Below are 55,897 nucleotides of genomic sequence, written 5' to 3' on the forward strand. Positions count from 1 at the left end.
ATCGGCGACGCCGGGTACGGCTCGCTGCAGGAGCTGCAGCTGCGCTGGTTCGACCACTACCTCAAGGACGCGAGCGATCCGACCCTCGACTCCGACATCGCGAACCTGACCTACTACGAGCAGGGCACCGGCGCGTGGAGCAAGAGCTCGAAGTGGATCGACTCCTCCCTCAAGGGCGCGACGCTCAAGCTGTCGGGCACATCGGCACCGCTCGGAGCGCCCGGCGGACTCACCTCCGGCACGCCGGCCGCCGGCACCTCGAGCCTCTATCCAGTCCCGGTGGCCGGGCTGTGCACCCGCTCCGCGAGCCAGTGGACCGCCGGCATCCCGAACCTGATCGCCCCGCAGCTGCCGTGTCTCACTGACAACCAGCTCAACGACAAGGCCGGTGCCGTCTTCTCTACCAAGCCGCTGACCAGTGCGGTCACGCTCCAGGGGCCGATCAACGCGCACCTGTACGCCTCGAGCCTCGGCGGCGACGGCATGCTGTCCGTCGCGCTGGAGGACGAGGCGCCCGACGGCACGGTCAAGCGCCTGACGGGCGGCTGGCAGGTCATCTCGCACCGCGCTCTCGACACCAGCAAGTCGCGCTACCTCGACGGGGTGCTGATCCAGCCGTTCCACCCGTTCACCCAAGCGGCCCAGAAGCCGCTGGCCGCTGGCGAGGTCGCCCCGATCGACGTCGAGGTGTTCCCGACACGGGCCAAGGTCCTGCCGGGACACAAGCTGCGCATCGCGGTGCAGACGTTCGACGTCCCGCACCTGCTGCCGACGCTGCCGCAGCTGCTGGGCACCCTGACGGTCGTGAAGATCCACAACTCGCCGGCGTACCCGTCGACGATCAACTTCCCGAGCGTCGGAGCCCTCCCGGCCGTCAAGTAGCCCCCCGGAGCGGTGCCTGAGCGACCTTTCACCAGGTCGGACAGGTCGCTAGGTCACCGCTCACCCAAGGGAGAGTCAGCTGCGGGGCTTGACCCGGCGGATCAGGCCTTCCTGGGCCACGGTCGCAACGAGCGTGCCGTCCTCGGTGAAGACCCGTGCCGTGCTCAAGCCGCGCGCACCCGATGCCGACGGCGACGTCTGGTCGTACAGGAGCCACTGATCGGCCACGATCGGCCGGTGGAACCAGATGACATGGTCGAGCGACGCAGCCTGTACGTCGGGCGCACCGATGAACGAGCTGTGCGGCACGAGGCTCGCTCCGAGCAGGCTCAGGTCGCTGATGTAGGTGAACGCCGCATTGTGGACGATCTGCGAGTCGGGCAGCGTGCCGTCGGCCCGGAACCACAGCCGCTGCACGACCGGGACGAGCTGGCGCTGCGGGTCGTCCTCCGCGCGGTTGTCGCCGATGTAGCGCATGTCGAACGAGGACCACTCGCGGTCCCAGAAGTCCGCCGCCTCTGAGCCGCGGCCGCCGATGATGTCGGTCAGCGGGATCGACTCGTCCGGCGACGGGACGTCGGGCATCGCGTCCTGGTGGTCCCAGCCGTCCTCGACGACCTGGAACGACGCGGTCATGTAGAAGATGATCTCGCCGTGCTGGCGGGCCGCGACACGGCGCGTTGTGAACGATCCGCCGTCGCGCACGTTCTCGACGTCGTAGACGATCGGGATGCTCGGATCGCCGCCGAGGATGAAGTACAGATGCAGCGAGTGCACGTGCCGTTCGTCCGGCACGGTGAGCTGAGCGGCCATGAGCGCCTGCGCGGCGACCTGCCCGCCGAACACGCGCGGCAGCTCCGATTCCGCGGGCTGCGAGCCCCGGTAGAGCCCCACCTCCAGCTGCTCGAGATCGAGGAGGCCGAGGACGTCGTCAAGGGATGCAGGCACTCGCCGATCGTACCGGGGAGCGCTGCCGCCTAGCGCCTGTAGGTGGCGCCCCTGAGCTCGGCGCCCTGCCGCAGCGACCTCACTACCCCGCGGTTCAGCCTTGTTCGTTCTTCCTCTGGCGTGCGAGGAATTGCTCGAATTGGTCGGCGAGCTCGTCGCCGCTGGGGAGGTCCTCGTCACTGGCCAGCAGCGACTGGGCAGCGCCCCGGGTGAATGCGTCGTACTGCTCCTCGAGGCCGCCCAGCAGGCTCTGCCCGCCCTGCTCCTCGATCTGCTGCTCGATCTCGACGAGCGCCGCCTCCTGGCGGGCCTTGAGCGACTCGACATCGATGCTGAGGCCCGTGCGGTCGACCAACGCGTCGATCAGCGCGAGCGAGGCGGTCGGGTAGTCGATCTGCGCGAGGTAGTGCGGCACGTGCACGACGTAGCCGGCGGCATCGTGGCCCCACTGACCGAGGCGATACTCCAGCAGCGACTGCGCCGACGAGGGCACCATGACCTGGGCCGACCAGAGATTCTGCCGGTCGACAAGGTCGGGCCGCGTGCCGTGAGCAGTGATCATCGACGGACGCGTGTGGGGCACGCCCATCGGCACGGCACCCAGGCCGAGCGTCAAGGGCACGTTGTGCTCCTCGATGACGTCGTGGACCTCGGAGACGAACTGCTCCCAGTGGAAGTCGGGCTCGGGACCGGCGAGCAGGAAGTAGGGCATCCCGTTGTCGTCGTGCTCGAGGACGACCTGCAGCGTCGGGTCGTCGTACTCGGCGTAGTGGTCCTCGCGGAACGCGATCATGGGGCGCCGGGCGCGGTAGTCGAACATCGCGTCGACGTCGAACTCGTGGATCAGCTGGCCGTGTCCGGTGCGGAGCTGCTCGGCAGCCATGCGGGCAGCCGAACCGGCGCCGAGAAAGCCGTCCAGGGCATGGATGAGGATCGGACCCTCACCCTCCGGCGCGGTTTCGGAACGGTCGCGTTGCGGTAGCCATTTCATCGTTGTCTTCAACCACTCATCCGTTGGCGGTATTCCGCGCCAGCGAGCTCAGTGTGTCGTCGGCGACCGCCTGCGGAGTGAGGCCGAGCCGCTCCAGGATGACGTCGCGCTTGGCGTGGTCGAGGAACTCCTGCTCGACGCCGTGGACGCGGATCGGCACGTCGCAGCCGGCGTCGCGTACGGCCTGGGTGAACGCCGACCCGATGCCGCCGTGGCGACCGTTGTCCTCGAGCGTCACGACGAGGCCGTAGCCGGAGGCCAGCTCGACCAGTGCGGGGTCGATCGGCTTGACCCAGCGGGGATCGACGACGGTCACGCCGTGACCCGCAGCGCGTACGATCTCGGCCGCATCGGCACCCAGATGGCCGAACGAGCCGATCGCCACGACCAGGACGTCCTTGGCGTCATCGCGCGACAGGACGTCGGTCGTGCCGATGCGCTCGATCGCCGGCAGGTCGGCACACACGCCGCCCTTGGCGAAGCGGATGACGGTCGGCGCGTCGTCGACCTCGACGGCTTCGCGCAGCAGCTCACGCAGCTGGGAGCCGTCACGGGGCGCCGCGAGCCGCAGGCCCGGCACGATCTGCAGCAACGACATGTCCCACATGCCGTTGTGGCTGGCACCGTCGTCGCCCGTGACACCGGCACGGTCGAGCACGAAGGTCACGCCGCACTTGTGCAAGGCGACATCGAGCAGGACCTGGTCGAACGCGCGATTGATGAACGTCGCGTAGACCGCGACGACGGGGTGCAGGCCGCCCATCGCGAGGCCGGCCGCACTGGTGACGGCGTGCTGCTCGGCGATGCCGACGTCGAACACGCGGTCGGGGAACTTGTCGGCGAACGCGTCGAGGCCCACCGGATAGAGCATCGCGGCCGTGATCGCCACGACGTCGGGCCGCTCGTCGGCGATGCGCACGATCTCGTCGCGGAACACCGACGTCCAGCCGGCCGGTGCGACGTTGACCGCCTCGCCGGTGGCGCGGTCGAAGGGGTTGGCCTGGTGCATCTGGTCGTTCTCGTTGGCGACCGCGATGTCGTAGCCCTGGCCCTTGGTCGTCAGCACGTGCACGAGCACCGGGCCGCCGAACTTCTTGGCCTGCATCAGGGCACGCTCGACCGCGGGTCGGTCGTGGCCGTCGACGGGGCCGATGTACTTGAGGCCGAGGTCCTCGAACATTCCCTGCGGCGCCAGGGCGTCCTTGACGCCCTTCTTGATCGCGTGCAGCGCTTCGTAGGCCGCGGGACCCACGATGCGCGAGCGGTTGAGCCGCTCCTTGATCGCGCCGAGCGCGGGCTCGTACTTGGGATTGGTGCGGATCTCGGTGAGCCGGTTGGCGAGGCCGCCGACGGTCGGGGTGTAGGACCGGCCGTTGTCGTTGACGATCACGACGAGGCGGCGGTCGTTGTCGGCGGCGATGTTGTTGAGGGCCTCCCAGGCCATGCCACCGGTCAGTGCGCCGTCGCCGATGACGGCAACGACGTGGTCGTCCTTGCCGAGGATCAGGTTGGCCTTGGCCATGCCGTCGGCGTACGACAGGCTCGTCGACGCGTGCGAGTTCTCGACCCAGTCGTGCTCGGACTCGGCGCGGCTGGGGTAGCCCGACAGCCCGCCTTCCTTGCGGAGCGTCCCGAACTGTCCGGCGCGGCCGGTCAGCATCTTGTGGACGTACGCCTGGTGGCCGGTGTCCCAGACGACCCGGTCGCGGGGCGAGTCGAACACGCGGTGGATCGCCATGCCGAGCTCGACGACGCCGAGGTTGGGGCCGAGGTGGCCGCCGTTGGAGGCGACCGAGGTGATCAGCAGCTCCCTGATCTCGGTCGCGAGCGCGGCCAGCTCGTCGTCGCTCATGCCGCGCAGGTCGGACGGCCCGGTCAGGTTCGCGAGAACGCTCATCGGTGTCTCCTCCCCGTCTTCAGCCATAGGGGTCAGTCTATCGATGTGAGCCATCCGCGCCGAGCCGGTGGGCGGCCTATTCGGTGTGGCCGAGGTCTCGGTAACGACCGCGCAGATGTACGAGTGCGTCGGCGTCGCCCACGGTCACGGACTCGACCGTGCCCTCGACGAGCAGTCCCCAGCCGACCTGGCGGGGCTCAGCCTCGTCGAGGCGTACGCCGATCCAGCCTGCGGTGCCGGTGAGCACCGGGCCCCATTCCCTGTCGGTCCAGTCACCGAGAGTGAACGGGCCACCCGGCGCAGGCGCCGTGCCTGCGAACGCGTCGGCGAGGAACCGGTGCTCGGCGCCGAGCACGTTGACCGTCCACGTCGCCGGCTCGGACTCCCAGAAGTCTGAGTCCGGGTCGATCAGACCGAGGACCCGGTCGGGCTCCCCCGCCGCCAGCAGCAACGACGAGACGGTCAAACCTCGACGCTGCGTGCTCTCACCCGACGCCCACACCGTGACGGGCGCCGGCATCCGGCCGCGTACGCGTCGCAGCTGGTCGCGGTCGCCCTCGGCGGGCACGAACGGATGGTCCGAGTGGATCGTCACCACTTCATTGTGCGGCAACCGGCGAACTGTCAGTCCGCCAGCGCGGCCAGCAGCCGCTCGCCGGCGGCCGCTCCCCTGGCCACCTCGCCCTCGGGCAGCCCGAGCAGACGCAGGCACGCCGTGGCGATCGCCGGCGCCGTCGACGCATCCGGCTCAGCGTCGCGTCGCAGCGTGATGACCATCTCGACGAGCTGCATGCAGCACGCCCCGATGAACGCCGCGTCGTCGACCAGGCCGTCGACGAGTCGCTTGTAGGCCGACGCCAGCTCGTCACGGTGCGCCCGGAAGGTGTCGAAGCGCGGCTGCTGCACCTCGTGCGAGAGGTAGAGCACGCCCACGTTGTGCGGCGTCGCTAGCAAGGTCTCGACGTCGATCAGCGCAAGCGCGTAGAGCGCTGCCGGTCGATCGGGCTCGGCCAGCAACGGCGCGACGAACGAGAGGCTGGGCCGCACCGAGATCTCGAGCAGCTCGAGGAGGATCTCGTCCTTGCCGGCGAAGTAGTAGTAGAGCGACGCCTGCCGGATGCCGACCCGCTCGGCGATCGCCCGCGTCGTGGTGCCGGCATAACCGTGCTCGGCGAACAGTGCCGCTGCAGCGCCGAGGATCTGGTCACGCGGTGCGAGGTCCGAGCTGGTCTGCGGCTTGGCGCGCGGACGGCCGACCTTCTGCGTGCCCGAATCGGTGCTCATGCACCGGATCCTGCCACGGCCGACACGTACGCACGCCAGCCGCCGAGGTCGCTGATGTCGCGGGCGCCCGCCAGCGCGTACGGCTCGCAGAGGAATCCGGTGACGGACGTGCCGTCTTCGAGCTCGACGGTCCCGATCGCCATCGGCGCTGGCAGCGCGCCGACGAAACGGCCGAGACCCGCAGCCGGGAGCCGCCACACCTCTCCCGGCACGCTGACGCCGCCATCCGCGACGCGTACGAGACCGGGCTTGGGCGGCTGGGTGTCGAGGGCGTGCAGCCGGTACGTCGGAGCAGTGCGTACGTCTGCGATGAGGGTTCCGCCGGCCGACACCAGCTGATGGTTGAGCGGCTGCCCGCTGAGGTGTGCCCCGACGACCAACAGATCGACCGTCGGGCCCGGCACGAGCGCTGCGATCTCGGCGAGCAACCGGTCGTCGAAGGCCGGGCCGGTCAGCATGACGCCGAACGGCAAGCCACCGACGCTGCCCGCGGGCACGGCGAGGGACGACATGTCGAGCAGGTTGGCGAAGTTGGTGAAGCGCCCCATCCTGCTGTTGGCGCCCACCGGGTCGGCCGCCACCTCGGCCAAGGTCGGGTGCCAGGTCGTGGTCGGCGTCAGCAACGCCGCGCAACCGGCGAGCAGCGCCTGACCCTCGGCCCCGAGCTCGTCGAGCCGCTCCAGGTCGCGGAAGTAGTCGACGGCAGTCGCGTCTGCTCCGCGCTGGACGATCGCCGCCACGGTCGGGTCGAGGTCGGTGCCGATCAGGTCGGCATGCTTCGCGATGTGCTCACCCACCGCCGCGGTGCGCTCGGCCACGAACGCCCCGCCGTATAGCAGCTCGGCAGCTCGCAGCAACGGTGTGATGTCGACCGGCACGACCTCGACGCCCGCGTCCACGAGTCGCTCGACGACCACGCCGAATGCCCCGGCCCAACCGTCCGCCATCCCTTCGAGGTTCTGCGCTGCCGGCACCGCGATGCGCAGCGGTGACACCGGCGTGCCGGCCTGGCGATCCTCCCGCGCGCGGGCATCCTTGCCGTCCGGCCCGCTGAGCAGCTCGACCGTCATACGCGCGAGCCTCAGGTCGCGGGCGAACACCGTCACGCAGTCCTGGGTCCGGCACGCCGGCACGACGCCTGTCGTCGGGATCAGGCCCTTGGTCGGCTTGACCCCCACGATGCCGTTGAGCGCCGCAGGCACGCGTCCCGATCCCGCGGTGTCGGTGCCGAGCGCGACATCGGCGACGCCGAGCGCGACCACGACGGCCGAGCCCGAGCTCGATCCTCCCGAGATGCGACTGGGGTCCCACGCGTTGCGGACCGCGCCGTACGGGCTGCGGGTGCCGACGAGGCCCGTGGCGAACTGGTCGAGGTTGGTCTTGCCCAGCACCACCGCACCGGCCGCGCGCAACCGGGCGACCGCGGTCGAGTCGCCCTGCGGGAGATAGCTGTAGGAGGCCGCCCCCGCCGTCGTCGGCATGCCCGCCACGTCGATGTTGTCCTTGACGGCGCCCACGAGCCCGGCCAACGGCAACGACTCCCCCGCCGCGAGACGTACGTCGATCGCCTCGGCCTCCGCCAGCGCGTCGGCCGGCGGGCGCAGGTGGATCCACGCCTCGGGCCGGTCGACTGCTGCGATCCGCTCGTACGCCGCGACGACGCGCTCAACCGATGTCACGCCTGCTCCTTGATCGCCATGAGGACCTGTCCCGGCATGACCTGCTCACCCGGTTCGACGTAGATCTCGACGACCTCGCCGTCGATCGGCGATGTCATGGGGGTCTCCATCTTCATCGCCTCCAGAGCCACAACCCGATCGCCGGCCTTCACCAGGTCGCCGACCCGCGCCGCGACCTGCCAGACGCTGGACACGAACGGCGCGACGACCGGCGTGCTGCCGGCCGGGAGGTCGATCGGTGCTCCGGCCGCGGCGGCCGGCGGTTCGGGCCTGACGTCGAACTCGCCGGAGGCGCGCCAGCGCTCCTTCTCCGCCTCGAACGCGGCCGACTGCTGCTCGCGGAACTGGCCGATCGATGCTGCGTTGTCGGCCAGGAACCGCTCGTGGTCGGCGAGCGCGAAGACACCGTCCTCGGTGTCGACCGGCCCGCGCCCGGCAGCGGTCTCGGCCCGGAGCTCGAGCAGCTCGTCGGCCGAGACCGGGTACCACTCCATCCGGTCGAAGAACCGCAAGGCCCACGGCTGCTGGTCCGACAGGCCGCCGCGGCGGAAGCTGTTCCACACCTGCGTGGTGCGGCCGACCAGCTGGTAGCCGCCGGGGCCCTCCATGCCGTAGATGCACAGGTACGCCCCGCCGATCCCGACCGAGTTCTCGGCCGTCCAGGTGCGCGCCGGGTTGTACTTGGTCGTCACGAGTCGGTGGCGTGGATCCAGCGGAGTCGCGACAGGCGCGCCCAGGTAGACGTCGCCGAGACCCAGCACCAGGTAGCTCGCGTCGAACACCGTGCGGTGGACGTCGTCGACCGACGCCAGCCCGTTGATGCGGCGGATGAACTCGATGTTCCACGGCGTCCACGGCGCGTCGTCGCGCACGCCGGCCATGTAGCGCTCGGTCGCCAGTCGTGCTGCCGGGTCGTCCCACGACAGCGGCAGGCGGACCCGCCGCGACGGCACGACCAGCTCGTTCGTGGCGGGCAGGTCGTGCTCGATCTCCTGCATCAGCCCGGCGAGTCGGGCCGCGCTGATCACGTTGGCGTCGGTGTGCACCTGCAGCGACCGGATGCCCGGCGTGATGTCGAGGATGCCGGCCGGCGCGACCTCCTGCAGCCGGGTCATCAGGGCGTGCACCCGCATGCGCAGTCCCAGGTCGAGGACCTGCGAGCCGTACTCGATGAGCAGGTTGTCGTCACCGTCGCGCCGGTACGTCACGGCGGGCCGGCCGCCGGTGTCGCCCGCCGGCTCGAGGCGGTCGATGACGCCGTCGTCGCCGTCGCCGCCGCGGGTCGGCACGCTCGTGGCGCCACGGTGGGAGTCGAGTGCCGCGGCGTCGTCCTCGCGCACCGGGACGAATCGCACCGTGTCGCCGGGGCGCAGCTGCCCGAGCTTCCACAGGTCACCGCTGGCGACCACCGCAGGGCAGACGAATCCGCCGAGCGACGGCCCGTCCGGCCCCAGGATGATCGGCGTGTCGCCGGTGAAGTCGAGAGCGCCGACGGCGTACGGCGTGTCGTGGATGTTGGACGGGTGCAGGCCGGCCTCGCCACCGTCGCTGCGCGCCCATGTCGGTCGCGGGCCCACGAGGCGTACGCCGGTGCGCGCCGAGTTGAAGTGCACCTCGTAGTCGGTCGCGTAGAGCGTGTCGATGTCGGCGCGGGTGAAGAACTCCGGCGCCGCGTGCGGGCCTTCGGTCACGCCGAGCTGCCAGGTCGAGGTCAGGTGCGGCTGGCGACCGATCGGGGTCGAACCACCGATGCGGGTGAGCACCTCACCCTCCGCGAATGCCGGATGTGGAGCCTCGGCGTCCTGCGAGCCCGGCCGCAGCACGTCGCCGGGCACCAGCGCACGACCACCGTGGCCACCGAAACCGCCGAGGGTGAACGTCGAGGCGCTGCCGAGGTATTTCGGGACGTCGATACCGCCGCGGACCGCGACCGCCAGCCGCAGACCGGGGCCCGCAGCCGTGCCGATCGCGAGTACTGATCCGGCACCGACGTCGAGCGGCTCCCACATGGCAGCGGGCTCGCCGTCGATCGTGACCTCGGCCTGGGCGCCGGTCACGCACACGACGGCCGGGTAGGAGAAGCGCAGGCTCGGGCCGGTGGCTGTGACCTCGAGCCCGGGCGCGCCCTCGGGGTTGCCGACGGCGAGGTTAGCCTCGCGGAGCGAGACGGGGTCCATGGGCCCCGAGGGCGGCACCCCGACCTGCCAGTGTCCGATCCGGCCGGGCAGGTCCTGCACCGTCGTCATGGCGCCGGCTTCGAGCACGTCGATGCGCGGGTCCGGGTCCTGCGTCGTCGACAGGGTGGAGGTCGAGTGCGTCGCGCTGCGGAGCGCGTCGCCGACCGCGAGGTCGCGCAGCAGTCCGAGGTTGGTGACGACGCCGTCGATGCGGCTCGTGGCAAGGCCCTCGCCGAGGAGGTCGAGTGCCGCGTCGCGGGACGGCGCCAGGGCGATGACCTTGGCGAGCATCGGGTCGTAGAACGGCGAGACCTCGAGTCCGGTCTCGATCCAGCCGTCGACGCGTACGTCCCGCAGCGCCGGAGCATCCTGGCCGGGGAACACGGCGCGGGTCACGAGTCCGCTCGACGGCGCGCTGTCCTTGGCCGGGTCCTCGGCGTACACGCGTGCCTCGACCGCGACACCGTCCGCCGTCCACGTCCGGGTGAACACGCCGGGGTCGATCTCGTCGGCGCCGTCACGTGCCAGCCGCAGCATCAACTCGACGAGGTCGACGCCGTAGACCATCTCGGTCACCGGGTGCTCGACCTGGAGGCGGGTGTTGACCTCGAGGAAGGCGGCCTCCTCCCGTACGGGGTCGTAGACGAACTCCACGGTGCCGGCCGACCGGTAGTCGACCGATCGGGCCAGCGACGCGGCGGCCTCGTGCATCGCCGTGCGTACGTGATCGGGCAGCGCCGGCGCGGGTGCCTCCTCGATGACCTTCTGGTTGCGGCGTTGCAGCGAGCAGTCACGGTCGCCGATGACGGCGATCCGGCCGTCACCGTCGCCGAAGACCTGCACCTCGACGTGCCGGGCCGGGCGGACCAGCCGCTCGAGGAACACGCCAGAGGAGCCGAAGGACGCCTCGGCCTGGCGGACGACCCGCTCGTACGCCGTGCGCACCTCCTCGACCGTGGCGCAGGCCTGCATGCCGATGCCGCCTCCGCCGCCGGTCGCCTTGAGCATGACCGGCAGGCCGACACGCTGCGCCTCGCGTACGGCGTCCTCCGCCGTGTCGAGCAGGCCGGTGCCGACGAGCATCGGCACGCCCGCCTTCTCGGCTAGCTCGCGCGCCGTGTGCTTGCTGCCGAACCACTCGATCTGCTGCGGCGTCGGCCCGACGAACGCCATGCCTGCGTCCTCCACCGCACGGGCGAAGTCGGCACTCTCGGACAGGAAGCCGTAGCCGGGGTGGATCGCGCCGGCGCCCGTACGCGCGGCAGCCTCCAGCACCCCCTCGATCCGCAGGTACGACTCACGTGCGGGTGCTGGGCCCAGCAGCACGGCCTCGTCCGCCTCCCGTACGTGCGGGGCGGCCCGGTCGGCCTCCGAGAACACCGCGACGGTGCGGAGGCCGAGGTCCTTGGCCGAGCGCACGATGCGGCGGGCGATCTCACCGCGGTTGGCGATCAGCAGGGTGTCGAAGCTCATCGGTCGGTGTCCTCGCTCCGGGTCACGATCATGCGCAACGGGGTGGGGTTGAACTCGTTGCACGGGTTGTTCATCTGCGGGCAGTTGGACACGATCACCAGCACGTCCATGTCGGCGCGGATCGCGACGCGGCGGCCGGGTGCCGACAGGCCGTCGACGATCCCGAGGGCGCCGTCCGCCTCGACCGGCACGTTCATGAACCAGTTGAGGTTGGACACCAGGTCGCGCGAGGTCAGGCCGTGCCGGCTCGCCTCGGCGAGGAAGTTCTCCCGGCAGCCGTGCTGGTATGCCGTGTGGTGGCCGTAGCGGAGCGTGTTGGACTCCTTGCTGCAGGCGCCGCCGATCGTGTCCTGCCGGTCGATCTCGTTGCCGACGACCGTCATGAGCGGGTGGCCGAGTCCCGAGCGCAGCACCGTGCCCTCGCGGACGTACGCATTGCCCTGCCACGCCAAGGTGTCGGGCACGCTGTAGCGCTCGGAGGGGTCGTGCGCGTTGAACATCAGGCAGTCGGCCGACTGGTTGCCCCCGACGTCGACGATCGTCAGCACGTCGCCGGCCCGCACGACCGCGGACCACGGCGCGTTGGGCGCCACCCGCTCGTCGAGCACGACGTCGCCGGGCACCAGCGCCTCGCTCCAGTCGAGCCGGGAGCCTGGCGCGTACACGGCCCCGACCGGCACGGTGGTGCGGATCTCGTCAACGGTGTCGGTGCTCACAGGCCCCTCGCCTCCAGGTAGTCGGTCGTGTTCAGGTAGGCGCGCTCGCGTTCGGGCGAGGCGCCGTAGTGCTCGTCCGCCGGACTGCTGGGCGCGGTGCGCCAGGCGTGCACCCGGAGCGGGCCGACCACGTAGTCCGTACGCGGGTCGAGCGGGTGCGGCACGTTCGCCACGAGGACGATGAGCGGCATCTCGGCGACCAGGTCGACGTACGTCCCCGGCCCGGCGGATCCCTGCCAGGCCAACGCCCCGTCGTCCTCGACGCGTACGCCCTGGAAGAACGACACCGACGGCGGCAGGTCGCGCGGTGTCAGGCCGTGCTTGACCCCGGCCAGCGTGAACTGCGCCCGGCCCGAAGGGCTCGGGCCCTGCGGGGCCGCGTCGCCGTACTTCACGACGTTCCACTCGTCCGACGACGTGCCGCAGAACGCGTCGTGGCGTGCGGAGGTGTCGGCGACGACCGTGGCCAGCACCCGGCCCTCGCCCGAAAGCAGTGGGTGCCCGACGCCGAGATAGGCCTGCCACGGGATCTTCTGCGTGTCGGCGACGTTGAGCCGCTCCCACGGCTCGAGCGCGTTGAACACCAGGACGTGCGCGCAGGCGTCGCCCGTGACGTCCTCGAGCCGCAGGCGAGTGCCGCGCGCCACGACCTTGTGGGTGTAACCGCCGGGGGCGACCGTCTCGGCCCACACGAGCGTCGACGGGTCGACGCCGTGCGGGGCGAACGGCGAGGTGGCCGCCGGCAGGTAGGGCATCCAGTCCGAGACGTTCGCGCCTTGCGCGCGGGCGTCGGCCCGGGCTGCCAGCACGCTGGCGGTGTCGCGTGTGCCGACCATCAGGCGATCGCCTCGGCTGTGGTGTTGGCCGTCGTGTGCAGTGTCGGCAGCTTGATCGCGCCGCCGTGGCGGATGCGCGTACGCCAGTGGATCGCAGCGCCGACGAGCAGTGTCAGGCCGATGAACAGCAGGGCGCTCCACTGCAGCCACCAGCCGCGGCCCTCGAGGTCGTAGATCTCCTTGCGCGGCCAGGCCAGGTTGATGACCATCCCGATCTGGTACGCGATCGCGACGACGTTGACGAGGATGCCCCAGCGGCCGAGGGAGAACAGCGGACGGCCGTCCTCGTCGACACCGTCGGCCAGACCTCGGTTGCGGATGCGCGAGACGAGCAGCGGCACGGTGACGCCGAGATAGGCCAGGTAGAGCATCGCGATGCACAGGGACGCGAGCGCCAGGAAGACCGCGCTCTGGTTCCAGTTGACCGCCAGCGCGATCGCCGCTCCGACGCCGACGACGACGGAGGTCGCGATCGGGGTGCCGGTGCGCGGCGAGACCTTGGCGAGGACGGACGAGAACGGCAGGGTGCGCTCGCGCGCCATCGAGAACATCATGCGCGAGCCGGCGGTCTGCACGGCGAGCGTGCACGCGAAGACCGCGATCGCGACCGCTGCCAGCAGGAATCGGCCACCGACGTCGCCGAGACGAGCGGTCAGCACGCCGGCGAGGCCGGACGTCGCGAGCGAACCGTCGGTCAGGCTTGGAGCGGCAAGCAGGCCGGCGAGCAGCAGCAGGAGACCGCCGATGCCCGACACCACGAGTGCGCGGATGATCGTGCGCGGTGTGGTGCGGCGTGGTGCGTGCGTCTCCTCGGAGAGCTCACCGGCGGAGTCGAAGCCGACCATGACGTACGCGGCCATCAGTGACGACGCGAGCCACAGTGGGAGGTAGTGCCCCGGTGCGGCGCCGGCGGTCGTGTTGACCGTGCCGATGCCGCGCTCGGAGTGGAAGAACAGCGCCGTCACCAGAGCCGCGACCCCGAGGATCTCGATCACCACGGCTGCTGACGTGACGACGGCCATCAGGCGTACCCCGATGACGTTGATCGCGGTGGTGAGCACCAGCACGATCAGGCCGAGGACGACCGCGTTCTGCGCACCGGTCGGACTGATCGGGGACGAGTCGGCACCGGATCCGCCCACGAGCTGGAAGCCGGTCCAGATGGCCGGCAGCACCGCCTGCATCGCGATCGCCGCGGTCGCCACCGTGAGGATCTGGCCGATGACCATGACCCACCCGGTGAACCAGCCGAAGTCGGTGCCGGCCAAGCGGCTGGACCACTGGAAGATCGACCCGGAGATCGGGTAGCGCGCAGCGAGCTCGGCGAAACACAGCGCGACGAGCAGCTGCCCGGCGAACACGATGGGCCAGGTCCAGAAGAACGCCGCACCGCCGAGGCTGAACCCCAGGCCGAACAGCTGGAACACCGTCGTCAGGATCGAGACGAACGAGAACCCTGCAGCGAACGACGCGAAGCTGCCGACGCCGCGGCGGAGCTCCTGCGGATAGCCGAGGGCACCGAGGTCATGGGCTTCAGAAGGCGGAGATGACGGCGCGGATGCGGGTGGTGCGGTGAGTGTCATGGGGCGTCCTTTGAGCGGAGGGTGAGCCACTACCTGTCATGCGACAGATATCCCGTCCAGTCTCGAACGCCAGCTGTTTCAAGCGTGTTGCGCGATCGTGAAGAGTTCGGTCCTCGAACGCGGCGTGGGGGCATTTCACCTGCTGGCAGCCCGACGGGCCGCCGGACTCTGTACGTCAGGCGGCTTGGCGGTAGGGGCTTCGTCGTCGCTTGCGAAGGGAGCGGCCGTTGTGGTTGGTGAAGCGGAAGCCGTCGACGGCGTTGCCGGTGATGCTCAACCGGCCGCGGTGCAGGAGGGCGTGGCATCGGACGCAGAGTCCGATCAGGAGGTCGAGGTCGGTGGGTCCGCCGTGGGACCAGAAGATCGTGTGGTGAATCTGCAGGTGGGTGTGGTTGCAGCCGGGTGTCGCGCAGACACCCTTCTGCCGGGCGAGAACTGCACGGCGTTGCAGCAGGTTGGGTTGGTACTTGGCCGTGCCGGCGTTGAGGATCTGCGCCTGCCGGTGACCGCCACCTTGCTTCATGAGGAATGCGGTGAAGTCAGACGCGCACGCGAAGTACATGAGCAAGTTGGGTCCGATGGCCCCGTGGCCGGCGAGTGTGGCCGGTTCGGTCGTAGGTACGGGCTCGGGGACGGAGAAGGGCTTCTCAGCAGCGTTCCTTGCCTGCTGGGCGGCGGCTTCCAGCGTGTCGGCGTCGACGAACACCGACAGGTGCGGCCGGACTCCCTTGTCCGATGGCAGGCCGTTCGCGAGGATCGAGTCGCACAGGTCTTCCAGGCCATGCACCCGACGTTGTGAGCCGGTGCGGTCGTCGTCCTTGTCCCTTGGAGCCGCCACCGAGTCCAGGACGGCCTTGAGCTTGGCCCCGGTCACCGTGTTGAGGAATCCGTTGACGTGCCAGCCATCAGGGACCGCGTTGACCTGGAAGTCTTCGCGGTCCATCCCGCGTTCCCACGCATCGTCCAGGTCTTCGGGGTGGACCTTGTCCTTGAGGTGCTTGACCGCTTCGAACAGCTCACCGGGTTCGCAGTCCTTGGCGACCTGGACGAGCACGTCCTCGAACTGGCGCATCGGCTCCAGGCCGACGTGTTTGAGCCCGTAGACGAACACCTGCACATGGGCTGAGCTGATCTGCCCGGCGAACGCCGCTTCGGCCACCAACGGCAGATCCCGCAGCGCGGTCACGTTCTTGACCAGCGCCCTGGCCGGGCCGGCGTTCATCCGCAGCTGGTTGCGCACCCACGCGTTCAAGGTGGATGCGCCGTCGAGCTCGAACTCCTTGGACGCGTCCAGGTCAGCCAACAGCGCCGCCTTGGCAGCATCGAGCGCGTCCTGCGCCACCTGCACAGCATGCAGCTTGGCCCGCACGTCACCGGTCCGAAGCGTATGCGCAGCAGTGCGCATCGCGTCGATCGTGACCCCCGGATTCATACCCACCATCCTACTCGAACACCTGTTCGATCGCAAGAGGCAATCCCCCGAAATCGCAGACAAAAGCGAATGTCAGACCCGCGTGCAAGAATGCCCTCGCCACCACCGCGTCCGCTGGCAAGACCCATCGAACTATTGACTTAATTCAAGAGTCGTACTAAACCTGACCCATGGCATCGGACTACGTACTGGGCATCGACTCCTCGACCCAGTCGACCAAGGCGCTGCTCGTCGACGCCGCCTCCGGTGAGGTGGTCGCCCGGCAGTCCGCGCCGCACCCCGATGGCACCTCCGTCGACCCGCGCGCCTGGCTCGAGGCATTCGACCAGGCCACCGCCGGACTCATCGAGCGCGCCAGCGCCGTCTCGGTCGGCGGCCAGCAGCACGGCATGGTCGCCCTCGGCGACGACGACTCCCCCGTGCACGACGCGATCCTCTGGAACGACACCCGGTCGAGCAGTGAGGCGCGCGACCTCATCGACGAGATGGGCGGCCCCGACGCCTGCGCCGACACGATCGGCAGCGTGCTCGTCGCGTCCTTCACCTCGACCAAGCTGCGCTGGCTCCGCGACCACGAGCCCGACGCCGCCGCTCGTACGCGCCGCGTGCTGCTCCCCCACGACTACGTCTCGCGCCACATCACCGGCGGAGACGCCTTCACGGATCGTGGCGATGCCTCCGGCACGGGCTACTTCTCCACCGGCAAGGACGACTGGCTGCCCGAGCTCGCCGAGTCCGCGATCGGCCATGCCGTCGAGCTGCCCCGCATCGTGGCCTCGTCCGAGGTCGCCGCAACGACCGCCAATGGGCTCGTCGTCGGCGCCGGCACGGGCGACAACATGGCCGCCGCGCTCGCCCTCGACCTGTCCCCCGGCGACGTCGTCGTCTCGATCGGTACGTCGGGGGTCGCCTCGGCGATCAGCGAGACTCGCATCGCCGACGGCACTGGATCGGTGACCGGCTTCGCCGACGCGACCGGCCGGTTCCTGCCGATGGCGACGACCATGAACGCCGCACGCATCCTCGACCTGCAGGCCCGCCTGCTCGGCGTCGACCACCACGAGCTCGGCCGCCTCGCCCTCGCCGCTCCCCCGGGTGCAAGCGGCCTCACGATCGTGCCCTACTACGACGGCGAACGTACGCCCAACCTGCCCGACGCCACCGGCACCTGGAGCGGACTAACCTCGTCGACGTCCCGCGAGGACATCGCCCGCGCCGCCTTCGAGGCGCTGCTCTGCTCGCTGGCCGACGGCGTCGACCACCTCGTCGCCAAGACCGGCATCACACCCCGCCGGATCCTCATGGTCGGCGGAGCCGCGGCCAACCCCGCGGTGCACGCCATCGCGCCGGCGATCTTCGGCAGCGCGGTGACCGTGCCCGCCCCGGGCGAGTACGTGGCCCTCGGCGCCGCTCGCCAGGCCGCGTGGGCGCTCGCCGGCACCTCAGAACCGCCCACCTGGGCCTCGGCCAACGCCGAGACGTACGACGCGGAACACACACCTCTCGTGCGTGAGGCCTACGCACACCTGCGCGACCGCACCATCCCGTGGTCCACATCCACCACCCCTTCACAGAAATAGGGCTCCCATGAGCATCCCGACCCCGTCACCCTCCGACAAGTTCTCCTTCGGCCTGTGGACCGTCGCCTACCCCGGTCGCGACCCGTTCGGCGAGCCGACCCGCGCGCCGATGGACCCGATCTACGCCCTCGAGAAGCTCGCGGACCTCGGTGCGTACGGCGTCAACTTCCACGACGACGACCTGATCCCGTTCGGCTCGGACGATGCGACCCGCACGCAGATCATCGACCGCTGGAAGAAGGGCCTCGCCGACACCGGCCTGGTCGTCACGACCGCCACGACCAACCTGTTCACCCACCCCGTGTTCAAGGACGGCGGCTTCACCTCCAACGACCGTGAGGTGCGCCGCTTCGCGATCCGCAAGGTGATGCGCAACATCGATCTCGCCGCCGAGCTCGGCGCCAAGGTGTATGTCTGCTGGGGCGGCCGCGAGGGTGCGGAGTCCGGTGCGGCCAAGGACGTCCAGGCAGCGCTCGACCGCTACCGCGAGGCGTTCAACGTGCTCGGCGAGTTCGTGCACGACAAGGGCTACGACATCAAGTTCGCGATCGAGCCCAAGCCCAACGAGCCCCGCGGCGACATCCTGCTGCCGACGATCGGCCACGCGCTGGCGTTCATCGAGACCCTCGACCGCTCCGAGAGCGTCGGCGTCAACCCCGAGATCGGGCACGAGGAGATGGCCGGCCTCAACGCCGCACACGGCTACGCGCAGGCGATGTGGCAGGGCAAGCTGTTCCACATCGACCTCAACGGCCAGACCGGTCCCCGCTACGACCAGGACTTCCGTTTCGGCGCCGGCAACGTACGCGGTGCGTTCTGGGTCGTCGACACGCTGCTGTCCGGCGGGTATGACGGACCTGTGCACTTCGACTTCAAGACCCCGCGCACCGAGGACGACGAAGGTGTCTGGGCATCGGCCAAGGGCTGCATGACCAACTACCTGGTCCTGCGGGAGAAGGCCCTCGCCTTCCGTGCCGACCCGGAGGTGCAGGAGGCGCTCGCCGCCGCCAAGCTGCCGGAGCTCGCGCAGCCGACGCTTTCCGAGGGTGAGGGCTGGGCAGACCTGGAGGCCGCCCAGCTCGGCGATCCCGACGAGCTCGCTGTCCGCGGCGCCGGGTTCGAGCACCTCGACCAGCTCGCGCTCGAGTACCTCTATGGGGTGCGCGGCGGGTGACCCTCACCGGGGTCCCTACAGGGACGGAGTACGTACGCCGGCAGAACACCGGCCTCGTGCTGCGCTCCCTGCGGTCCCACGGGCCGGCAACTCGCACGGAGCTGGCCCGGCGTACCGGGTTGGCCAAGGCGACCGTCGGCACGATCGTCGCCGAGCTCGAGGCCGCCCGCGCCGTGACCCAGGACGCCACGGTGTCCTCGGGTCGCGGGCGGCCCGGCCGGCCGGTGACGCTCACGGGTGAGTCGATCCTCGGGCTCGGGCTCGAGGTCAACGTCGACTACGTCGCCGCCGTCGCCCTCGACCTGGCCGGCAAGGTACGGGTCGTCGAGACCCGGCCGGTCGCCACGGCCGGTACGCCGCCCAGCACGGCCGAGCTCATCTCCATGGCGACCGACATCCGTACGACCCTGATGCGCGAGGGGCACACCGTCGTCGGCGCGACCGTCGCCGTGCCGGGTCTCGTGGCGCACGACAACCGCACCGTCTCGTGGGCGCCCAACCTCGGCTGGGACGGCCGGCACCTCGCCGAGGAGCTCGAGGAGGCGTTCGGCGGCGGCTGCCCGACCACGATCGACAACGACGCCAACTGCGCTGCCCTCGCCGAGGCCGCGCACGGCGTCACCACCGACGTCTCGCACTCGCTCTACATCACCGGCACGATCGGCATCGGCGCCGGCATCGTGCAGGACGGCCGGCTCATCCGCGGCGGTGCCGGGTTCGCCGGCGAGGTCGGCCACATGCCGATCGGCAACCCCAAGCGCGTATGCGGCTGCGGCCGCAAGGGCTGCTGGGAGGCCTCCGTCGGCCTGCGCGCCATGCTCAACGCGGTCGACATGGAGGAGGAGAACACTCCCCTGCAGACCGCCACCACCGTCGCCAACCGCGCCGCCCGCGACGCCGGGATGCGCGACGCCCTCGCGGCCCTCGGCCACGACCTCGGCACCGGCCTGGCCACCCTCGCCGCCGTCCTCGACCCTGCCGCGATCGTCCTCGGCGGCTACTTCGTCCCCCTCGGCGCCTACATCGTCCCCGCCGCCGGTGAAGTCCTCGCCGAGCGCCTCCCCTCAGCCTCGATCCACCTCCCGCAGATCCGCCTCAGCTCGCTCGGCATCCACGCCGCTGCCCTGGGCGCCGCGGAAGACGCCTTGGCCGACGTCTACGCCGGCACGCTGGCGCTGTAAGTCTTGCGGCGGACCGCGTCATTCCGGCTCCCTTCTGTTGTCAAGACGCCGCTGAGAGCGTGTTCTCGGTTGGAGTCTTTCGTCGGCGGGCGGCCGGTTGTAGCGTCGGTTCTGCGGGTCCGGGAAGTGGCTGATCCGAAGTGTCGATGTGGTGACCACGAGCGGACAAGTCGCAACAAGGCACAAAGCCAGTCATTCCGAGGGTCACACCCGCGGTCACCAACCACAGCCCAGCACCATCAGGCTGCGTTGGCGATCCTCACAGTCATTCCGCCGCGACTCGGCCGGGTCGAGTCGAGTCGAGTCGAGTCGAGTAGTCAACCGTGGGACGGACAGCAGCAGTCACTGCGCTCCCTGGGATGATTCGGTCGTGACCGACCAGCACACTGTGGAACTCGCCGACTGCACGATGACCCGACTACCAGTGGGAAGGGCGGCGGGTCGGCTCTGGCTCTTCTTCGTTGTCACAGGGCTGCCGCTCTCTCGTTTCGACCCACAATCCGCCGAGTCGCCGTGGCGCCTTCGCGAACACGTCGCAGTGTTCATTGACGACGCGCAGGTTGCGATCGAGGAAGGCGGAGGGTCCGGGTCAGAGTCTCTGACCCTTGAGTACCGGCAGCTTCGCGACCCCGGTATGTCCTCGATCTCCCTTCGATACTTGTCCGAGGGTCAGGTAGTCGACGCCGAAACCGTCAGTGTGCCGGAAGCCCCGTAGGTCCTGGCTTGCGCGATGCCTAATCGCTCGTCAGCCAACACCTCGCGGGCCCCTCAGTGTTCGCTGCTGAAGAACCGTAGCAACAGCGGGCCGACGATCTGTGGGTCGACGACGTGATCCGGCCCCTCGAGGGTCTCCCGCTGAGCGTGGGGTAGCAGGTCCGCAAGCTCGTCGGCTGCGCGGTCGAAGAAGTCCGAGGGCAGGCCTGCCATGTAGGGGACCGTGATCGGTCCTCCGGTGGTGACCAGGACCGGTTGGGTGACCGTTGCCAGTCGATCAGCCGGCAACTGGTAGTGGTTGAGGAAGAGGCTGTCGTGGACCAGCGTGGGCGCGAGGGCGACCGAATCCGCCCAATGCGCCGTCTGCTTGCCTGCCGCTTTCCTGGCCGCGATGTTGTCGTCGGAGGCGCCGGTCATGCGCATGAACAGTTCGAGAACCTCCTCGTCTCGCCCGGCGTCAAAGGCGCGTCGGGTGTCCGCAACGTACTCCTCGAATCGCGGGCGTATGTCGTCCCCGACCGCGTAGGGCACCTCCCACACGGCGATCGTGTCGATGGCTGACCCGGCCGCGGCGGCTTCCAGCGCCAGAGCGCCACCAGAGGACGCCCCGAACAGGTGTGCCGAGCCGCCCGCCTCCGCGATCAACGCATCCAGGTCCTCGATCTCCCTTTCCACGGCGTAGGGCTCGGTGAAGCCGCTCGCGCCGCGTCCCCGACGGGCATAGTTGTAAACCGTGAAGTGCTCGGCGAGAGCAGGTACCAAGGGAGCGTTCTCGGCTCCGTCGTCCTGTGCGCCGCCTACCAGGACGACAGCCGGGCCGCTTCCCTTCCGGTCGTAGGCGATGGTGGTGCCATCGTTTGATGTCACGCGAAAGGCCATCTCGTTCATCTCACATCTCCTTTCGAGAGGTTTGTCTCAGCGCCTGAGCAGCGTGCCGACGACGGCCTCGGTGCGCGACCACCGCACCCTTGCGATCACGACCGCCACGACGAGAAGGGCGAGCGGCAGCCAAGGGCTCTGCTCGAGCACGAACTGATCGGTGATGACAGCACCGGTCAGCAATGCCGCCAACCCGAGACTGGCCAGGCCCGCCAGAGCCGGGATCAGAAGTCCAACCCCTCCCGCGACCTCCACCGCTCCGACCAGGTATCGGAGCCACTGGCCAGCCCCGATGTCGGCGAACATGTCCACCATGACCGGGTCGCCGGCGAGCTTCGAGATTCCGCCGCCGGCGATGATCGCCGCCAGCACGACTTGCAGAATCCAGACCCCGATGCTGCTCGCCCGCCCGGGCGTGTGCGCAACGGTTTCCGAGCTGTTCTTGAAGATGGTGCTCATTTGGCTCTCCTTGCCGCGTCCGGGCCCGCGTTGCTAGTCAAGTTTGGTTACTCGGCCAAAAGTAGACGAGGAGGAGGGTCTAGTCAAGGTTGATTAGTGGGCCGTTCGCCACGAACCCGGATCATCGGCCATGGTGTAGGCGCCCTCAGCCAGCCGTTGGCTCAGACTCTTCGCCCACTCCAGTTCGGTGCGTGCATGTCCCGCCCACAGTTCGGCCTGATCGCGGACGTGTTCGGGAATGTCGGGGTTCGGGTGCTCCCGCCACTTGGCCTGCTCTACGAGCTCCGCTTCCAAGCGCGCGAACCGCTCGTTGACGTGCGCGATGGCATCTGTCCTGGTCAGCATGGGCAACATGGCGATCGACGCGTTGAGCATGGTGGGGTCATGGGTGCGCCGCAGACCGTCGCGGACCAGTTCGACTATCTCGTCACGTCCCCGAGCTGTTACGCGGTACAGAACGCGCTCCGGCCCGGAGTTGCCCGGCTCGGCGTGTTCGGTGAGGAGGCCATCAGCCGCCGCCTTCTTCAGCGCGTGATAAATCGAGCCCGGCTTGATCTTGGCCCAACTCTCCACACCCCAGCTCTGCAGCTCGGACCGCACCTGGTAGCCATGCGCGCCGCCGGAGAGGTGCACGACACCGAGTACCAGGAGCTTCGTCGCCGACATGCGCCCACCTCCACTCAAACCGCTCGGACTCGCTCCGCCTGCGCGCCCGCCAGCGCGGTGTCATCTCCCACCCACACTAGGGTGCCCTCCTGTCCGGGTGGTGTCAGCACTGACCTACAAACGGTGCTGGTGGAGACCCTCCAAAGCCAGTGAGGCCGATGCTCACCCCAATGTGGTGCAGCTCGCGCGAGTCGGACGTACGTCACACCGCCGCGTTCGTGGCCCTCCGATAGAGACAGCTCCGAACGCCAATTGGTGGGGGAACTCAGTCTGGCGCAGAGCTGCGCCCTCCGATACGCGCACCCCCGCCCGCAGGGTGGGTTGCGGCTGCCGTCTCGGCGCGATGGCGGGATACGTCCAAACCCTGCGATCGGAGCCGCGAGGCATGCTTCGATAGCGCAGACATCAACATCACCGGGAGTGCAGATGAGGCGTTCTCACCGAATCGCCGGCTGCTGGGGAATCCCTGCGGCCCTGACGTGCGTATCCCTGGCGTTAGCGGTCGCCGCTGCCCTCTCGCTCGTGCTGGCCCCTGACTCGACTACGACCGGGAAGGTGGTCGCAATGGGCTGGAACGGAGGAGGCACCTGCTATCCGACAGCCCGATACACGGTTGCTGGAGAGACCTATAGAACCACCCCCCACCGCAGCAAGAGGTGGTGTGGCTACGAGTGGGGAGGCCCGGCAACTGTCTACTACGACGCTTCGTCGCCCAGCAACGCTCGATTGGCCAAGTACGACGACAGCCCCAAATGGCTGGCGGGCACTGGACTTGCCGTCTTCCTCCTTGCCTTGCTCTTTGTGCGAGCCGAACGTGCGCGCCGAACCCTGCGAACCCGCTCGTCCGAACGGGTCAATTCCGAGCAGCACTAGACCCACGTCATGCGGCCGCGACGGAATGTGCTGCCCGAGCGAGTCGGGTCACCACGGTTCGATGCAACCGCGCGTACCCCACCACCCAACTACCCCGCGACCGCAGGCTGCGCGAGCGGCTTGAGGCCACAGGCGGCGGCGAAGCCGTCCGACTCGATGCCCATAGCCACGTTCGGCCGGGTGGTGAAGTTGGCGAACGCGATCACCGCCGACAGCTCCACCAGGGCAGCGTCGCCGAGCTGGTCACGAAGTCCGGCAACCATCTCGTCGCTGACCGCAGGCGGAGTGACCGTCATCGCCTCGGCATACGTGAGCACGTCACGCTCGAGCGAGGAGAAGGCGTCCGACTCGCGCCAGCGTGGGATCTCCCGCGCCTTGTCCATGTCCAGGTTCAAGTTGTTGGCCTCGAAGTAGTTGAAGTCCAGACACCAGCTGCAGCCCACCTGCGACGCCACGGCCATGTGCGCGAACGACTTGAGCTGCTCGTCGCATGCATCCCACTTCTTCACCTTGCCGCCGAAGTTCGCCATGCCCATCAGCACCTTCTGGTTGTGCCAGTACACACCGAGCGAGCTCGGCACCTGGCCGAGAGCCTTCCTGGCGAACCGCTTGATCAGCGCCCCCTTGAAGCCGGCGATCTCGGCGGCAGGAATTCTCGTGGTTCCGGTCATGTCGTCCTCCTGTTGTCTGCGGTTACAACTGGAGACGAAATCGAAGGGTGCGCTGTGACATGGGCACACAAATCTGTCTGCGCCTCGCGGGCAGCCGGGTGCCAGTGAATCTTCTTGACATCGCCATCCCTGTCAGCACATGCTGACAAGCATGAAGACTTCTCTGGACGGTGACGACAGCGGCCCTGTCGGCGAACTTGCTGCGGTTGCTGAAGCCAAACGCGAACTGAGTCGTCGCGAGGAGGTTGCAGTTCGCAAGGCCCGCCACACCGGGCTCAGCTGGGCAGAGATCGGAACTCTGCTCGGCGTGACCCGACAGACGATTCACCGGAAGTACCGAAAGGTCGGCTGACAACGACCGGCCGAGCATCGGCACTCCGGAGCATGTCGTGATCCTCGCGGGGTGGTCAGCCTCGCCCTGGTAACCCGCAGGTCGTCGTTGTCGCCAAACTCGATGTTCGGTCGCGGGCCATGTGAGATCGTCATCGCGTGAGTGACTCACTGGTCGACGTACGACGCCCCAGCGTGGCCATCTCGCTGTGTCTTGTTGCCAACTACGTCGCGGCTTTGGCCGTGCTGACCAGCCCTTGGGGCTCGGTGTTCATGCTGGACGACGACTTCCACAACAGCAGCATCGCTGTCTCGGTAGCAGTTGGACTCGTGCTCGGTCTCGCTGAATCGGTGATCTTCACGCCGCAGATCGCCATCGCGGCAGCAGGAATCGGCCTCATCGGACTGGCCACGATCTTTCTCGCATTCACATTGGCAACCCAGGTCGCCGGAATCGGGCTCGGCTGCGTACTCGGCTGGTTACTCCGACAACACGCGACACACCTCCGCCACGAGGTACGAAAGTCGATCTGATGGATCAATCACCCGTCGTCGAGCGCAAGGAGACCACCCATGGGCAAGGCGTTCGCGACCATGCCGGACGGCACCCGAATCCTCGTCAGGCACGGCTACCGGTCGGCGGACTTCACCGTGCCGAAGGCTGAGCTGGAGCGCCTTTCGCACATACGGGCCGGCTGGACCGCCGAAGAAGTCCTCGCCGAGCGCGACGGCGAGCTGTCGGGCTACCGCCGGATACGCGACTTCGAGCGGGACGGCAAGCAGTGGACGCTCCTGCAGAACCCCAGTGAGTACGCGATCGAGTTCGAGCTCACGGACACCGGCACCGGGACCGGCACCGGCACCGGCGAGATCCGACCACTGCCGCCGCAGGAGGCATGGACACTGGCCCTCGAGCTCGACAAGGGCGAGACCCGATATCCGATCGCGCTCGAGGACAACCTGGAGCGTACGGATGTGGCCCACCCACCCAACTGGGGCGCATAGACGCCAGCTCCGCTGTCAGCTAGAAGCTGAGGCGCGGCTGGTCGTAGAACTCTGGTGGTCCGGCCCCGAACGCCAGACCGAAGAAGCTCCCCGCTGGTCCGGTGTGCGGGCCGGCCACGAAACGAAGAACGGTCCCATCCGGATCCGGCACATCCATCGCGACACCGAACTCGCCTCGGTCCTCGATCTCGCCGTGCACGACACCGAGCTCGTCACACCGGGCGGTCACGGTCGTCATCTGCTCGGGCGTGCTGACCGCGAAGGCGCAGACATCGAAGCCATCGAGGACCGGCTGGCTCGCGCAGTACTCGCGCTCGCGCAGGCCGATGACGAAACCCGCATCGTGGTCGGCGAGCACGACCCCTCGGACTGCCGACTCCTCGTAGAACTCAGCCGCCAGCTCGAGGTCGAACAGGTCGGAGTACCAACGAGCGCTGCGGGCCAGGTCGCTGACCGGGAGCTTGATCTGGCGCACACCGACAATCGGGAGCCTCATACTCCGCAGCATGCCGCAGCTGGGGACGCAGCGCATCAACTCAAGGCATTTTCACCCAGCGCCGTAGGTCAGACTTCGGCGAGGAAGGCGAGAACTCGTTCGGTTGCACGTGTTGCGGCATCTGCATCGTGGTCCGGGTGCCCTGTCTCGGCGAACAAGTGACCGGGGACCGGATAGACGAAGAGCTCGCCGCCGTCGACTTCGGACACGTACTCCGCCTCGGCGGCTGGTTCCCGGAACTCATCGCCGGCGGCGACGTGCGCCTGCGACCGTACGCCTTCCGGCCACGTCGCTGCCCACCACGAAGGCGCAACGGCGCCGTACAGGAAGAATGCGGCCCGCGCGCCAGGGCGGGCCAGCACGTGCTCGGCGGCCCGCGCCGCACCCATCGACAGTCCCCCGTAGACGAGGTCGCGGGGCATCGGCGCCACGATCTCTGCTGCTCGGGCCGCGATCACGTCCTCGCCGACGGAGTCGGCATACGCCATGCCCTCGCGGACATCTGCGAACGTGCGACCCTCGAAGAGATCCGGCGTATGAACCTCGTGTCCGGCGTCGCGCAACCGCTGCGCAAACGCGACCACTCCGTCAGTCAAGCCACCGGCGTGGTGGAACAGGACGATCTCGGCCATACGCACAACCTACAAGCGGGTCACGGCCCATACTGAGTCGCATGGCGGCCAACCGGACCCTCGTGTGCGTCGTGGCGCACCCCGATGACGACGCTCACGCAGTTGCCGGCAGCGTCGCTCTCCACGCGCAGGAGGCCGACTTCCGGTTCGTCCTGGTGCACGCGACGTACGGCGAGCTGGGCGACATCCGCGAAGGATTCCCCGCCACCCGCGAGACCTTGGCGGCGGTTCGCCAGGCCGAGGACGAGGCGGCATGGCGCGCGCTTGGCCGGGAGCCGGACCGGCACGAATGGCTCGGGCTGCCGGACGGCGGGGTGGCTTCCCTGCCGTTCGACGAGGTCGTCGCGATGGTCGAGCAGATCCTTGTCGAGGAGCAACCGGCCGTCGTGTCGACGTTCGGACCTGATGGGATCTCCAATCATCCCGACCATGTGACGATCGGCGCCGCGACAGACGCGGCGTTCGCCCGAGTCCGCAGTCGGGGCGGGTCCGGGTTGCAACGGCTGGTGCACAGTGCGATCCCCCAGTCGGTCTTCGAGCGGTGGAACCAACGGCGGGCCGAGCTCGGCCTCTTCCAGTTCGACCCGACGCAGGTCTACCACCTGCGAGGAGTGCCCGACGAGCAGATCGGCCTCATCGTCGACTGTCGCGCTGTCGCCGGCCGCGTCGGCGACGGGCTGCGTGAGCACCGGAGCCAGCACCACGTGATGTCCGACGACCCGGAGAACCTCGAGCAGTGGGACAAGCGCATCAAGGACGAGTGGCACGTGGTCGCCTGGCCTCCGTCGGCGCCTGGAGCACCGATGCTGACCGATCTCTTCGAGGGCCTCGCGTGACGAAGGCCGCCACACCTGATCACGCGAGGTAGCGGCCCAGGGCGTCGAGCAGCCCCTGGCTGCCCATCTCCCGGTTTGGCCCGTCGGCCCAGAACTGGTCGAAGAACGCGCCGTGCTCGATGTGCGTGAACCGGGTGCCCTCGGCGATCGGTTCGAACTCGAGCGAGGCCACCGACGTGGACATGTGGATCCCGTCGAGAAACATGTCGTACGTCGTGACGATGCGGGCGTGCTCGACGATGTTGGTGTACGTGGCTTCGTACCGCGACACGGGACCGTTGTGGAACTTCCCCTCGGCGACATCGCGCCCACCGACCCGGAAGTCGAACACCCACTCGCGGTGCTCGATGGCGTCGCCGGCGCCCCACCAGCTCAGCTTCTCGTCCTCGTCCGCGAACGCGGCCCAGACGCGCTCCACCGGGGCTGGGTAGTCGCGGGTCAGGGTGAAGTCCGAGCGGGCGATGCGGCGTTCGATCGTCATGCGTACGTCCTATCGTTTGAGGCTGACGTGGATCTCGCCGCTCTCGGCGACTTCCGTCGTCACCGTGTGCGTGAACTCGAAGCCGGCGAGGTCGTCCCACAGGCGGTGCCCCTTGCCGAGGAAGATCGGGGCGACCATGAGGTGCAGGTCGTCGACGAGGCCGGCGCGCAGGAAGGCGCGTGCCGTTCGGTATCCCCCGCCGACGCGTACGTCCGCTCCGTCGGCGGCCTTGGTCGCCTCGGTGAGCACGTCCTCGATCGGGGCGTTGCGGAAGTGGAACGTCGTGCCGCCGTCCATCGGGATCGACCGGCGCGGGGCGCTGTGGGTGAGCACGTAGACCGGCGTGCCGAACGGTGGCTTGTCACCCCACCACCCCTTCCAGTCCGGGTCGTCGGGGAACGAGTGGAGACCGAACATGGCCGCGCCCATGATCTCGGCGCCGATGCCCTCCGAGAACGCAGCGGCGTACCGCTCGTCGACGCCGGTCGTGCCCTCACCGCTGGTGTCGCCGAAGACGTTCTTGCGGAACGTACGAGTCGCGGCGTACGCCGCCGTGAGGCGTCCCCACTCGGCGCCCATCGGGTCCTCGGCCGTCTGGTCGGCCGGCACGTAGCCGTCCAGCGAGGTGAACAGGTCCATACGAACGCGAGTCATGTCAGGTTCCCTTCGGGGACGTGCGAGTGAGGTGGGTGCCAAGCCGGTCGGCCTGGTGCTCAGCAGGAGTACGTTGCTCGCCGAGCCACAGGTGGAGCACGTCGAGAGCGCCCGGTCGCAAGCTCACGGTGCGCACTCGCCCGTGCTTCTGCGACGAGACCACTCCCGCGTACTCGAGCACCTTCAGGTGCTGCATCAGCGAGGGCAGCGCCATCGAGAACGGCGCCGCAAGCTCGGACACGACGGCCGGGGACTTCGCCAGCCGTTCCACGACGGCACGGCGCGTCGGATCCGCGAGAGCGCGGAGCACGACGTCGAGCTCGTCGTAATACTTAGGCATACACCTAACTATTGTCCAAGGGCACGCGTACGTCAACCCGGCGAAAGGTGGCCGGCGGGGCACCGTCGCCGGCCGACACCCGCTACCCCGCCAGGCCTTCGCGCCACGTGGGGTGCGCAGGTCGCCAGCCCAGCTCCCGCTTTGCCTTGGCGTTGGATGCGCCACGCAGCTCGGTCATGAGCACGACCCCCGCCTTGCCGGCGGCCAGCCGACCGACGAACCGCGGTACGCGCATCGGCTTCTTGGCGCCCAGCATCGCGGCCAGCTCCGGCAACCACTCGGCGACCGTGGCAGGGTCGTCGTCGACGATGTTGTAGACGCCGCGCTCGCCGTTCTCGATCGCCGCGACGGTGGCTTCGGCTGCGTCGGCGATGTGGACGAACGACCACACTCCTCCCCCGTCGCCCACGACCGGGAACTTGCGCTTGCGGATCATCTCGAACTGCTCGGACCCGGGCGCCATGGACGTGCCCGGTCCATAGAAGGCGCCGTAGCGCAGCACGATCCCCTCGGTCCACGTGGCACCCAGCACGGCGCTCTCCAGGTGCTCGATCGCGCCGATCATCGCGTCCATCTCGCGCACGGGTGAGTCGTCCAACGGGTCTCGCTCGTCCTTGATCGGCCCTCCCGTCCGGGCGTACGTGAACGCGCCGTTGCTCTGAGCCACGAAGCGGCGTACGCCCGCGGCGCGTGCGGCTGCGAGCAGGTTGTCCGTGCCCTCCGTCCGCAGGCGGTTGGTGGCGGCGAAGCTGCGCTCGAAGTGGCGGGTGTCGATGTCCCCGATGGCGGTCAGCTGGTGGACGATCACGTCAGGCGCTGCCTGGCGTACGGCAGCCTCGACCTCGCCCCGGTTCAGTGCGTCGGCCATGACCGGCACCGCGCCCATACGGGTCATCTTGGGCTCGTCCGACTTCTTGCGGACCATGGCGAACACCTCGTGCCCAGCCTCGGTCAGTCGCGGCACCAGCTGCGTACCGATCGCCCCGGTCGCTCCTGCAATCAGAATTCTCATGTTCGGCTCCTGTTCGGTTCGGATGCCACTTGAACCGGATGGCCGCCCGTTTCCTGACAGGAGCTGCGCGTGATGCCCGTCACATCACGAACAGTGGTTCCCCGTGGCCAGCCGTGGCCCACTGCTCGGTCGCACGTACGAGCTTGTCGGGGTTGGCTTGCGTACGGCACGCCTCGATGCCGTCGTCGCCGACCTCCAGGCACATGATGGCGACGACCTGGCCCTCCACGACGGCGACGACGGCCGGTTCGCCGTTGGCGGTCCAGGCGTACAGCTCGGGCGATCCCCCGACGAGGGCCCGCTTGGCCTGCCCCGGCTTGACCATTCCCCACACGAACCTCGCGACCGCGACCGCGCCCTCGAACGCCTTGGTGCGCGCCGGGACCTTGCCGCCACCGTCGCCGATCGCGGTGGCGTCCTTGGTGAGCAGGCGTACGAGCTCGTCGGTCTGACCGCTGGTGGCGGCTGCGATGAACTCCTCGACGATCCGCTGGGCGGCGGCTTTGTCGATCTGGGGGCGGCCCTTCGCGTGTGCGACGTGCTCCTTGGCCCGGTGCAGGATCTGTTGGCTCGCTGCCTCGGTGATGTCGAGGAGCTCGGAGATCTCTCGATGCGGGTAGTCGAAGGCCTCCCGAAGCACGTAGACCGCCCGTTCGTTGGGCGACAGTCGTTCCAGCATCGTGAGGACCGCGTACGTGACCTCTTCGTGCTGCTCGGCCGTGTCGGCCGGGCCGAGCATCGGGTCGCCTCCGAGCAACGGCTCCGGCAGCCATGGGCCCACATAGCTCTCGCGCCGTGCCCGGGCCGATGTGAGCTGATTGAGGCACAGGTTCGTGAGCACCTTGGTCAGCCAGGCCTCGGGAACCTCGATCCGATCGATGTCGGCGGCGTGCCAGCGCAAGAAGGTCTCCTGGACCATGTCCTGCGCCTCGTCCGCCGAACCGAGCAGACGATAGGCGATCGCTTCCAGACGCGGCCGCGCTCGCTCGAACCGGTCGACATCCTCACGTGACACAGGCACGATCCGATCGTAGGCATTTCCCACTGCGTACACCCCACCCCCGTTCCGTACATACTAGTTGTTACAGTTCTCGTATGAGCGCACGCGAACAGCTGACCGAGGCCATGGCCGAGCTGCTGTGGGAACGGGGATACGCCGCCACGAGTCCGCGGGACGTCATGGCGCGCGCCGGGGTCGGCCAGGGCAGCATGTACCACCACTTCAGCGGCAAGCACGACCTGGCCGTCGAGACCTTCACGGAGGTCGCCGAGGTGCTGACCGAAGGCTCGTCGGTGCTCGAGGGAGACGGCTCGCCACTCGACCGCCTGAAGGGCTACCTGTCGGTCCCCCGCCCGGGCACCCGCGGCTGCCGCATCGGCCGGATGACGCAGGACCCGCAGGTCGTGGCGGATGCCGAGCTCATCGCGATCGTCGCGAACGCGTTCGACATCGCCCTGGGGCGCTGGGAGCAGGCGATCGCCGACGCGATAGCCGCAGGAGAGCTGCCCACGAGCGTCGTCCCCGCCGATCTGGCCCGCACCCTGGCCGCGGTCATCCAGGGCGGCTACGTGCTCGCCCGGGCCAAGGGCGACCAGGCGCCGATGGACGCAGCCGTCCGGGGCGCCGTGTCCCTGCTCGACGCCGCGCACGCGGCCGCCACCCACGACTGACCCACCCACGAAGGAGAAACCCCATGACCGTACGCATCGGGATCAACGGCTTCGGCCGGATCGGCCGCAGCTACCTGAGAGCCGCCCTGCGCAGCGACGCCGACATCGAGGTCGTCGCGATCAACGACATCGCCGACGCCGCGACGCTTGCGTCGTTGCTCGAGTGGGACTCGATCAGCGGGCATCTCGACGGGGTGCAGGTCGACCGCGACGCCATCGTCGTCGGCGATGCGCGGATTCGCGTCACCGCAGAGCGCGAGCCGGCCAACATCCCGTGGGGAGACGAGCGGGTCGACGTCGTCATCGAGTCGACCGGTCGGTTCACCGACGCGGCCAGCGCGCGTGACCACCTGGCCGCCGGCGCGCGCAAGGTCATCATCTCCGCCCCGGCGTCAGGCGACGTGCCCTCGGTGGTGCTGGGCGTCAACGACGACGCGATCGACGCGGCCGGCGACGTGCTCTCCAACGGCTCCTGCACGACCAACTGCCTCGCCCCGATGGCCAAGGTGCTGCACGAGGCGTTCGGCATCGAGTCCGGGCTCATGACGACGATCCACGCCTACACCAGTGACCAGCGCCTGCACGATGCCCCGCACGGCGACCTGCGGCGGGCCCGCGCCGCCGCCATGTCCACGATCCCGACCTCGTCCGGCGCCGCCAAGACGATCGGTCGGATCATCCCCGAGCTCGACGGCAAGCTCACGGGTCTCGCGCTGCGCGTGCCCGTGCCCGTCGGCTCCATCACCGACCTCACGGTCCAGCTGACGAAGCCGGCCACCGTCGAGGAGGTCAACTCCGCCTTCCGCGCAGCCTCAGAGGGCGCGGAGCTGTCGCCCTACCTCGCCTACTCCGAGGCGCCCATCGTGTCGGCCGACATCGTCGGCAACCCGGCCTCCGCGATCTTCGACGCTCCCCTGACCCAGGTCGTCGGCAACCAGGTCAAGATCTTCGCCTGGTACGACAACGAGTGGGGCTTCTCGAACCGGCTCCTCGACCTGTCCGAGCGCATCGGCGCCTAGGCGCAGCGCGTCAGCTCGCGAGCGCCGAGTCCACGTCGAGGCAGGCGTTCGCGAGCCGGCCCACCGGGTCGGCCAGCAAGGGCTCGAAGGCCAGCTCGGCTGCGCCGTGCAGCACCGAGTCACCGCCGAGACCGGGCAGCGTCACCAGCACCTGCTCGCGCGGTGCCGACAGGGCGTGCACCGCGAGCTCGCTGTCGACGTCCTCGCGTACGAGGGGGAACAACGAACGCAGGTAGCCGCCGAGCACGATGACCCGCGGGTTGAGCAGGTTGACGGCACCCGCGAGGCCGCGGCCGAGGTGCTGGCCGACGATGCGCAGGTCGGGGGTCGCCTCGTGGACGCCCTCGAGGAACTCCCCCAGCGCGCCGACCTGCTCGGACGGGCAGCCGATGGCCAGGGCGATCGCGGGCGCACCGATCTCGGTCTCCCAGCAGCCGTGCGCACCGCAGTGGCACAGCTTGCCGCCGGGGATGAAGGGCATGTGGCCGATCTCGCCGGCATAACCGCCGGCACCTTCGAGCTTGCGGCCGCCGACGATGACGCCGGCACCGACGCCCACCTCGCCGGACAGGTAGACCAGGTCCTCGACCCCGACACCGGCACCGCGCAGGTGCTCGGCCAACGCTCCGAGGTCGGCATCATTGCCCAGCACGGGCATGCCGACCGGGCCGATCTTCTCGGAGAGGATCTTGGCGAACGGCACGTCCTGCCAGCCGAGGTTGGGTGCCAGGCGTACGAGCCCGTCGTCAGCGCGGATGATGCCCGGCACGCCGAGCCCCACGCCGACCAAAGCGGCGTTGGGCTCGACGTCGCGGACGACGAGTCGCATCAGGTCGACCACCGACGCCGCGATGGCGTCGGGGTCGTGGTCAGACGGGACCGGACCGGTGGCCCGGGCACGGATGACCCCGCCCAGGCCGACGCGGGCGACCGTCAGGCCGTCGACCCGGAGGTCGACCGCCAGGACGTACGCGCCCGTGCGGGCCTTGACGTCGACCGACGGGCGCCCGGCGCCGATCCGGGTCCCTGAGGGCTTGGCCTGATCGGCCAGCCCCAGGGACTCCAGCTCGGTCACCAGACCCGCGATCGTGCTGCGGTTGAGACCCATCCGAGCCGTCAGCTCGGCACGAGAGATCCGACCCGCGCGATGCACGTGCCCGAGAGCTGTCCCGAGATTGTGCCGGCGAACGTCCTCCTGATTCGTGCCGACCCCCGAGCGTCCGGCTGTAGCCATGGGCTATCCCAGACCTGTCGCGGAGCGACGCCGGCGGGAAATCGCATCCACGCTGGCCGCTAGCAGAAGCACGCCGCCGGTGACGAGGAAGTTGATGTACGACGCCTGAGCCAGCAGACCGAGGCCGTTGGCGATCGTGGCGATCACGAGACCGCCGATGACCGCGTCACTGGCCTTGCCCTTGCCGCCGAACAGGCTCGTACCGCCGATGACGGCCGCGCCCACGGCATAGAGCAGGACGTTGCCGCCACCGGACGAGGTCGAGACCTTGCCGCCGTACGACGCCGCGACGATGCCGCTCAGCGCTGCCATCGACGAGCAGATCATGAACACCGAGATGCGGATGCGGTCGACGTTGATGCCGGCGCGACGGGCCGCTTCGGCGTTGCCGCCGACGGCGTAGACGTGACGACCCCACGTCGTGCGGCCGAGCATGAACGACCAGAAGATCAAGAGCACGACGACGAACGGCAGGACGTACGGGATTCCCTTGATCGGGAAGTTGGGATTGACGCTGCGGTTCTGGTTGAGCACGTACGTCACGACAACCAGCACGGCTGCGACCGCGATGATCTGGCCGACGACCACTGCCAGCGGCTGGTGCTGCAGGCTGAGCGACACCTTGCGGCGGTGCTGGATGAGCCTCAGGGCAGCGAACCCGAGGATGATCACGAGTGCGGCGATCCAACCTGCCGCCACGCCCATGTTGTTGTTGGCGATTCCGCTGATGACTTCCTGGTTGATGCGGACCGATCCGCCCTCACCGATCAGCTTGAGGGACACGCCCTGCAGGCCCAGGAAGAACGCCAGAGTCACGACGAACGACGGGACGCCGAGCTTCGAGACCAGAAGGCCGATCACCAGCCCGATGGCGGCACCGGTCAGCAGCGCCGCGGCGACCGCGACGACCCAGGTCTGATCGTGCTCGACCATCAGGACGCCCATCACACAGGCGGCCACGCCGCCCGCGTAACCGGCCGACAGGTCGATCTCGCCAAGCAACAGGACGGGCACGAGCGCCATCGCGAGGATGATGATCGAGCCCGACTGAGTGAGCAGGTTGGCCAAGTTGAGGTTCGACAGGAACCGGTCGTTGGCGAAGTTGAACACGATGAACAGCACGACGAGGCCGAGGACGGACGGCAGTGCGCCCATCTCCCCGCCGCGCACACGGCTGATGTAGGCCTGGACGGACTCGCCGAAGGTCGTGGACTGAGTGAGGTCGGACGCGAAGCCCGCCTCCTCGGATTCAGTGATGATGTCGGTCATGATGTCTCCCGATCAGGCCGTGGTGGATGGCGCCGCGGCACCGTCGAGGTCAGATGAATGTCCGGTCGTGATGAGCTCGACGACCTGGCGGGACGTGACGTCCTTGGTGGCGACATCGGCAGCGACTCGGCCGAGATAGAGCGCCGTGATGCGGTCGGCCACTTCGAAGACGTCCGTCAGGTTGTGCGAGATCAGCAGCACGCCCACGCCGGAGTCGGCGAGGCGGCGGACGAGGTCGAGCACCTGACGCGTCTGCGCGACTCCGAGAGCGGCGGTCGGCTCATCGAGGAGCACGATGCGCGAGTTCCACAGCACCGACTTGGCGATGGCGACGGTCTGCCGCTGGCCACCGGAGAGGCTCGCGACGCTCTGGCGTACGGACTTGACGGTGCGGACCGACAGCGAGGTCAGCGCCTCGCGGGCCTTGGACTCCATCGTGGTCTCGTCGAGGACGATGCCGTTCTTCTTCTCGCGGCCGAGGAACATGTTCTCGACGATGTCGAGGTTCTCACACAGGGCGAGGTCCTGGTAGACGACCTCGATGCCGAGGGCACCGGCGTCCTTGGGGCCGTGCACGTTGACGGGCTTGCCGTCGAAGACGTACTCGCCGGTGTCGATCGGGTAGATGCCGGCCAGGGCCTTGACGAGGGTGGACTTGCCGGCGCCGTTGTCACCGACGAGCGCGGTGACCTGTCCGGGATAGATGGCGAGGTCGACGTCATGGAGGACGTGGGCCACACCGAAGCTCTTGTTGATTCCTCGAAGCTCGAGGAGGGGGGTCGAATCGCTCATGGTGAGCCTTCCAGGGGGTGCAGGGTCCGAGATGAGGTGGTGCGAAGACAGCATCGGGTGCGGCCCCCCGGAGTTTGCCCGGAGGACCGCACCCTCAGCAATCAGCTGATGCCAGCGTCAGTGCACAGCTTGGCGTAGGCGCCGGTGCACAGGTCGGAGGCCTTCATGTCGCCCGAGTCGATGACAGCCTTGACGTTCGACTTGTCGATCGCAACCGGGTCCAGAAGGATCGCCGGGACGTCACGCTTGCCCGTGTCGTCCTTGACGGTGCCCGTGGTCTCAGCCTTGTCGCCCTTGGCCATGGCAATGGCTGCCTTGGCGAGCGCGCCGGCCTGACCCGTGGCGGACTTCTGGATCGTCATGCACTGGTCACCCGTGAGGATGTTCTGCAGACCCTCGACCGTGGCGTCCTGGCCCGTGACCGGGACCTTTCCGTTCTGGCCGTTCTTCTTGAGGATCGAGATGACGCCGCCCGCGAGACCATCGTTGGCCGCGTAGACGCCGTCGACCTTGCCGTCGACCTTGGTGTAGAGCTGCTCGAAGATCGTGACGGCCTTGTCGTTGTCCCAGTCCGGGACGGCCTGCTCAGCGACGTTCTTGTAGGTCGAGACCTTGTCGAGGACGCTGTGAGCGCCCTGCGAGAACAGCGTCGCGTTGTTGTCGGTCGGCGAACCGTTGAGGTAGATGAGGTTGGCATCCTTGTCGCCGAGGCACTTCTTGAGTCCCTCGCCCTGGAGCGCACCGACCTTGCTGTTGTCGTACGAGATGTAGACGTCAGCCGAGCCGCCCAGCGTCAGACGGTCGTAGTCGATCGTCTTGACGCCCTGCTTCTTGGCCTTCTCCTCGATGGCCGAACCGGAGTCCGAGTCGAGGTTGACGATCGCGAGGACCGTCACACCGTCGGTGATCATGCCGTCGGCGATGGTGGCCATCTTGTCGGCGTCACCCTCGGCGTTCTGGATGTCGTACTTGACTCCAGCAGCCTTGAAGGCCTTCTCCAGGGCGGGACGATCGGCGCTCTCCCAGCGGACCGAGGACTTGGTGTCGGGCAGGATGACGCCGATCTTGCCGGCCTTGTCCTTGCTGCCGCCACCGCCGCCGTCGCTGCCGTCACTGCTGCCGCCGCAGGCGCTGAGCGCGAGGCTCGCACCCATGATTCCTACAAGTACGAGATTGCGTGTCCGCTTCACACAGACCGCCTCCTATTTCCTCCAGTAGTGCGCCGGGGCCGACATTATTTCGTCCACGTGACGCGTTTGTTGTTTGCCACAACCTATACCGTGACTGGGGTCACGTCCAGCGATTCAGACAACAAATGGTTACGGGACGATTACGCCAGGACGCAGCAAGGGCACCGCCATGACGGCGGTGCCCTTGACCTGCGGAGATGCTCAGTCGAGCAGGCTGCGCAGCACGTACGGCATGATGCCGCCGTTGCGGTAGTAGTTGGCCTCACCCGGCGTGTCGATGCGGACCACGGCGTCGAACTCGACGTCTCCGGCCTTCACGTGGACGGTCTTGGGCGTACGACCCTCGTTGAGCTCGGTGATGCCGATGAAGTCGAACGTCTCCTCCCCCGTCAGCCCGAGCGACTCGGCGTTCTGGCCCTCCGGGTACTGCAGCGGGAGGACGCCCATGCCGATCAGGTTGGAGCGGTGGATGCGCTCGTAGGACTCGGCGATGACGACCTTGACGCCCAGCAGCGCGGTGCCCTTGGCGGCCCAGTCGCGCGACGAGCCGGAGCCGTACTCCTTGCCGGACAGGACGACCAGCGGGACGCCGGCTGCCTGGTAGGCCTCGGACGCCTCGAACACCGACGTGACCTCGCCACCATCGATGAGGTTGCGGGTGAAGCCGCCCTCGGTGCCCGGCGCCATCTGGTTGCGCAGGCGGATGTTGGCGAACGTGCCGCGGATCATGACCTCGTGGTTGCCGCGACGCGATCCGTACGAGTTGAAGTCGCGCGGCTCGATGCCGTGCTCCGACAGGTACGTGCCGGCCGGGCTGTCCTTCTTGATCGCACCGGCGGGGCTGATGTGATCCGTCGTGACCGAGTCGCCGAGCTTGAGCAGCACGCGGGCACCTGTGACCTCCTCGACCGGCGACGGCTCACGGTCCATGCCGTCGAAGTAGGGGGCCTTGCGGACGTAGGTCGACTCGGGGTCCCACTCGAACACGTCTCCGTCGGGCGTCGACAGGTTCTGCCAGCGCTCGTCGCCGGCGAACACGTCGGCGTACTCGCGGCTGAACGTGTCGGAGTCGATCGAGGTCGCGATGACGTCCTCGATCTCCTGCGGGGTCGGCCAGATGTCCTTCATGAACACGTCGTTGCCGTCGGCGTCCTGGCCGAGCGGCTCGGCGTAGAGGTCGACGTCCATCGAGCCGGCCAGCGCGTAGGCGATGACCAGCGGCGGGGACGCGAGGTAGTTCATCTTGATGTCGGGGTTGATGCGACCCTCGAAGTTGCGGTTGCCCGACAGCACTGCGGTGACGGCGAGGTCGCCCTCGTTGACGGCCTGGCTGACCTCGGGGATCAGCGGGCCGGAGTTGCCGATGCACGTCGTGCACCCGTAACCGACGAGGTTGAAGCCGAGCTTGTCCAGGTAGACGTTGAGCCCGGACTTCTCGTAGTAGTCCGTCACGACCTTGGACCCTGGGGCCAGCGTCGTCTTGACCCACGGCTTGCGCTGCAGGCCCTTCTCGACGGCCTTCTTGGCCAGCAGTCCGGCGCCGATCATGACCGACGGGTTGGACGTGTTGGTGCACGACGTGATCGCCGCGATCGTCACAGCACCGTGGTCGAGCACGAACGTCGCGCCGTCCTCGAGCGTGACCTCCTGCGGGTTGCTGGGTCGCCCGCCGTCAGCGGGGGCACAGCTCAGGTAGTCGCGTGCCGGCGTCTGGCCGTCGGCGTGCTCGTTGGACGGCGGGTCGGAGGCCGGGAACGACTCCTCCAGCGACTCGTCCCACTCGCCCGAGATGGCATCGGCGTCGGCATCGACATAGGCCGCGAGCGCACCGCGGAACGACTGCTTGCTCTCGGTGAGCGACACGCGATCCTGGGGACGCTTGGGGCCGGCGATCGACGGGACGACGTCGCCGAGGTCCAGCTCGAGGTACTCGGAGTAGCGCGGCTCCTTGTCGGCGTCGTGCCACAGGCCCTGCGCCTTGGCGTATGCCTCGACGAGCGCGATCTCCTGGTCGGTGCGGCCCGTCAGGCGGAGGTACTTGGTGGTCTCGTCGTCGATCGGGAAGACCGCGATCGTCGAGCCGTACTCGGGGCTCATGTTGCCGATCGTGGCGCGGTTGGCCAGCGGGACGGCACCGACGCCGGAGCCGTAGAACTCGACGAACTTGCCGACGACTCCGTGCTCACGGAGCATCTCGGTGATGACGAGGACGAGGTCGGTCGCGGTGGCACCTTCGGGCAGCTCGCCCGACAGCTTGAAGCCGACGACGCGCGGGATCAGCATGCTGATCGGCTGGCCGAGCATCGCTGCCTCGGCCTCGATGCCGCCGACGCCCCAGCCGACCACGCCAAGACCGTTGACCATCGTGGTGTGCGAGTCGGTGCCGACGCACGAGTCGGGGTAGACGGTTCCGTCCTTGTCGAAGACGACGCGGGCGAGCTTCTCGATGTTGACCTGGTGGACGATGCCGGTGCCGGGCGGGACGACCTTGAAGTCGTCGAACGCGCCCTGGCCCCAGCGGAGGAACTGGTAGCGCTCGCGGTTGCGCTCGTACTCGATCTCGACGTTGCGCTCGAACGCCTCGGGCGTGCCGAAGACGTCGGCGATGACGGAGTGGTCGATGACCATCTCGGCCGGTGCGAGCGGGTTGATCTTGGTCGCGTCGCCGCCGAGGTCGGCCATGGCCTCACGCATCGTGGCGAGGTCGACGACGCACGGGACGCCGGTGAAGTCCTGCATGATCACGCGGGCGGGCGTGAACTGGATCTCCTTGCTGGGCTCGGCGTTCGCATCCCAGCCGGCGAGGGCCTCGATGTCGGCCTTCGTGATGTCGGCGCCGTCCTCGGTGCGCAGCAGCGACTCGAGGAGCACCTTGAGGCTGAACGGGAGGCTCGAGACGTCGAGTCCGTCACCGGTCACCGCGTCGAGGCGGTAGTAGTCGTACGTGGAGTCCCCGACTGTGAGGGAGTCCTTCGATCCAAAGCTGTCGACGGCCATCGTCATTCTCCTTCGCGTCGTCTTCCATCCTGCCCAGCATCGCTGCGCGGCGCATGGTCAGGCTGACCTAACCTCAGTGCGCGAATGTCTCTTGACATCAAGATACATGATGTCGTCCTTCGAGACGCTCGTGCCTCGCTCCTCAGGAACCGGGTCTCGATCGAGACGCACCGTCAGAACGGCTTGGGGAACTGCAGGAGCGGCGAGAACCAGGCGATGTAGACGACCGCCACCGCGAGCAGCCCGGCAACTCCGGCAACGTCGAGCGCGACGAGGATTCGCTGGCGGCCGTCCGTGGTCATCGCGTCGGGGCCGCTCCCCCGTACGACCTTGGTGCGGGCGATGCGGTCGGCGAATCCACGATCGCTCGAGATCAGCAGCGGGACGACCAGGACGATGAGGGCGAGGTAGGCCGCGCCGCCGAAGTGCCAGCTCTCGGGCGTGAGCCGTCGGAAGACCGTGGGCAGGCCGATCGGGATCGCCGCGACGGCCAGGTCCAGCAGCACCGCCATGATCACGCCGCGCAGGATTCCCCGGGCAGCGCCGGTGGGCGCGCCGTCGCCGGCGTCGACGACCGCCAGCCCGACGCGGTGCTTGCCGATGCTGTGCCCACGCACGCCTTGCCGCAGCCCGTTGTTCCAGATCAGGAACAGCTCCCCCACGATCAGCCCGCTGAGGATCAGGTCGTCGGAGAGGCTGATCGACCAGAAGTCGTCACCGCCGCCGGCGACGAGCTCGTGGACGCCGCGACCGATGAAGTAGGCCAGCGCGCCCAAGGAGAACGCGGCGCTGAAGAGCAGGGCGTCGTGCCCAAGAGCCTGCCGGCGCAGCTGCTTGATCGTCCCGGACTCGGTCATGAACGCTCCTAACGCATCGATCGTACGTATCCGACGAGCTTGCGTCCGTCACGCACCCGGTCTTCCCACGTGATGCCGAAGCCGAGGAGGACAGCACTGACGGCGGCGATCAGCACGACGCGTGGAGCCGCGTTGGCGTACGGGCCGATGTTGAACAGCACGAGCAGCGTGATGATCGTGGCGCCGAAGACGAACGGCGCCTGCCAGTTGAAGCGGATGCCCAGGGCGAGCGCGACGACGGCGCCGAGTCCCAGCAGCAGCGCTCGGAGGTCCGTCGGGTCGGCCAGTGCCTGCGGCACGCTCGGCAGCAGTGCCAGTGCCAGTCCCGGGCCGAGCAGCAGCCAGGTCGAGAGGTCGGGCTGTCGCCGCACGAACCAGAGGCCGGCCGCGAGCGCGATCGCACCGAGCGGCAGCGTGTATGCCTCGACGAACGAGAACCCGCTGTCGACGATGAGCAGGATGTAGGCCACGACCAGCGCCACTGCGCCCGGCCAGGCGTACCACCGGCGATCCCGGACGGCGGCCGCCGAGGCGATGAGCGCGACGCCGGCGATCGTCCACCGCACGGCCAGCTCGCCGGTCGAGCCGGATGCGACGAGCGCGACGAAGCCCACAAGGGCAGCAGCTGCCTCGACCGGGATGCGCAGCGCGTGGCCGCGCAGCAGCATGCCGCTCGCCGCGATGATCGCGAGAGCGGCAACCAGTACCACGAGAGGGCCCACCGCGTCGTCGATGTCGAGCAGGTCGACCAGCCCGGCCACTCCCCCCAGTCCCAGTGCCACGGCGAGTCCGGCATATGCCTGGCGCAGCACCTGAGGTTCCTTGCCGAGCGCCAGCCCGGCGAGGAGCAGCGCGCCGACGAGCCAGGTCGGCGCGGAGACCTCGTGCGATGCCACGGTGAGCCCCGATGCCGCAGCCACCACGAACACCGCGGCCGGCCCCGCGAACAGGGCGAGGCCACGTGCCTGGACGGCCACGACGACCGCCGCCACGACCAGCAACACGGCGGCGATCGCCCAGATCGGCAGTCGCATCGTGACGACGGCGTCCACCGAGCCGAGCGCAACCGCACCGGCCACGACGGTCGTCGCGTACGCCCGGAAGTCGGCCGCCTCCGGCCAGCGGGTCACGGCCCAGACGACCGCGACGAAAGCGGCGACGACAATCGGCGCGACCCAGACGGTGTAGTTCTCGACCGACGAAGCGTCCAGGCGGGTGTCCCACGCTGCGGTCTGCGATCCGCTGAGCACGCTGTCGAGGGTCTCGATCGCGTCAGCGAGCAGGCCGACCTGCAGGGCGAAGATTCCGCCGATGACCGGCACCGCGCCGCACCGCACACCGCGGACCCAGTTGTTGCTGCCCCGCATGGCGACGATCGCAAGCACGACCGCCAACCCCGCGAAGGCGAGCCAGGCACCTTCAGGGTTCCGCGCGTCGGCGGCCGGCGTGATGACCAGCGCGCAGACGGCGACCACGGCGAGCGCGACTCCCGCGATGCGGGCCGGAGGCACGAGCCAGGCGACGACCACCGAGGCGATCGCCATGACCAGCATCGCGTAGCCGTGACCGTCCTGGCCGAGCTCGCGCAGGCTCGGATGGTCGACGAGCTCGACGAAGGCCGAGACGTACGCGGCGATGAAGAACCCGGCGAACACGACCCGGGCCACGATTGTCATGGGCCGGAGGCCAGCCGGCCGGGTGGCCAGAGCGAGGAGCCCCGCAACGACGAGCGCGAGGATCGCCCGCCACCCGAAGTCCCAGTCCTCGGCCACGGCGCCCGCGCCGATGCCGGCGATCGTGATGCCGATGCCTCCGGCTATCGCCGGGGCGATCAGGGCGGCGCCGACCGGTTTGCGGGCCCACAGTGCGATGCCGACACTGATCGCGAGCGCGACGACTCCCCAGACGACCCAGGCCCAGGCGATCGACACGCCGTCGAGCCCGAGCATCCCTTCGTGCCGGGCGGCAAAGAAGTCGAGCGTCAGCAGGGCCAGGACGATCGTCCACACGGCTTCGGCGGATGCTCGAAGCGGCCGCCGCGTCACCCATACGCCAAGCGCGGCGAACGCGACGGTGACGCCCATCAGCACGAGGGTGCGGCCGACCAGGCCCAGGTCACCCCAGGATCGGGTGACGAAGATGAACCCGGCGACGATGAGCCCGAGCGCGCCGAGCGTCAGCAGGATCGTGCCGACGGACCAGCGGCGTTCCTTGGGCGGCGGCTGCTGCCCCATGCGCGGGTACGTCGGAAGCGGGCCGTTGGGCGGCTGACCAGGGGCGACCGGCTGCGCGTACGGCGGCGCTGGCTGCTGATGGGGCATCTGCGGCGGCGGCTGCGGTGGCATCTGGGGCGGCAGCGGCTGCTGCACCGGCGGAGCTGCGAACGGGTCCGGGTCAGACGTCGGTGGCGGCGTCAGCACCGTGCGATCCCGCGCGAGCGTTGCCCGGGCCAGCAGCTCGTCGGCCTGCAGCAGCGTCTGCCAGAGCTGCCGGACCTCGGCCGACGTCAGGTCGAGACCGCAGTGCGGGCACGTCGACTGACCGGCGATTGCGCCGCGACAGTCCGGACAGGCTTGCGGGTCTGCGAAGCGCATGGCCTCACTGTGTCCTGACGGTCACCCGCGCACAAGGACCGCCACGCATTCGACGTGATGAGTCATGGGGAACAGCGCAAAGGCGCGCAACCCCGCCAAGGCGTAGCCCCGGGCACCGAACGAGGCCAGGTCGCGAGCCAGGGCTGCCGGGTCGCACGCCACGTAGACGATGCGTCGCGGCGCCAGGTCGACGATCCCCGCGACGGCCTTCTTGGCGCCCGTGCGCGGTGGGTCGAGGACGACGACGTCGGCCGACTCCCCCACCGACCCGCTGCGGAGCGCGCGTTCGACGGTCTCGCCGACGAGCGTGACCTGTGGGAAGTCGTGCAGGTTGCGGCGGGCGTCGCGGGATGCGCCGCGGTCCGACTCGACGCTGAGGACGAGCCCGTCCTCCCCCGCCTCGTCGGCCAGGAACGTGGTGAACAGGCCGACCCCGGCGTAGAGATCGAGCACCGTGTCGCCGGCCGCCACCTCGGCAGCTTCGATCACGGCCTCGACCAGCGTCGCGGCGGCATCGGGATGCACCTGCCAGAAGCCCGATCCGGAGACGCGGAAGTCTGCGGCCAGGACGGACTCGACAACCGCGCCGTGTCCGCCTCGCGTCGTGCCGTCGACCGCCACGACGCCACCGACGGCCGCCTCGACGTCGTCGGGGATCGACGCGTCCGTGACCAGGAGCGTGTCGCCGGTCGACGACACGATCGCCTCGACCGACTCGGCGTCCCACTCGCGGCCCAGCACGGTGGGCAGACCGGGATGCGCGATCAGGCAGCGGTCGACCGGGATGATCTCGTGCGAGCGGTGCTTGCGGAGTCCTGGGCGGCCGTCGTCGTCGACCGCGAACTGCATCCGCGTACGCCAGCCCAGCGCGTCGGGCTCGACCGCCTCGACCTCGCCATCCCAGGTGATGCCGGCGAGCCGGCGCAGCTGCTCGCGTACGACGTCGCCCAGCAGCGCGCGCTGCGTCGCAGGATCGACGTGCTGGAAGTCGCAGCCGCCGCACAGGCCGGGCCCGGCGTACGGGCACGGCGCCTCGACCCGGCCGGGTGCCGCCTCGATGACCTCGACGGCGTCGGCGCGCAGGAACGACTTCGAACGGTCGGTGATGTGGACCCGTACGCGCTCGCCGGGCAACGTGTGGCGTACGAACACGACCTGGCCGTCAAGGCGGGCGACGCAGTGGCCCCCGTGGGCGATCGGGCCGACGTCGACGATCGGGGCGTCGGACATGTCTAACGGTCCCGGTAGCCGCGGCGGACGTCGCCCGGTGCCGGGCGGTCCTTGAAGAGGCGCTTCTTGGCGCGACCCGCGGAACTGAGCTGATAGGGCACGCTCGTGACCATGACGCCGGGCATGAACAGCAGGCGACCCTTGAGCCGCAGGGCCGTCTGGTTGTGCAGCAGCTGCTCCCACCATCGCCCGACGACGTACTCGGGGATGTAGACCGTGATGATGTCGCGGGGGCTCGACTTGCGGAGCTCCTTGACGTAGCGGATCACGGGCCGCACGAGCTCGCGGTACGGCGAGTTGACGACCTTGAGCGGGACCTGGATCTCCATGTCCTCCCACTGCTTCATCAGGGCTTCGGTGTGCGCCGGGTCGAACTCGACCGTGAGTGCCTCGAGCGAGTTGGGCCGAGACACACGGGCGTACGCGAGGGCGCGCATCGTGGGCTTGTGGAGCTTGCTGACCAGGACGATCGCGTGCACGCGTGACGGCAGGGTGACGTCCGAGTCGTCGATCTCCAGCTCCTCGGAGACGCGGTCGTAGTGCCGTCCGATGCCCCGCATCAGCAGGAAGATCGCGATCATCGCCACGATCGCGATCCACGCGCCGGCGAGGAACTTGGTGACGAGCACGATGACGAGGACCGTCGCGGTCATGCCGAGGCCGATCGAGTTGACGACCCTCGACCGCTTCATCAAGGCACGCGCGGACGGGTCCTTCTCGGTCCTGAGGTGCCGGTTCCAGTGCCGGATCATGCCGAGCTGGCTCAGGTTGAACGAGACGAACACGCCGACGATGTAGAGCTGGATCAGCCGGGTGACCTCGGCGTCGTACGCCTGGATCAGCGCGACCGCGGCGACCGCGAGCAGGATGATGCCGTTGCTGAACGTCAGCCGGTCGCCACGGGTGTCGAGCTGACGGGGCAGGTAGCCGTCGCGGGCCAGGATCGAGCCGAGCACCGGGAAGCCGTTGAACGCCGTGTTGGCCGCGAGCACCAGGATGATCCCGGTGCACGCGATCGTGAAGTAGAACAGCGGGGTGAAGTCGCTGTAGAGCGACTTGGCGAGCTGGCCGATGACGGTGTTCTGCTCGTAGCCATTGCCGACCGCCGTGCCGTCGCTCTTGAGCAGCTGGCGCGCCGGGTCCTCGACGTAGTGGAGCTTCATCAGGTCGGCCAGCACCACGATGCTCATGAGCATCGTGATCGCGATGGAGCCCAGCAGCAGCAGGGTCGTCGCGGCATTCTTGCTCTTGGGCTTCTTGAACGCCGGCACGCCGTTGCTGATGGCCTCGATGCCGGTCAACGCGGTGCAGCCCGAGGAGAACGCGCGGGCCAGCAGGAAGACCATGGCGATCCCGGTGAACCCGTTCTCGAACTGGCCCTCGGGCGAGATGGAGTACTTCGCGCTCTCGGCATCGGGCAGGTCACCGGTCAGGTAGCGCGCGTAGCCCCACACACCCATCAGGATGATGGCGATCATGAACAGGTAGGTCGGCACGGCGAACGCCTTGCCGGACTCCTTGGTGCCGCGCAGGTTCATCGCCATCAGCACGAACACCAGCACCGACGCGGCGGTGGCCTCGTGGCCGTCGAGCCACGGCAGGGCCGAGCTGGCGTTCTGGACGCCCGACGAGATGGACACGGCGACCGTGAGGACGTAGTCGACGAGCAGCGCGCTGCCGACGGTCAGGCCTGCGGTCGGGCCGAGGTTGACGGTCGCGACCTCGTAGTCACCGCCGCCGCTGGGGTAGGCGTGCACGTTCTGCCGGTAGGACATCACCACGATGGCCATGACGCACGCGACGGCGATGCCGATCTTCCAGTTGAAGGCGTACGCCGACAGTCCGCCGAGCGACAGCGTCAGGAAGATCTCGTCGGGCGCATAGGCCACCGATGACAGCGCATCGCTCGCGAACACGGGCAGCGCGATGCGCTTCGGGAGAAGCGTCTCACCGAGCTGGGTGCTACGGAGCTTGCGGCCGACCAGCGCGCGCTTGGCGACCTCGGTGATTCCCACGAGAGACGATGCTAGACCTCACACTGGATGGGCACCGCGCCAACTCCCGTTGCGGTGTAGCGTCGCCTGCGTGCACATCGTGATCATGGGCTGCGGCCGAGTCGGTTCGACCCTCAGCCGAAGCCTCGAGGAGCGCGGCCACACCACGGCCGTCATCGACTCCAACCCCGACGCGTTCAGGCGACTCGGCCCCGGTTTCAGTGGCATCACGGTGACCGGCATGGGCTTCGACCGTGACGTCCTGATCAAGGCCGGGATCGAGCGTGCCGACGCGTTCGCCGCCGTGTCGAGCGGTGACAACTCCAACATCATCTCCGCGCGTGTCGCCCGAGAGCAGTTCAAGGTCGACAACGTCGTCGCCCGCATCTACGACCCGGGCCGGGCCGAGGTCTACGAGCGGCTCGGCGTCCCCACGGTCGCGACGGTCCCCTGGGCGGCCGACCAGGTGCTGCGGCGCGTCGTCCCGGCCGGCACCGAGCCTGCCTGGCGCGACCAGACCGGCGAGGTCCGCCTCGACCAGGTCTACGCGCCGATCCCGTGGATCAGCCGCCGCATCGCCGAGCTCGAGGACGCTGCCGGCGTACGCGTCGCCTATCTGCGGCGTCTCGGCACCGGCGTCATCGCCACGCCCGACACCGTGATCCAGGAGGGCGACTACTTGAGCCTGTTCATGCGCGAGGACAACACCAGCAAGGCACTCGCCGCCCTCGAAGCCGGGCCGGAGGACGACTGATGCGCGTCGTAATCGCCGGAGCAGGTGCCGTCGGCCGTTCGGTCGCCCAGGAGCTCATCGACAACGGGCACTCCGTGCTCCTGATCGACAAGTCCCCCGCATCGATTCGCGCCGATGCCGTTCCCGAGGCGCAGTGGCTGCTCGCCGACGCCTGCGAGCTGTCCTCGCTCGAGGAGGCGCAGCTCGAGTCGTGCGACGTCGTCATCGCGTCGACCGGCGATGACAAGGCCAACCTCGTCATCTCCCTGCTCGCCAAGACCGAGTTCGCCGTCCCGCGGACGGTCGGCCGGGTCAACCACCCCAGCAACGAGTGGCTCTTCAGCGAGTCGTGGGGCGTCGACGTCTCGGTGTCCACGCCGCGCATCATGTCGGCGCTGGTCGAGGAGGCGGTCTCGGTCGGTGACCTGGTGCGCCTGTTCACGTTCCGGCAGAGCAACACCAACCTGGTCGAGCTCACGATGCCCGAGGACTCCCCGTACGTCGGCAAGCGGGTCGGCGAGGTGCCGTGGCCCGACGACGTCGTGCTGGTGGCGATCCTGCGGGACAACGCGATCCAGACGCCTGACGCGGACCGGTCGCTGGAGTCCGGCGACGAGCTGCTGTTCGTGACGCCGGAGGACGCCGAGGACCACCTGGGCGAGCTCCTCTCCCCCAAGCACTGAGCCAAAGGCGCCACGCAACCCCTCGCCGCAAGGGTGGAGGACCACTGCGGCAGGGTGCGCGCTGACGAGGCCGTTGTGGCCCGTCGACGAGCGGACGACGCACCGCAGGATGACTCAGCAACGGCGCTTGTCGATGGGCGACAACTGACTTGTCAGTGCTCGTGCCCAGCAGGCAGGAGCCGAACGCAGCGAGCAAAGTGGTCGCCTTGAAGGACTTCAGGCTTGCTTGCGCTCGATCGGGGTGTGGTTGCGACCCAGCAGCCAGGCCATCGCGGCGAACGAGGCGATCTGCAGCGGCCAGCCCAGCGCGATCTTGGAGGTGCCGAGGAGTGCGACGTGGTCGGTGGCCCACAACGGGTACTGCACCACGACGCGCAGGATGCACGGCGCGGCCATCATCCAGGTGAGCTGTGAGCACAGCTTCACGAGCCCGCGGTCCTCGTGCCACGCCGTCGGGTCGCCGGTGACGCTGCCGATCATGAACCCGAGCAGCGGCCAGCCGACGATGATCGACAGGATGAAGACGACCGCGTAGCCGCCGTTGTAGAGGATGCCCGGCAGGAAGACGTCGCGCGCCTCTCCGGAGCGCGACGCGAAGATCGCGGCGATGCCGATGCCGAACAGCGAGTTGAGCACGAACTGCACGGTCGAGCGCTGCGCCAGGCGTACGACCAGGAGTGCAACGGTCGCGACGACGCTGATGATCAGCGACAGCTTGAGGTCGTGGGAGATGATCCAGCAGATCGTGAACAGCGCCGTGGGCACCGCGCTCTCGATGATGCCGCGCCGGCCGCCAAGGGCCTTGGCCAGCTGTCCTCGGACGAGCTGCTCGACGGTCTCGTACGCGTCAGTCCCCGGATCGGCTCCGTGGGGAGTGGTCATGCCTCGAGTTCGTAACGTGGGTTGTAGATCACGCGGTCACCGCCGCGCATGCCGATGCGGCCGTACGCCTTGAGCTGCCGGCCGGCCGAGACGCCTTCGATCTTGCGGCGGCCGAGCCAGATCAGGGTCACACAGTCCGAACCGTCGTAGAGCTCGGCCTCGAGGGCCGTGACGCCGTCGACGGGACGCAGCGTGACGGAGCGCAGGACGCCGTGGATCGTGACGACGGCGCGGTCGGCCTGGGACGCGATGAGCTTGCAGCCGGCCTTGGCGGCGTCGTGCTGGAGCTCCTCTGCCTCGATGTTCTCGGTCGAGAGTCGTTCAAGGGTTCTGCTGATGCGTCCCATGCTGAAATTCTACTCCTCGGTCGATGCGGCGACGGCGTTCTCGGGCAGTGTGAGCAACAGCGCCTCGCGCGGGATGCGGGCCTCGTTGCCGCGCACCACGATGACGTCGCGGAAGGCCTGCATCAGCGGGCCTTCGTCGCTGGGATTGAGGCCGGCCTCGCCGAGGAACGTTCCTCGGAGCAGCCAGCGCGGGCCCTCCACGCCGACGATGCGGCTGGGCTGGAAGCCCTCCTCACCGTCCGGCAGCTCGACCGGCACGCTCACGTGGAGCTCCGGGCCGAATGGCCCGTCGATCTGCTCGCTCGTTCCGCCCAGACGGGTGACCTCGAGGATCAGGTCGTCGCGCACCTCGTCCCACAGTCCGCCGGAGCGGGTCGCGGCGAACGCCCGCACCTCGAGCGCGGCATCCTCGGCAACCATGACGACCGATGCGATCTGGCCCTCCTCGCCCTCGGCCGGCAGCTGGATCGAGAACGCCTCCTGCCCACGTACGAGCAGGGGTCCGAGGTCGACGTACGACGGGTCACCCTCGGGCGACTTCTCCGACGCGTCCCACGGACCGTTGGCGCGTACGTCTGGCGGGTTCTCGACCTCGACGACGTCCTCGTCGACCTGGTCCTTCTTGCGGCGGCGCACCATCAGCTTCTCTCCCCGTGGGCTTCGGCGGTCGCGTGACCGCCGGTCGAACCGTATCCTCCGGCACCGCGTACCGAGTCGGGCAGTGACTCGGTCTCGGTGAACACCACCCGTTCGACCCGCTGGATGACCAGCTGCGCGACGCGGTCGCCGCGCGTCAGCTGGACGGACTCGCGGGGGTCGTGGTTGACCAGGAGGACCTTGATCTCCCCACGGTAACCCGCATCGATCGTTCCCGGGGTGTTGACGATCGACAGGCCATGACGCAGGGCCAGTCCGGAGCGGGGGTGGACGAAGGCAGCGAGGCCTTCGGGCAGCGCCACGGCGATGCCGGTGGGGACGAGCACCCGCTCGCCCGGTGCCAGGTCGACGTCGACGGTCGTCACGAGGTCGGCTCCTGCGTCGCCGGGGTGCGCGTACGCCGGGAGCGGGACTCCCGGATCCAGCCGGGTGATGCTGACCTCGAACATGGCAGCGACCCTACCTGCGTCGGAGTGCTGGCCGGCATGAGGCAAGGTTGAACCGTGACGACGTACCGCGAACGCCTGACCGCCCCGGCATCCTGGTGGCTGGCCGCCCTGGTGTTCGCCGCCGCATGGGGCTGGATCATGCTCGTCGCGACGAACTGGTCGATCGCGATCGTCGCGACGGTCATCGTCGCCGCACCGTGCCTGTACGCCGTCTGGCGCTACGGCTCCCTGCTGATCTCGGTGGACGCCGACGGCCTACGGGTGGGTCGCGCGTCGATCGATCCCGCTCACGTCGGAGCGGTGGAGCCGCTGCACCGGGCGGACTACCGGCTCAAGCTCGGCACGGACGCCGACGCCCGCGCCTATCTCGTCACCCGCCCCTACATCGACAGGGGCGTGCTCGTCCCGGTCGCTGACGACACCGACCCCACGCCCTACTGGATCGTGTCGAGCCGCCGTCCGGACGCGCTCGCCGCTGCTCTGGGCCACACTGAGAATGCGCCGGCGCCGGCGCACGACCCGAACGGAGACACCCCCGGTGGCGAAGAAGAAGGCTAAGCAGGCCGACAAGCTCCTGGCCGAGGCTGCCACGACGCCCAAGACCAAGGCACCCGGCAAGGGCGCGTGGAGACTCATGGACCGCGGCTCGTCGATCGTGGCCGGCCTGCTGGCGCAGCGCGCGTCGGTCCTGGCGTGGCGCGCCGTCACCGGCAAGAAGCCACCGAGCAGCGGGCGGCACCCCGACGTGACGACCGGCGAGGCCGTGGCCTGGGCCGTCGTGGGCGGGGCGATCATCGAGCTCGTCAAGGTCGGCGTACGCCGTGGCACCGCGACCTACTGGGTCAAGTCGACCGGTCACCTGCCGCCGGGCATGAAGCCCCTCGAGAACTCGACCCCGGACAACGCAAAGGAGCCGGTCCTTGCGGATCCGGCTCCCGAACGTTCGACCAAGAAGAAGGTCAGTAGGCGCAGTCGCGGCAGATGAGCACGCCGTTCTTCTCCGATGCCAGCTGGCTGCGGTGATGCACCAGGAAGCAGGACGAGCAGGTGAACTCGTCGAGCTGCTTGGGCACGACCTGGACCGCGAGCTCCTCGTGTGACAGGTCCGCACCGGGCAGCTCGAAGTTCTCGGCGGCCTCGGTCTCGTCCTCGTCGACCTTGCCCGAGCTCTTCTCGTGCCGACGCGCCTTGAGCTCCTCGATGCTGTCCTCGGACTGCTCTTCTTCGGTCTTGCGCGGTGCGTCGTAATCGGTAGCCATCAAATCTCCCTTTGTGCGGAACAACCGGCGTGATTGTGCCACACGCCCCAAATGTTCCGTTCGTCAGAACCCACAAGCACGTACGAGGGCGAAATATTCCTCAGCAATCGCAGGATGAGCAGCCATCACCATACGCTCGTTCGGACCGCCGTCGAGGCCACTGAGGAGCAAGCCTGATTCTGCCGCGATCAGACCGCCCGCAGCGAGGTCCCAGGGCTTGAGTCCCTGCTCGAGATAGGCGTCGTACCAACCCTCCGCGAGGCCGCACAGATCAAGCGCCGCGGAGCCGATCCGGCGGATGTCCCGCACCTGCGGCAGGAACGTCGGCATGGCGGCGGCCTGCGCCGTGCGGATCTCGGGGACGTAGTTGAACCCGGTCGCGACGAGTGCATGGGCCACCGACTCCGGCCGCGGCGCGGACAGCATCCGGCGCTCGTCGCCGTCGTAGCACCATGCCCCGGCGCCGCGCACGGATCCCCACTCCGCGCCGGACGCGATGTTGATGACGTGCCCGGCCACGACCTCGCCGTCCTGGCGCGCAGCGATCGAGACGGCGTACGACGGGATGCCGTAGACGAAGTTGACCGTGCCGTCGATCGGGTCGACGACCCAGTCGACACCGGATGTCCCGATGACGTCGTTGCCCTCCTCGCCGACGAAGCCGTCGTCGGGCCGGGCGGCGAAGATACGTTCACGGATCAGCTGCTCGGACGCCTCGTCGATCTCGGTGACGACGTCGGTGGGGCTCGACTTGGTCGACGCGATGTCGACGCGGCCCGACGGTCGGCGGCCGGCGACGAACGCGGCGGCTTCGCGGCCGACCTCGCGGGCCAGCGTCAGGAGCTGTTCGGTCATGCGGTTGCCGTCGCAGCGCCGTCGCCGACGCCGCCGATTGTCGGCAGCGCCGAACGCGGGTTGAGGCAGCAGTCGGCCGGACACACGTCGTGCGACGGTCCGAGATCCCCCAGCGAGCAACGCTCGGGCTGCTCGCCGCGCTCGATCGCCGCGCGCTCGAGCACCAGGTCGCGCACCATCGCGACGAAGTCGGGGTGCGCGCCAGGGGTGTCGACCCGGTCGTAGGCCATGCCGAGACCGTCGGCCGTCATCTTGGCCTCGGTGTCGAGGTCGTAGATGACCTCCATGTGGTCGGAGATGAAGCCGATCGGCACGACCACGACCGACCTGGTGCCCGACTCGTGCAGCTCACGCAGGTGGTCGTTGATGTCGGGCTCGAGCCACGGCATGTGCGGTGAGCCCGAGCGCGAGCAGTAGGCCAGCGACCAGCGATGCGTGCCGACGCCCTCGGCAACCAGCTCAGCGACGCTCTCGTGCTGCCGGACGTACGCCTCACGGCCCGGTCCCCCGCTGGCGAGGTTCATGGTCTCGGGGATCGAGTGGGTCACGAACACGACGTGCGTGCCGTCGGGCGCAGCGGCGAGCGCCTCGGCCGTCGCCTCGATGAACGGACCGACGAAGCCCGGGTGGTTGAAGTAGTGGCGCAGCCGGCTCAGCTCGATGCCGAGACCGCTGACCGCGTCGTAGAGGTCCTCGCGGTACTGCCGGCAGCCGGAGTAGGACGAGTAGGCGCTGGTCACGAAGCAGGCCGCACGACGTACGCCGTCGGCCGCCATCTGGCGCGCGGCGTCTCGCAGGTAGGGATCCCAGTTGCGGTTGCCCCAGTAGATCGGCAGGTCGACACCGTGCTCGGCGAAGTCCTTGCGCATCGCGTCGAGCAGCTCGATGTTGAGCTCGTTGATCGGTGACTTGCCACCGAAGAGGAAGTAGTGCTGACCGACCTCCTCGAGGCGCTCGCGCGGGATGCCGCGGCCGGCGGTGACGTTCTCGAGGAACGGGACGACGTCGTCGGGGTGCTCGGGTCCGCCGAACGACACGAGCAGGAGTGCGTCGAAGGGGCGGGCATCCATGTGCTCATCATCCCACCGCCACAGATATGGTCGGCATGCTGGGAGGCCTTGGATGCTGACGACATATCGGGACGTGCTGTCACGACCTGGTGCTGCGCTGTTCTCCCTCACCGCTGTCGTGTCACGACTGCCGTTGTCGATGGCCGGGTTCGGCATCGTGCTGCTGGTGTCGGAGCGGACCGGCTCGTACGGCCGAGCGGGCGTGCTCGCCGCGGTGTACGTCCTCGCGGCGGCGGCGTTCGGCCCGTGGCAGGGCCGGCTCGCCGACCGGCTCGGCCAGGCCAAGGTGCTCTGGGTCGTCGGCGCGGTCTATGCGTTCGGGATGGCGCTGACCCTCGTCGCGATCGACCAGGAGTGGGCGACCCCGCTGCCGCACCTGTGCGTCGCGATCGCCGGGCTCGCGACACCACAGACCGGCAGCATGGCCAGGGCGCGGTGGACGCACGCCGTCGCCGAGCGGAGCCAGCTCAACACCGCGTTCTCGATCGAGGCGGTGCTGGACGAGGTCGTCTTCATGGTCGGCCCGGTCCTGGTCACCGTGCTGACGCTGCAGATCTCCGACTTCGCCGGGCTCGTCTGCGCCGCCGCCGCGGCCTCGCTCGGGTCGTGGGCGCTCGCGGCCCAGCGACGTACGCAGCCGCCGAGGATCGACCACGTCGCCGGGGCCCGTGAGCCGATCGGCTGGGGCCTGCTCGGCCCGGTCGTCGTGGCGTCGATCGGGCTGGGGATGCTGTTCGGATCGGCCGAGGTCATCGTCGTCGCGTTCTGCACCGAGGAGGGCAACCGCGGCGCGGCCGGCTTCGTCATCGCGATCTGGGCGACCGCGAGCCTGATCTCGGGAGTCGTGATCGGAGCGCTGCCGCAGCCCGCCGAACCACTCCACCGGCTGCGCGCGGCACTGCTCGCGCTCTCACTGCTGTTCGCCCCCCTGCTAGTCCTGCCGGGCATACCCCTGATCGCGGCGGGCATGTTCCTGACCGGCTTCATGATCTCCCCGACCCTGATCGCGATGGTCAACCTGATCGAGCAGCACGCGCCGCCATCGCGGCTGACCGAGTCGCTGGTGTGGATGACGACAGGGGCGGCGGTGGGGGTCGCGCCGGGCTCGGCGATCGCCGGCTGGGTCGTCGATCATCACGGCGCGTCGACAGGCTTTCTGGTCCCGCTGATCTCGGGTCTCGCCGGTGCAGCCGTCGCGTGGAGCATCCGCACACCGTCGCGGGACCCGGCGGGGTGAACATCGGACCGATGTGGCATTAACCTTGGGCTCGACATGACCCAACTCACTCTCGCCGAGCGCAGCGTCGAGCTCGTACGCACCTGGATCGATCCCAAGCACACCTCCGCCCGCCGGGCCGATCCCTCCGCCGAGCGCCTGGCCAAGCTGCTCAAGGACCCGCACGGGCTCGAGTTCACGATCGGTTTCGTCGACCGGGTCGTACGCCCGGACGATCACCGGGTCGCCGCGCGCAACCTGCGGGCGCTCGCCCTGCACACGCCGTCGTTCCTGCCGGCCGGCCAGCGTGTCCTGCTCAAGCTCGGCGCGGTGACGGCGGTCCTGTTCCCCAAGCTGGTCGTGTCGATCGCCCGGCGCACCCTGCGACGCATGGTCGGCCACCTCGTCGTCGACGCCCGTCCCGTGCAGCTCGGCAAGACCATCAAGCGCCTGCGCGCCGGTGGCGACCGGCTCAACCTCAACCTGCTCGGCGAGGCCGTCCTCGGCGAGGGCGAGGCAGCGCACCGCCGCGACGGCACGATGGAGCTGCTCGAGCGCGACGACGTCGACTACGTGTCGGTCAAGGTGTCGTCCGTCGCCAGCCAGCTGTCGATGTGGGCGTTCGACGAGTCCGTCGCGCGCGTCGTCGAACAGCTGACGCCGCTCTACGAGCGCGCGTCGACCGGCGAGCCGACGTTCATCAACCTCGACATGGAGGAGTACCACGACCTCGACCTCACGGTGGCGGTCTTCAAGGCGATCCTCGAGTCCTACCCCGACCTTGAGGCCGGCATCGTGTTGCAGGCGTACCTGCCGGACGCCCTCAGCGCGATGCAGGACCTGCAGGAGTGGGCGGCCAAGCGACGGGCGCAGGGCGGGGCGCCGATCAAGGTCCGCGTCGTCAAGGGCGCCAACCTCGCGATGGAGCGGGTCGACGCCGCGATGCACGGCTGGCCGCTGGCGACCTGGCCGACCAAGCAGGAGACCGACACCAACTACAAGCGGGTCCTCGACTGGG

Annotated in this window: 56 protein-coding genes (2 of these 56 only partly in view); 18 read left to right on the forward strand and 38 right to left on the reverse strand. The window is 68.9% G+C overall.

Annotated elements, in window-relative coordinates:
- On the forward strand, positions 1-882 hold the final stretch of the coding sequence (locus BOSE46_RS12585; RefSeq protein WP_159540563.1) for a CocE/NonD family hydrolase. 999 nt of this gene lie to the left of the window's left edge; only the last 882 of its 1,881 coding nucleotides appear in the window; its start codon lies beyond the left edge, outside the window; the stop codon is at positions 880-882.
- 75 nt (positions 883-957) lie between these two features.
- On the opposite strand, the gene BOSE46_RS12590 is transcribed toward BOSE46_RS12585, so the two are convergent.
- From BOSE46_RS12590 to BOSE46_RS12640, 11 genes are all read right to left on the reverse strand, one after another.
- Positions 958-1,830 carry an acyl-CoA thioesterase II gene (locus tag BOSE46_RS12590; protein ID WP_159540564.1) on the reverse strand — a complete coding sequence of 291 codons (873 nt, stop codon included), beginning with the start codon at positions 1,828-1,830 and terminating at the stop codon, positions 958-960.
- Positions 1,831-1,924: 94 nt separating this feature from the next.
- Complete coding sequence (locus BOSE46_RS12595) at positions 1,925-2,821, reverse strand: proteasome assembly chaperone family protein (protein WP_256366723.1); 897 nt, start codon at positions 2,819-2,821, stop codon at positions 1,925-1,927.
- Positions 2,822-2,837: 16 nt separating this feature from the next.
- Positions 2,838-4,718, reverse strand: a complete 1,881-nt coding sequence (gene dxs / locus BOSE46_RS12600; RefSeq protein ID WP_159540566.1) for a 1-deoxy-D-xylulose-5-phosphate synthase — start codon at positions 4,716-4,718, stop codon at positions 2,838-2,840.
- A 76-nt stretch (positions 4,719-4,794) separates the two neighbouring features.
- On the reverse strand, positions 4,795-5,313 hold the full coding sequence (locus BOSE46_RS12605) for a flavin reductase family protein (RefSeq protein WP_159540567.1): 519 nt from the start codon (positions 5,311-5,313) through the stop codon (positions 4,795-4,797).
- Positions 5,314-5,342: 29 nt separating this feature from the next.
- Positions 5,343-6,002, reverse strand: coding sequence for a TetR/AcrR family transcriptional regulator (locus BOSE46_RS12610; RefSeq protein ID WP_159540568.1), 660 nt, complete (start codon positions 6,000-6,002; stop codon positions 5,343-5,345).
- Positions 5,999-7,681, reverse strand: coding sequence for an allophanate hydrolase (locus BOSE46_RS12615; RefSeq protein WP_159540569.1), 1,683 nt, complete (start codon positions 7,679-7,681; stop codon positions 5,999-6,001). The genes BOSE46_RS12610 and BOSE46_RS12615 overlap by 4 nt, the downstream gene beginning before the upstream one ends.
- Complete coding sequence (uca, locus tag BOSE46_RS12620) at positions 7,678-11,331, reverse strand: urea carboxylase (RefSeq protein ID WP_159540570.1); 3,654 nt, start codon at positions 11,329-11,331, stop codon at positions 7,678-7,680. The genes BOSE46_RS12615 and uca overlap by 4 nt, the downstream gene beginning before the upstream one ends.
- Positions 11,328-12,047 carry an urea amidolyase associated protein UAAP2 gene (locus BOSE46_RS12625; RefSeq protein ID WP_159540571.1) on the reverse strand — a complete coding sequence of 240 codons (720 nt, stop codon included), beginning with the start codon at positions 12,045-12,047 and terminating at the stop codon, positions 11,328-11,330. Before BOSE46_RS12625 ends, uca begins: the two co-directional genes overlap by 4 nt.
- Entirely contained in the window at positions 12,044-12,883 is an 840-nt protein-coding gene (locus BOSE46_RS12630) for an urea amidolyase associated protein UAAP1 (RefSeq protein WP_159540572.1), read from the reverse strand. The genes BOSE46_RS12625 and BOSE46_RS12630 overlap by 4 nt, the downstream gene beginning before the upstream one ends.
- Entirely contained in the window at positions 12,883-14,466 is a 1,584-nt protein-coding gene (locus BOSE46_RS12635; RefSeq protein ID WP_159540573.1) for an APC family permease, read from the reverse strand. The genes BOSE46_RS12630 and BOSE46_RS12635 overlap by 1 nt, the downstream gene beginning before the upstream one ends.
- A 175-nt stretch (positions 14,467-14,641) precedes the next feature.
- A complete protein-coding gene (locus BOSE46_RS12640; protein ID WP_159540574.1) occupies positions 14,642-15,898 on the reverse strand; it encodes an HNH endonuclease signature motif containing protein in 1,257 nt (418 codons plus the stop codon).
- A 170-nt stretch (positions 15,899-16,068) separates the two neighbouring features.
- On the opposite strand from BOSE46_RS12640, the gene xylB reads away from it, so the two are divergent.
- The 4 genes from xylB to BOSE46_RS12660 all read left to right on the forward strand — a co-directional run bounded on the left by xylB (position 16,069) and on the right by BOSE46_RS12660 (position 20,548).
- Entirely contained in the window at positions 16,069-17,478 is a 1,410-nt protein-coding gene (xylB, locus tag BOSE46_RS12645; protein ID WP_159540575.1) for a xylulokinase, read from the forward strand.
- A 7-nt stretch (positions 17,479-17,485) separates the two neighbouring features.
- Positions 17,486-18,652, forward strand: coding sequence for a xylose isomerase (gene xylA / locus BOSE46_RS12650; RefSeq protein WP_159540576.1), 1,167 nt, complete (start codon positions 17,486-17,488; stop codon positions 18,650-18,652).
- Entirely contained in the window at positions 18,649-19,833 is a 1,185-nt protein-coding gene (locus BOSE46_RS12655; RefSeq protein ID WP_159540577.1) for an ROK family transcriptional regulator, read from the forward strand. The genes xylA and BOSE46_RS12655 overlap by 4 nt, the downstream gene beginning before the upstream one ends.
- A 370-nt stretch (positions 19,834-20,203) precedes the next feature.
- On the forward strand, positions 20,204-20,548 hold the full coding sequence (locus BOSE46_RS12660; protein ID WP_159540578.1) for a hypothetical protein: 345 nt from the start codon (positions 20,204-20,206) through the stop codon (positions 20,546-20,548).
- 53 nt (positions 20,549-20,601) lie between these two features.
- Here the strand turns inward: BOSE46_RS12660 and BOSE46_RS12665 are convergent, their stop codons facing one another.
- From BOSE46_RS12665 to BOSE46_RS12675, 3 genes are all read right to left on the reverse strand, one after another.
- On the reverse strand, positions 20,602-21,435 hold the full coding sequence (locus BOSE46_RS12665) for an alpha/beta fold hydrolase (RefSeq protein WP_159540579.1): 834 nt from the start codon (positions 21,433-21,435) through the stop codon (positions 20,602-20,604).
- A 27-nt stretch (positions 21,436-21,462) separates the two neighbouring features.
- A complete protein-coding gene (locus tag BOSE46_RS12670; RefSeq protein WP_159540580.1) occupies positions 21,463-21,885 on the reverse strand; it encodes a DoxX family protein in 423 nt (140 codons plus the stop codon).
- 93 nt (positions 21,886-21,978) lie between these two features.
- The gene (locus BOSE46_RS12675; protein ID WP_159540581.1) at positions 21,979-22,551 is read right to left on the reverse strand and encodes a PadR family transcriptional regulator; all 573 of its coding nucleotides are present in this window, start codon (positions 22,549-22,551) and stop codon (positions 21,979-21,981) included.
- 426 nt (positions 22,552-22,977) lie between these two features.
- On the opposite strand from BOSE46_RS12675, the gene BOSE46_RS21720 reads away from it, so the two are divergent.
- Positions 22,978-23,424, forward strand: a complete 447-nt coding sequence (locus BOSE46_RS21720; RefSeq protein ID WP_159540582.1) for a DUF3592 domain-containing protein — start codon at positions 22,978-22,980, stop codon at positions 23,422-23,424.
- An 89-nt stretch (positions 23,425-23,513) separates the two neighbouring features.
- Here BOSE46_RS21720 and BOSE46_RS12685 read toward each other — a convergent pair whose 3' ends face one another.
- Complete coding sequence (locus BOSE46_RS12685) at positions 23,514-24,095, reverse strand: carboxymuconolactone decarboxylase family protein (protein WP_159540583.1); 582 nt, start codon at positions 24,093-24,095, stop codon at positions 23,514-23,516.
- A 151-nt stretch (positions 24,096-24,246) separates the two neighbouring features.
- On the opposite strand from BOSE46_RS12685, the gene BOSE46_RS12690 reads away from it, so the two are divergent.
- From BOSE46_RS12690 to BOSE46_RS12700, 3 genes are all read left to right on the forward strand, one after another.
- Positions 24,247-24,447, forward strand: coding sequence for a hypothetical protein (locus BOSE46_RS12690; protein WP_159540584.1), 201 nt, complete (start codon positions 24,247-24,249; stop codon positions 24,445-24,447).
- Between the two features lie 173 nt (positions 24,448-24,620).
- Entirely contained in the window at positions 24,621-24,959 is a 339-nt protein-coding gene (locus BOSE46_RS12695; protein WP_159540585.1) for a hypothetical protein, read from the forward strand.
- A 39-nt stretch (positions 24,960-24,998) separates the two neighbouring features.
- Entirely contained in the window at positions 24,999-25,430 is a 432-nt protein-coding gene (locus BOSE46_RS12700; protein WP_159540586.1) for a hypothetical protein, read from the forward strand.
- Between the two features lie 19 nt (positions 25,431-25,449).
- On the opposite strand, the gene BOSE46_RS12705 is transcribed toward BOSE46_RS12700, so the two are convergent.
- Positions 25,450-25,926, reverse strand: coding sequence for a VOC family protein (locus BOSE46_RS12705; protein ID WP_159540587.1), 477 nt, complete (start codon positions 25,924-25,926; stop codon positions 25,450-25,452).
- Positions 25,927-25,994: 68 nt separating this feature from the next.
- Positions 25,995-26,558 (reverse strand): dienelactone hydrolase family protein, encoded by a 564-nt coding sequence (locus tag BOSE46_RS12710; protein WP_159540588.1) that lies wholly within the window; start codon positions 26,556-26,558, stop codon positions 25,995-25,997.
- 41 nt (positions 26,559-26,599) lie between these two features.
- Between BOSE46_RS12710 and BOSE46_RS12715 the strand changes: the two genes are divergently transcribed.
- Entirely contained in the window at positions 26,600-27,394 is a 795-nt protein-coding gene (locus BOSE46_RS12715; protein WP_159540589.1) for a PIG-L deacetylase family protein, read from the forward strand.
- A 19-nt stretch (positions 27,395-27,413) separates the two neighbouring features.
- Here BOSE46_RS12715 and BOSE46_RS12720 read toward each other — a convergent pair whose 3' ends face one another.
- The 5 genes from BOSE46_RS12720 to sigJ all read right to left on the reverse strand — a co-directional run bounded on the left by BOSE46_RS12720 (position 27,414) and on the right by sigJ (position 30,902).
- Positions 27,414-27,875: an SRPBCC domain-containing protein gene (locus tag BOSE46_RS12720; RefSeq protein WP_159540590.1), complete on the reverse strand. Its 462-nt coding sequence runs from the start codon at positions 27,873-27,875 to the stop codon at positions 27,414-27,416.
- A gap of 9 nt (positions 27,876-27,884) precedes the next feature.
- Positions 27,885-28,529 (reverse strand): dihydrofolate reductase family protein, encoded by a 645-nt coding sequence (locus BOSE46_RS12725; protein WP_159540591.1) that lies wholly within the window; start codon positions 28,527-28,529, stop codon positions 27,885-27,887.
- Between the two features lies 1 nt (position 28,530).
- On the reverse strand, positions 28,531-28,869 hold the full coding sequence (locus BOSE46_RS12730; RefSeq protein WP_159540592.1) for a helix-turn-helix transcriptional regulator: 339 nt from the start codon (positions 28,867-28,869) through the stop codon (positions 28,531-28,533).
- An 82-nt stretch (positions 28,870-28,951) separates the two neighbouring features.
- On the reverse strand, positions 28,952-29,881 hold the full coding sequence (locus tag BOSE46_RS12735; RefSeq protein WP_159540593.1) for an NAD(P)-dependent oxidoreductase: 930 nt from the start codon (positions 29,879-29,881) through the stop codon (positions 28,952-28,954).
- 79 nt (positions 29,882-29,960) lie between these two features.
- Positions 29,961-30,902, reverse strand: a complete 942-nt coding sequence (gene sigJ, locus BOSE46_RS12740; RefSeq protein WP_159540594.1) for an RNA polymerase sigma factor SigJ — start codon at positions 30,900-30,902, stop codon at positions 29,961-29,963.
- 74 nt (positions 30,903-30,976) lie between these two features.
- Between sigJ and BOSE46_RS12745 the strand changes: the two genes are divergently transcribed.
- Positions 30,977-31,552 carry a TetR/AcrR family transcriptional regulator gene (locus tag BOSE46_RS12745; protein ID WP_159540595.1) on the forward strand — a complete coding sequence of 192 codons (576 nt, stop codon included), beginning with the start codon at positions 30,977-30,979 and terminating at the stop codon, positions 31,550-31,552.
- Between the two features lie 23 nt (positions 31,553-31,575).
- Positions 31,576-32,571, forward strand: coding sequence for a type I glyceraldehyde-3-phosphate dehydrogenase (gene gap / locus BOSE46_RS12750; protein ID WP_159540596.1), 996 nt, complete (start codon positions 31,576-31,578; stop codon positions 32,569-32,571).
- Positions 32,572-32,581: 10 nt separating this feature from the next.
- Here gap and BOSE46_RS12755 read toward each other — a convergent pair whose 3' ends face one another.
- From BOSE46_RS12755 to BOSE46_RS12795, 9 genes are all read right to left on the reverse strand, one after another.
- Entirely contained in the window at positions 32,582-33,805 is a 1,224-nt protein-coding gene (locus BOSE46_RS12755) for an ROK family transcriptional regulator (protein WP_159540597.1), read from the reverse strand.
- Positions 33,806-33,808: 3 nt separating this feature from the next.
- The gene (locus BOSE46_RS12760) at positions 33,809-35,074 is read right to left on the reverse strand and encodes a sugar ABC transporter permease (RefSeq protein ID WP_159540598.1); all 1,266 of its coding nucleotides are present in this window, start codon (positions 35,072-35,074) and stop codon (positions 33,809-33,811) included.
- A gap of 12 nt (positions 35,075-35,086) precedes the next feature.
- Complete coding sequence (locus BOSE46_RS12765) at positions 35,087-35,866, reverse strand: ATP-binding cassette domain-containing protein (RefSeq protein WP_159540599.1); 780 nt, start codon at positions 35,864-35,866, stop codon at positions 35,087-35,089.
- A 101-nt stretch (positions 35,867-35,967) separates the two neighbouring features.
- Positions 35,968-37,020: a sugar ABC transporter substrate-binding protein gene (locus tag BOSE46_RS12770; protein ID WP_201299627.1), complete on the reverse strand. Its 1,053-nt coding sequence runs from the start codon at positions 37,018-37,020 to the stop codon at positions 35,968-35,970.
- Positions 37,021-37,257: 237 nt separating this feature from the next.
- Positions 37,258-40,053: an aconitate hydratase gene (locus BOSE46_RS12775; protein WP_201299628.1), complete on the reverse strand. Its 2,796-nt coding sequence runs from the start codon at positions 40,051-40,053 to the stop codon at positions 37,258-37,260.
- A 173-nt stretch (positions 40,054-40,226) separates the two neighbouring features.
- Positions 40,227-40,910, reverse strand: coding sequence for an RDD family protein (locus BOSE46_RS12780; protein ID WP_159540602.1), 684 nt, complete (start codon positions 40,908-40,910; stop codon positions 40,227-40,229).
- Positions 40,911-40,918: 8 nt separating this feature from the next.
- Positions 40,919-43,504, reverse strand: a complete 2,586-nt coding sequence (locus tag BOSE46_RS12785) for an SCO7613 C-terminal domain-containing membrane protein (RefSeq protein ID WP_159540603.1) — start codon at positions 43,502-43,504, stop codon at positions 40,919-40,921.
- 21 nt (positions 43,505-43,525) lie between these two features.
- Positions 43,526-44,734: a class I SAM-dependent RNA methyltransferase gene (locus BOSE46_RS12790; RefSeq protein WP_159540604.1), complete on the reverse strand. Its 1,209-nt coding sequence runs from the start codon at positions 44,732-44,734 to the stop codon at positions 43,526-43,528.
- A 2-nt stretch (positions 44,735-44,736) separates the two neighbouring features.
- The gene (locus BOSE46_RS12795) at positions 44,737-46,749 is read right to left on the reverse strand and encodes an APC family permease (RefSeq protein ID WP_159540605.1); all 2,013 of its coding nucleotides are present in this window, start codon (positions 46,747-46,749) and stop codon (positions 44,737-44,739) included.
- A gap of 70 nt (positions 46,750-46,819) precedes the next feature.
- Here BOSE46_RS12795 and BOSE46_RS12800 point away from each other — a divergent pair, with 70 nt between their 5' ends.
- Both BOSE46_RS12800 and BOSE46_RS12805 read left to right on the forward strand, forming a co-directional pair.
- Positions 46,820-47,482, forward strand: a complete 663-nt coding sequence (locus BOSE46_RS12800; protein ID WP_159540606.1) for a TrkA family potassium uptake protein — start codon at positions 46,820-46,822, stop codon at positions 47,480-47,482.
- Complete coding sequence (locus BOSE46_RS12805) at positions 47,482-48,144, forward strand: TrkA family potassium uptake protein (RefSeq protein ID WP_159540607.1); 663 nt, start codon at positions 47,482-47,484, stop codon at positions 48,142-48,144. The genes BOSE46_RS12800 and BOSE46_RS12805 overlap by 1 nt, the downstream gene beginning before the upstream one ends.
- Before the next feature lie 216 nt (positions 48,145-48,360).
- Here the strand turns inward: BOSE46_RS12805 and BOSE46_RS12810 are convergent, their stop codons facing one another.
- Genes BOSE46_RS12810 through dut form a run of 4 tightly spaced genes read right to left on the reverse strand, consistent with a single transcriptional unit; the run spans position 48,361 to position 50,479 of the window.
- Complete coding sequence (locus BOSE46_RS12810) at positions 48,361-49,026, reverse strand: DUF3159 domain-containing protein (RefSeq protein WP_159540608.1); 666 nt, start codon at positions 49,024-49,026, stop codon at positions 48,361-48,363.
- On the reverse strand, positions 49,023-49,373 hold the full coding sequence (locus BOSE46_RS12815) for an OB-fold nucleic acid binding domain-containing protein (RefSeq protein ID WP_159540609.1): 351 nt from the start codon (positions 49,371-49,373) through the stop codon (positions 49,023-49,025). Before BOSE46_RS12815 ends, BOSE46_RS12810 begins: the two co-directional genes overlap by 4 nt.
- Positions 49,374-49,382: 9 nt before the next feature.
- Positions 49,383-50,012, reverse strand: a complete 630-nt coding sequence (locus tag BOSE46_RS12820; RefSeq protein ID WP_159540610.1) for a DUF3710 domain-containing protein — start codon at positions 50,010-50,012, stop codon at positions 49,383-49,385.
- Positions 50,012-50,479, reverse strand: a complete 468-nt coding sequence (gene dut / locus BOSE46_RS12825) for a dUTP diphosphatase (protein ID WP_159540611.1) — start codon at positions 50,477-50,479, stop codon at positions 50,012-50,014. Before dut ends, BOSE46_RS12820 begins: the two co-directional genes overlap by 1 nt.
- A gap of 54 nt (positions 50,480-50,533) precedes the next feature.
- On the opposite strand from dut, the gene BOSE46_RS12830 reads away from it, so the two are divergent.
- Both BOSE46_RS12830 and BOSE46_RS12835 read left to right on the forward strand, forming a co-directional pair.
- On the forward strand, positions 50,534-51,037 hold the full coding sequence (locus BOSE46_RS12830; RefSeq protein WP_159540612.1) for a DUF3093 domain-containing protein: 504 nt from the start codon (positions 50,534-50,536) through the stop codon (positions 51,035-51,037).
- Positions 51,018-51,464 carry a DUF4235 domain-containing protein gene (locus BOSE46_RS12835; protein ID WP_159540613.1) on the forward strand — a complete coding sequence of 149 codons (447 nt, stop codon included), beginning with the start codon at positions 51,018-51,020 and terminating at the stop codon, positions 51,462-51,464. The genes BOSE46_RS12830 and BOSE46_RS12835 overlap by 20 nt, the downstream gene beginning before the upstream one ends.
- Here BOSE46_RS12835 and BOSE46_RS12840 read toward each other — a convergent pair.
- The 3 genes from BOSE46_RS12840 to BOSE46_RS12850 form a co-directional block, all read right to left on the reverse strand.
- Positions 51,439-51,738 carry a DUF4193 domain-containing protein gene (locus tag BOSE46_RS12840; RefSeq protein ID WP_056213481.1) on the reverse strand — a complete coding sequence of 100 codons (300 nt, stop codon included), beginning with the start codon at positions 51,736-51,738 and terminating at the stop codon, positions 51,439-51,441. The genes BOSE46_RS12835 and BOSE46_RS12840 overlap by 26 nt on opposite strands.
- Positions 51,739-51,801: 63 nt before the next feature.
- Positions 51,802-52,593 carry an inositol monophosphatase family protein gene (locus BOSE46_RS12845; protein ID WP_159540614.1) on the reverse strand — a complete coding sequence of 264 codons (792 nt, stop codon included), beginning with the start codon at positions 52,591-52,593 and terminating at the stop codon, positions 51,802-51,804.
- Entirely contained in the window at positions 52,590-53,663 is a 1,074-nt protein-coding gene (locus BOSE46_RS12850; protein WP_159540615.1) for a ferrochelatase, read from the reverse strand. Before BOSE46_RS12850 ends, BOSE46_RS12845 begins: the two co-directional genes overlap by 4 nt.
- A 52-nt stretch (positions 53,664-53,715) precedes the next feature.
- On the opposite strand from BOSE46_RS12850, the gene BOSE46_RS12855 reads away from it, so the two are divergent.
- Both BOSE46_RS12855 and BOSE46_RS12860 read left to right on the forward strand, forming a co-directional pair.
- Positions 53,716-54,900 carry an MFS transporter gene (locus BOSE46_RS12855; RefSeq protein ID WP_159540616.1) on the forward strand — a complete coding sequence of 395 codons (1,185 nt, stop codon included), beginning with the start codon at positions 53,716-53,718 and terminating at the stop codon, positions 54,898-54,900.
- A 36-nt stretch (positions 54,901-54,936) separates the two neighbouring features.
- Positions 54,937-55,897 carry the 5' end (the start) of a bifunctional proline dehydrogenase/L-glutamate gamma-semialdehyde dehydrogenase gene (locus BOSE46_RS12860; RefSeq protein ID WP_159540617.1) on the forward strand. It continues 2,438 nt past the right edge of the window, so the window shows 961 of its 3,399 coding nt (coding positions 1-961); the start codon lies at positions 54,937-54,939; its stop codon lies off the right edge, out of view.

This window comes from Aeromicrobium sp. 9AM, from assembly GCF_902506105.1.
Classification (GTDB): domain Bacteria; phylum Actinomycetota; class Actinomycetes; order Propionibacteriales; family Nocardioidaceae; genus Aeromicrobium.

What these genes read in the sequence shown, in the direction of transcription:
- BOSE46_RS12595 (WP_256366723.1), bottom strand. Translation starts at nt 2,821, where the DNA reads ATGAAATGGCTACCGCAACGCGACCGTTCCGAAACCGCGCCGGAGGGT.
- dxs (WP_159540566.1), bottom strand. Translation starts at nt 4,718, where the DNA reads ATGAGCGTTCTCGCGAACCTGACCGGGCCGTCCGACCTGCGCGGCATG.
- BOSE46_RS12610 (WP_159540568.1), bottom strand. Translation starts at nt 6,002, where the DNA reads ATGAGCACCGATTCGGGCACGCAGAAGGTCGGCCGTCCGCGCGCCAAG.
- uca (WP_159540570.1), bottom strand. Translation starts at nt 11,331, where the DNA reads ATGAGCTTCGACACCCTGCTGATCGCCAACCGCGGTGAGATCGCCCGC.
- BOSE46_RS12630 (WP_159540572.1), bottom strand. Translation starts at nt 12,883, where the DNA reads ATGGTCGGCACACGCGACACCGCCAGCGTGCTGGCAGCCCGGGCCGAC.
- BOSE46_RS12635 (WP_159540573.1), bottom strand. Translation starts at nt 14,466, where the DNA reads ATGACACTCACCGCACCACCCGCATCCGCGCCGTCATCTCCGCCTTCT.
- BOSE46_RS12640 (WP_159540574.1), bottom strand. Translation starts at nt 15,898, where the DNA reads ATGAATCCGGGGGTCACGATCGACGCGATGCGCACTGCTGCGCATACG.
- xylB (WP_159540575.1), top strand. Translation starts at nt 16,069, where the DNA reads ATGGCATCGGACTACGTACTGGGCATCGACTCCTCGACCCAGTCGACC.
- xylA (WP_159540576.1), top strand. Translation starts at nt 17,486, where the DNA reads ATGAGCATCCCGACCCCGTCACCCTCCGACAAGTTCTCCTTCGGCCTG.
- BOSE46_RS12665 (WP_159540579.1), bottom strand. Translation starts at nt 21,435, where the DNA reads ATGAACGAGATGGCCTTTCGCGTGACATCAAACGATGGCACCACCATC.
- BOSE46_RS12670 (WP_159540580.1), bottom strand. Translation starts at nt 21,885, where the DNA reads ATGAGCACCATCTTCAAGAACAGCTCGGAAACCGTTGCGCACACGCCC.
- BOSE46_RS12675 (WP_159540581.1), bottom strand. Translation starts at nt 22,551, where the DNA reads ATGTCGGCGACGAAGCTCCTGGTACTCGGTGTCGTGCACCTCTCCGGC.
- BOSE46_RS21720 (WP_159540582.1), top strand. Translation starts at nt 22,978, where the DNA reads ATGAGGCGTTCTCACCGAATCGCCGGCTGCTGGGGAATCCCTGCGGCC.
- BOSE46_RS12685 (WP_159540583.1), bottom strand. Translation starts at nt 24,095, where the DNA reads ATGACCGGAACCACGAGAATTCCTGCCGCCGAGATCGCCGGCTTCAAG.
- BOSE46_RS12690 (WP_159540584.1), top strand. Translation starts at nt 24,247, where the DNA reads ATGAAGACTTCTCTGGACGGTGACGACAGCGGCCCTGTCGGCGAACTT.
- BOSE46_RS12700 (WP_159540586.1), top strand. Translation starts at nt 24,999, where the DNA reads ATGGGCAAGGCGTTCGCGACCATGCCGGACGGCACCCGAATCCTCGTC.
- BOSE46_RS12705 (WP_159540587.1), bottom strand. Translation starts at nt 25,926, where the DNA reads ATGAGGCTCCCGATTGTCGGTGTGCGCCAGATCAAGCTCCCGGTCAGC.
- BOSE46_RS12710 (WP_159540588.1), bottom strand. Translation starts at nt 26,558, where the DNA reads ATGGCCGAGATCGTCCTGTTCCACCACGCCGGTGGCTTGACTGACGGA.
- BOSE46_RS12715 (WP_159540589.1), top strand. Translation starts at nt 26,600, where the DNA reads ATGGCGGCCAACCGGACCCTCGTGTGCGTCGTGGCGCACCCCGATGAC.
- BOSE46_RS12720 (WP_159540590.1), bottom strand. Translation starts at nt 27,875, where the DNA reads ATGACGATCGAACGCCGCATCGCCCGCTCGGACTTCACCCTGACCCGC.
- BOSE46_RS12725 (WP_159540591.1), bottom strand. Translation starts at nt 28,529, where the DNA reads ATGACTCGCGTTCGTATGGACCTGTTCACCTCGCTGGACGGCTACGTG.
- BOSE46_RS12730 (WP_159540592.1), bottom strand. Translation starts at nt 28,869, where the DNA reads ATGCCTAAGTATTACGACGAGCTCGACGTCGTGCTCCGCGCTCTCGCG.
- BOSE46_RS12735 (WP_159540593.1), bottom strand. Translation starts at nt 29,881, where the DNA reads ATGAGAATTCTGATTGCAGGAGCGACCGGGGCGATCGGTACGCAGCTG.
- BOSE46_RS12745 (WP_159540595.1), top strand. Translation starts at nt 30,977, where the DNA reads ATGAGCGCACGCGAACAGCTGACCGAGGCCATGGCCGAGCTGCTGTGG.
- gap (WP_159540596.1), top strand. Translation starts at nt 31,576, where the DNA reads ATGACCGTACGCATCGGGATCAACGGCTTCGGCCGGATCGGCCGCAGC.
- BOSE46_RS12755 (WP_159540597.1), bottom strand. Translation starts at nt 33,805, where the DNA reads ATGGCTACAGCCGGACGCTCGGGGGTCGGCACGAATCAGGAGGACGTT.
- BOSE46_RS12760 (WP_159540598.1), bottom strand. Translation starts at nt 35,074, where the DNA reads ATGACCGACATCATCACTGAATCCGAGGAGGCGGGCTTCGCGTCCGAC.
- BOSE46_RS12765 (WP_159540599.1), bottom strand. Translation starts at nt 35,866, where the DNA reads ATGAGCGATTCGACCCCCCTCCTCGAGCTTCGAGGAATCAACAAGAGC.
- BOSE46_RS12770 (WP_201299627.1), bottom strand. Translation starts at nt 37,020, where the DNA reads ATGGGTGCGAGCCTCGCGCTCAGCGCCTGCGGCGGCAGCAGTGACGGC.
- BOSE46_RS12775 (WP_201299628.1), bottom strand. Translation starts at nt 40,053, where the DNA reads ATGGCCGTCGACAGCTTTGGATCGAAGGACTCCCTCACAGTCGGGGAC.
- BOSE46_RS12780 (WP_159540602.1), bottom strand. Translation starts at nt 40,910, where the DNA reads ATGACCGAGTCCGGGACGATCAAGCAGCTGCGCCGGCAGGCTCTTGGG.
- BOSE46_RS12785 (WP_159540603.1), bottom strand. Translation starts at nt 43,504, where the DNA reads ATGCGCTTCGCAGACCCGCAAGCCTGTCCGGACTGTCGCGGCGCAATC.
- BOSE46_RS12790 (WP_159540604.1), bottom strand. Translation starts at nt 44,734, where the DNA reads ATGTCCGACGCCCCGATCGTCGACGTCGGCCCGATCGCCCACGGGGGC.
- BOSE46_RS12805 (WP_159540607.1), top strand. Translation starts at nt 47,482, where the DNA reads ATGCGCGTCGTAATCGCCGGAGCAGGTGCCGTCGGCCGTTCGGTCGCC.
- BOSE46_RS12810 (WP_159540608.1), bottom strand. Translation starts at nt 49,026, where the DNA reads ATGACCACTCCCCACGGAGCCGATCCGGGGACTGACGCGTACGAGACC.
- BOSE46_RS12815 (WP_159540609.1), bottom strand. Translation starts at nt 49,373, where the DNA reads ATGGGACGCATCAGCAGAACCCTTGAACGACTCTCGACCGAGAACATC.
- BOSE46_RS12820 (WP_159540610.1), bottom strand. Translation starts at nt 50,012, where the DNA reads ATGGTGCGCCGCCGCAAGAAGGACCAGGTCGACGAGGACGTCGTCGAG.
- dut (WP_159540611.1), bottom strand. Translation starts at nt 50,479, where the DNA reads ATGTTCGAGGTCAGCATCACCCGGCTGGATCCGGGAGTCCCGCTCCCG.
- BOSE46_RS12840 (WP_056213481.1), bottom strand. Translation starts at nt 51,738, where the DNA reads ATGGCTACCGATTACGACGCACCGCGCAAGACCGAAGAAGAGCAGTCC.
- BOSE46_RS12845 (WP_159540614.1), bottom strand. Translation starts at nt 52,593, where the DNA reads ATGACCGAACAGCTCCTGACGCTGGCCCGCGAGGTCGGCCGCGAAGCC.
- BOSE46_RS12850 (WP_159540615.1), bottom strand. Translation starts at nt 53,663, where the DNA reads ATGGATGCCCGCCCCTTCGACGCACTCCTGCTCGTGTCGTTCGGCGGA.
- BOSE46_RS12855 (WP_159540616.1), top strand. Translation starts at nt 53,716, where the DNA reads ATGCTGACGACATATCGGGACGTGCTGTCACGACCTGGTGCTGCGCTG.